This window comes from Paenibacillus wynnii (assembly GCF_030812855.1).
GTDB lineage: Bacteria > Bacillota > Bacilli > Paenibacillales > Paenibacillaceae > Paenibacillus_AQ > Paenibacillus_AQ wynnii_A.
Map to the genome: position 1 here is coordinate 1 of NZ_JAUSTK010000034.1, position 56,383 is coordinate 56,383.

Annotated in this window: 45 protein-coding genes, 1 tRNA gene and 1 other annotated feature; of the genes, 34 read left to right on the top strand and 12 right to left on the bottom strand. The window is 42.8% G+C overall.

What is annotated here, in order from left to right; all coding sequences use genetic code 11:
* Window positions 1–98: 98 nt before the first annotated feature.
* From J2T20_RS22410 to J2T20_RS22420, 3 genes are read right to left on the bottom strand one after another with little or no spacing between them, the layout of a single operon-like run.
* Window positions 99–866, bottom strand: coding sequence for a DALR anticodon-binding domain-containing protein (locus tag J2T20_RS22410; RefSeq protein WP_307591730.1), 768 nt, complete (start codon window positions 864–866; stop codon window positions 99–101).
* Window positions 856–1,680, bottom strand: a complete 825-nt coding sequence (argS, locus tag J2T20_RS22415; protein WP_307591796.1) for an arginine--tRNA ligase domain-containing protein — start codon at window positions 1,678–1,680, stop codon at window positions 856–858. The genes J2T20_RS22410 and argS overlap by 11 nt, the downstream gene beginning before the upstream one ends.
* Entirely contained in the window at window positions 1,592–1,957 is a 366-nt protein-coding gene (locus J2T20_RS22420) for a hypothetical protein (RefSeq protein ID WP_307591732.1), read from the bottom strand. The genes argS and J2T20_RS22420 overlap by 89 nt, the downstream gene beginning before the upstream one ends.
* Window positions 1,958–1,996: 39 nt before the next feature.
* Window positions 1,997–2,221: a binding site (T-box leader), on the bottom strand.
* Window positions 2,222–2,616: 395 nt separating this feature from the next.
* Here J2T20_RS22420 and J2T20_RS22425 point away from each other — a divergent pair.
* Window positions 2,617–3,009: an exosporium glycoprotein BclB-related protein gene (locus J2T20_RS22425; protein WP_307591734.1), complete on the top strand. Its 393-nt coding sequence runs from the start codon at window positions 2,617–2,619 to the stop codon at window positions 3,007–3,009.
* A gap of 506 nt (window positions 3,010–3,515) precedes the next feature.
* Here the strand turns inward: J2T20_RS22425 and J2T20_RS22430 are convergent.
* The 4 genes from J2T20_RS22430 to J2T20_RS22445 all read right to left on the bottom strand — a co-directional run bounded on the left by J2T20_RS22430 (window position 3,516) and on the right by J2T20_RS22445 (window position 9,894).
* On the bottom strand, window positions 3,516–6,887 hold the full coding sequence (locus tag J2T20_RS22430; protein ID WP_307591736.1) for a DEAD/DEAH box helicase: 3,372 nt from the start codon (window positions 6,885–6,887) through the stop codon (window positions 3,516–3,518).
* A gap of 482 nt (window positions 6,888–7,369) precedes the next feature.
* Window positions 7,370–8,077: a TetR/AcrR family transcriptional regulator gene (locus J2T20_RS22435; RefSeq protein ID WP_307591738.1), complete on the bottom strand. Its 708-nt coding sequence runs from the start codon at window positions 8,075–8,077 to the stop codon at window positions 7,370–7,372.
* Window positions 8,078–8,134: 57 nt separating this feature from the next.
* A complete protein-coding gene (locus tag J2T20_RS22440; protein WP_307591740.1) occupies window positions 8,135–9,166 on the bottom strand; it encodes an ABC transporter permease in 1,032 nt (343 codons plus the stop codon).
* A complete protein-coding gene (locus tag J2T20_RS22445; RefSeq protein ID WP_307591742.1) occupies window positions 9,163–9,894 on the bottom strand; it encodes an ABC transporter ATP-binding protein in 732 nt (243 codons plus the stop codon). The genes J2T20_RS22440 and J2T20_RS22445 overlap by 4 nt, the downstream gene beginning before the upstream one ends.
* Before the next feature lie 1,184 nt (window positions 9,895–11,078).
* On the opposite strand from J2T20_RS22445, the gene J2T20_RS22450 reads away from it, so the two are divergent.
* The 4 genes from J2T20_RS22450 to pstA all read left to right on the top strand — a co-directional run bounded on the left by J2T20_RS22450 (window position 11,079) and on the right by pstA (window position 15,384).
* On the top strand, window positions 11,079–12,524 hold the full coding sequence (locus J2T20_RS22450; protein WP_307591743.1) for a stalk domain-containing protein: 1,446 nt from the start codon (window positions 11,079–11,081) through the stop codon (window positions 12,522–12,524).
* A 69-nt stretch (window positions 12,525–12,593) separates the two neighbouring features.
* On the top strand, window positions 12,594–13,454 hold the full coding sequence (locus tag J2T20_RS22455) for a phosphate ABC transporter substrate-binding protein (RefSeq protein ID WP_307591745.1): 861 nt from the start codon (window positions 12,594–12,596) through the stop codon (window positions 13,452–13,454).
* 92 nt (window positions 13,455–13,546) lie between these two features.
* Entirely contained in the window at window positions 13,547–14,497 is a 951-nt protein-coding gene (gene pstC, locus J2T20_RS22460; protein WP_307591747.1) for a phosphate ABC transporter permease subunit PstC, read from the top strand.
* Window positions 14,494–15,384, top strand: a complete 891-nt coding sequence (gene pstA / locus J2T20_RS22465; RefSeq protein ID WP_307591748.1) for a phosphate ABC transporter permease PstA — start codon at window positions 14,494–14,496, stop codon at window positions 15,382–15,384. The genes pstC and pstA overlap by 4 nt, the downstream gene beginning before the upstream one ends.
* Window positions 15,385–16,062: 678 nt before the next feature.
* On the opposite strand, the gene hcp is transcribed toward pstA, so the two are convergent.
* On the bottom strand, window positions 16,063–17,718 hold the full coding sequence (gene hcp / locus J2T20_RS22470) for a hydroxylamine reductase (RefSeq protein WP_307591750.1): 1,656 nt from the start codon (window positions 17,716–17,718) through the stop codon (window positions 16,063–16,065).
* Window positions 17,719–17,843: 125 nt separating this feature from the next.
* Between hcp and J2T20_RS22475 the strand changes: the two genes are divergently transcribed.
* A complete protein-coding gene (locus J2T20_RS22475; RefSeq protein ID WP_307591751.1) occupies window positions 17,844–18,557 on the top strand; it encodes a Crp/Fnr family transcriptional regulator in 714 nt (237 codons plus the stop codon).
* Between the two features lie 47 nt (window positions 18,558–18,604).
* On the opposite strand, the gene J2T20_RS22480 is transcribed toward J2T20_RS22475, so the two are convergent.
* Genes J2T20_RS22480 through J2T20_RS22490 form a run of 3 tightly spaced genes read right to left on the bottom strand, consistent with a single transcriptional unit; the run spans window position 18,605 to window position 22,005 of the window.
* On the bottom strand, window positions 18,605–19,276 hold the full coding sequence (locus J2T20_RS22480) for an ABC transporter ATP-binding protein (protein WP_307591753.1): 672 nt from the start codon (window positions 19,274–19,276) through the stop codon (window positions 18,605–18,607).
* A complete protein-coding gene (locus J2T20_RS22485; protein ID WP_307591754.1) occupies window positions 19,273–20,922 on the bottom strand; it encodes an ABC transporter permease in 1,650 nt (549 codons plus the stop codon). The genes J2T20_RS22480 and J2T20_RS22485 overlap by 4 nt, the downstream gene beginning before the upstream one ends.
* Window positions 20,923–20,925: 3 nt before the next feature.
* Window positions 20,926–22,005 carry a Fe(3+) ABC transporter substrate-binding protein gene (locus J2T20_RS22490; protein ID WP_307591756.1) on the bottom strand — a complete coding sequence of 360 codons (1,080 nt, stop codon included), beginning with the start codon at window positions 22,003–22,005 and terminating at the stop codon, window positions 20,926–20,928.
* Between the two features lie 218 nt (window positions 22,006–22,223).
* On the opposite strand from J2T20_RS22490, the gene J2T20_RS22495 reads away from it, so the two are divergent.
* On the top strand, window positions 22,224–24,083 hold the full coding sequence (locus J2T20_RS22495) for a FapA family protein (RefSeq protein WP_307591758.1): 1,860 nt from the start codon (window positions 22,224–22,226) through the stop codon (window positions 24,081–24,083).
* A 602-nt stretch (window positions 24,084–24,685) separates the two neighbouring features.
* Here J2T20_RS22495 and J2T20_RS22500 read toward each other — a convergent pair.
* Window positions 24,686–24,759, bottom strand: a tRNA-Arg gene (locus J2T20_RS22500).
* 232 nt (window positions 24,760–24,991) lie between these two features.
* Here J2T20_RS22500 and J2T20_RS22505 point away from each other — a divergent pair.
* The 27 genes from J2T20_RS22505 (at window position 24,992) to J2T20_RS22635 (ending at window position 56,280) form a co-directional block, all read left to right on the top strand.
* Entirely contained in the window at window positions 24,992–25,828 is an 837-nt protein-coding gene (locus tag J2T20_RS22505) for a hypothetical protein (protein WP_307591798.1), read from the top strand.
* Between the two features lie 138 nt (window positions 25,829–25,966).
* Entirely contained in the window at window positions 25,967–27,307 is a 1,341-nt protein-coding gene (gene tig / locus J2T20_RS22510) for a trigger factor (protein WP_307591760.1), read from the top strand.
* A gap of 266 nt (window positions 27,308–27,573) precedes the next feature.
* On the top strand, window positions 27,574–28,164 hold the full coding sequence (clpP, locus tag J2T20_RS22515; RefSeq protein ID WP_307591762.1) for an ATP-dependent Clp endopeptidase proteolytic subunit ClpP: 591 nt from the start codon (window positions 27,574–27,576) through the stop codon (window positions 28,162–28,164).
* Between the two features lie 12 nt (window positions 28,165–28,176).
* A complete protein-coding gene (gene clpX / locus J2T20_RS22520) occupies window positions 28,177–29,433 on the top strand; it encodes an ATP-dependent Clp protease ATP-binding subunit ClpX (RefSeq protein ID WP_307591764.1) in 1,257 nt (418 codons plus the stop codon).
* A 110-nt stretch (window positions 29,434–29,543) separates the two neighbouring features.
* Window positions 29,544–30,689: a flavodoxin-dependent (E)-4-hydroxy-3-methylbut-2-enyl-diphosphate synthase gene (gene ispG / locus J2T20_RS22525; RefSeq protein WP_307591766.1), complete on the top strand. Its 1,146-nt coding sequence runs from the start codon at window positions 29,544–29,546 to the stop codon at window positions 30,687–30,689.
* A 1,002-nt stretch (window positions 30,690–31,691) separates the two neighbouring features.
* Window positions 31,692–33,401, top strand: coding sequence for an ATP-dependent protease LonB (gene lonB, locus J2T20_RS22530; protein WP_307591767.1), 1,710 nt, complete (start codon window positions 31,692–31,694; stop codon window positions 33,399–33,401).
* Window positions 33,402–33,551: 150 nt separating this feature from the next.
* Window positions 33,552–35,915 (top strand): endopeptidase La, encoded by a 2,364-nt coding sequence (gene lon / locus J2T20_RS22535; RefSeq protein ID WP_307591769.1) that lies wholly within the window; start codon window positions 33,552–33,554, stop codon window positions 35,913–35,915.
* A 12-nt stretch (window positions 35,916–35,927) separates the two neighbouring features.
* Entirely contained in the window at window positions 35,928–36,593 is a 666-nt protein-coding gene (yihA, locus tag J2T20_RS22540; protein WP_307591770.1) for a ribosome biogenesis GTP-binding protein YihA/YsxC, read from the top strand.
* Between the two features lie 82 nt (window positions 36,594–36,675).
* Entirely contained in the window at window positions 36,676–37,266 is a 591-nt protein-coding gene (locus J2T20_RS22545) for a non-ribosomal peptide synthetase module (RefSeq protein ID WP_307591771.1), read from the top strand.
* Window positions 37,267–37,406: 140 nt separating this feature from the next.
* Window positions 37,407–38,198 carry a tyrosine-protein phosphatase gene (locus J2T20_RS22550; protein ID WP_307591772.1) on the top strand — a complete coding sequence of 264 codons (792 nt, stop codon included), beginning with the start codon at window positions 37,407–37,409 and terminating at the stop codon, window positions 38,196–38,198.
* A gap of 113 nt (window positions 38,199–38,311) precedes the next feature.
* Window positions 38,312–40,321, top strand: coding sequence for an S-layer homology domain-containing protein (locus tag J2T20_RS22555; protein ID WP_307591773.1), 2,010 nt, complete (start codon window positions 38,312–38,314; stop codon window positions 40,319–40,321).
* A gap of 108 nt (window positions 40,322–40,429) precedes the next feature.
* Window positions 40,430–41,215: a YveK family protein gene (locus tag J2T20_RS22560; RefSeq protein ID WP_307591774.1), complete on the top strand. Its 786-nt coding sequence runs from the start codon at window positions 40,430–40,432 to the stop codon at window positions 41,213–41,215.
* Window positions 41,196–41,882 carry a CpsD/CapB family tyrosine-protein kinase gene (locus J2T20_RS22565; RefSeq protein WP_307591775.1) on the top strand — a complete coding sequence of 229 codons (687 nt, stop codon included), beginning with the start codon at window positions 41,196–41,198 and terminating at the stop codon, window positions 41,880–41,882. The genes J2T20_RS22560 and J2T20_RS22565 overlap by 20 nt, the downstream gene beginning before the upstream one ends.
* Window positions 41,883–41,926: 44 nt before the next feature.
* Entirely contained in the window at window positions 41,927–43,759 is a 1,833-nt protein-coding gene (locus J2T20_RS22570) for a polysaccharide biosynthesis protein (RefSeq protein ID WP_307591777.1), read from the top strand.
* A gap of 24 nt (window positions 43,760–43,783) precedes the next feature.
* On the top strand, window positions 43,784–44,407 hold the full coding sequence (locus tag J2T20_RS22575) for a hypothetical protein (protein ID WP_307591778.1): 624 nt from the start codon (window positions 43,784–43,786) through the stop codon (window positions 44,405–44,407).
* 2 nt (window positions 44,408–44,409) lie between these two features.
* Window positions 44,410–45,441 carry a copper amine oxidase N-terminal domain-containing protein gene (locus J2T20_RS22580; protein WP_307591779.1) on the top strand — a complete coding sequence of 344 codons (1,032 nt, stop codon included), beginning with the start codon at window positions 44,410–44,412 and terminating at the stop codon, window positions 45,439–45,441.
* 23 nt (window positions 45,442–45,464) lie between these two features.
* Window positions 45,465–45,689 carry a hypothetical protein gene (locus J2T20_RS22585; protein WP_307591781.1) on the top strand — a complete coding sequence of 75 codons (225 nt, stop codon included), beginning with the start codon at window positions 45,465–45,467 and terminating at the stop codon, window positions 45,687–45,689.
* Window positions 45,690–45,727: 38 nt separating this feature from the next.
* The gene (locus tag J2T20_RS22590) at window positions 45,728–46,366 is read left to right on the top strand and encodes a sugar transferase (protein ID WP_307591800.1); all 639 of its coding nucleotides are present in this window, start codon (window positions 45,728–45,730) and stop codon (window positions 46,364–46,366) included.
* Window positions 46,363–47,211: an NAD-dependent epimerase/dehydratase family protein gene (locus J2T20_RS22595; RefSeq protein WP_307591782.1), complete on the top strand. Its 849-nt coding sequence runs from the start codon at window positions 46,363–46,365 to the stop codon at window positions 47,209–47,211. The genes J2T20_RS22590 and J2T20_RS22595 overlap by 4 nt, the downstream gene beginning before the upstream one ends.
* A gap of 2 nt (window positions 47,212–47,213) precedes the next feature.
* Window positions 47,214–47,996 (top strand): glycosyltransferase family 2 protein, encoded by a 783-nt coding sequence (locus J2T20_RS22600; protein WP_307591784.1) that lies wholly within the window; start codon window positions 47,214–47,216, stop codon window positions 47,994–47,996.
* Between the two features lie 25 nt (window positions 47,997–48,021).
* On the top strand, window positions 48,022–49,176 hold the full coding sequence (locus tag J2T20_RS22605; RefSeq protein WP_307591786.1) for a glycosyltransferase family 4 protein: 1,155 nt from the start codon (window positions 48,022–48,024) through the stop codon (window positions 49,174–49,176).
* Window positions 49,177–49,178: 2 nt separating this feature from the next.
* Window positions 49,179–50,108, top strand: coding sequence for a glycosyltransferase (locus tag J2T20_RS22610; protein WP_307591788.1), 930 nt, complete (start codon window positions 49,179–49,181; stop codon window positions 50,106–50,108).
* A gap of 11 nt (window positions 50,109–50,119) precedes the next feature.
* The gene (locus J2T20_RS22615; RefSeq protein ID WP_307591789.1) at window positions 50,120–51,277 is read left to right on the top strand and encodes a glycosyltransferase; all 1,158 of its coding nucleotides are present in this window, start codon (window positions 50,120–50,122) and stop codon (window positions 51,275–51,277) included.
* A 9-nt stretch (window positions 51,278–51,286) separates the two neighbouring features.
* Entirely contained in the window at window positions 51,287–52,561 is a 1,275-nt protein-coding gene (locus J2T20_RS22620) for an O-antigen polymerase (RefSeq protein ID WP_307591790.1), read from the top strand.
* Between the two features lie 22 nt (window positions 52,562–52,583).
* A complete protein-coding gene (locus J2T20_RS22625; protein WP_307591791.1) occupies window positions 52,584–54,020 on the top strand; it encodes an oligosaccharide flippase family protein in 1,437 nt (478 codons plus the stop codon).
* Window positions 54,021–54,061: 41 nt separating this feature from the next.
* The gene (locus J2T20_RS22630; protein ID WP_307591792.1) at window positions 54,062–55,099 is read left to right on the top strand and encodes an acyltransferase family protein; all 1,038 of its coding nucleotides are present in this window, start codon (window positions 54,062–54,064) and stop codon (window positions 55,097–55,099) included.
* Window positions 55,100–55,209: 110 nt separating this feature from the next.
* Window positions 55,210–56,280: an acyltransferase gene (locus J2T20_RS22635; RefSeq protein WP_307591794.1), complete on the top strand. Its 1,071-nt coding sequence runs from the start codon at window positions 55,210–55,212 to the stop codon at window positions 56,278–56,280.
* Window positions 56,281–56,383: the final 103 nt, after the last annotated feature.

Consider the following 56,383-nt stretch of genomic DNA (forward strand, 5'->3'; position numbering starts at 1 on the left):
AGCATCGTTAGCCCAATCATCGCAATCCGCCCGAATGGGCGGTATCCCTTCCGGGACGTAAGTAACAGCCTTCCTTCGGGAAGGCTGTTTTACGTTAATTACATTCGGTTTGGTGTAGGCAGTCCCAGCACCCGAAGTACATCGCCTAAGGTATGGATGACTCTTGAGGTGAGCCAGAGACGGAACCGAATGGAGGACTCTGCCCCCTTTAGGATGGGGCACAGAGAATAAAAATTATTGAACAAAGTAGCCAAAGTATACGCGTAGTTACAAAGCGTACTCGGGGTCAGTTCCTTGCTGGCAAGGTATAATGTATCCTCCCATGTGCTGAGATGTCTCAGCAGTGCAGACTCCGCTTTTTCGAATTCGGCAGGGAATTGCGGCAATGGAGCATCATCCGTTAGATCGGTTGCTCCAGCCTTGTTCAATACACTGTTCGCACGGGCATAGGTATACATCAGATATACGCCCGTATTCCCGGATATTTCTGTAGCCTGCCGGAAATCAAAAATAATCTCGGTTCCCAAATTGAAACGGAGCAGATAATAGCGGATCGCTGCTGTAGCGATGTCTTTACTGGAAAGACCGCTTTTATCAGAACGTGATTGCTCAATAGCCTTCTCCATAAGCAGAACCAGATCGGTTACCTTCACACCGATACCCTGACGCCCGGACATGGCATAGGAGGTTTTGCCATCCGTAATATCAATTCCCAGCTCAGCAGCGGAAGCCGGACTCAGTGAAACCACGCCATAGCTTACATGATGAAGCTTCTCGGCCTGATCTGTATACCCCAGCGCTTGTAAGGCCTGCTTCACCATTTGCTGCGGATATTCCTGTCTGTAGTCGATGACGTTAATAACCATGTCCGCTTTTCCAAAAGGCCCGTCCGATTAAACCCGTAGTCCATAAGCCTGCCGTAAACTCATGGTACGAGAAGTCTTTTTCCAGCAATCCAAACTTCCACAGATGATAGGCGATGTCTTTGGCTGTATACGTTAAAATGCCATTAGAGCGCACAAGCACCTTATCGATATTATAATCTTCTAATTCTGCCTCACCGTCTGCCACCGAGGATTGCTTCAATACCCAGCAGCCTGCCAGTTTACCTTCTTTCTCTTGAACAAAAACCGCTGTTTGCGCAAGCCGCTGAAATGCAGATGCCCAAAAACCCGCTCTAACAATACTGCTCTCCCACACGAGTAGGTCATACTCAATGCCGAAGTTTTTCATCTCCTCCACATGTTCTCTGACAATACGTTCAGCTACAAGATTCCCCAGCCAGGCCTCATTTTCACCGCCTCTTTCTAGGGCATGCAGAATATCGGTACGCTTGTCCGTCATCTCCGGACTCTGTGCATACTCCTTGTTGACTCTTGAATAGATATCCCAGCAATAATCACCAAAACGAACATGCTCACCCTCATAAGGTACATTTAATAATCCAACTACTGTATCCGCCAGCTGATTCCCCAAATCGTCTATGTAATTATGAACCTCTACGTTATATCCTGTTCTTTTCAAAATCCGTACTAACGCATCCCCGATACAGGAGTTTCTTAGGTGTCCAATATGCGCTGATTTATTCGGATTAATAGAAGTATGTTCTATAACTGCTTTTTCCCCTTGGAGGGAGCTCGAAGGTGCGTCCGGCCCACACCTGCCAATTGACGTACAAATTGATGAACCCGGGAGCTACTACTTCGATTTTGTCCAAAAGCCCTTCCATATAACCTTGCTGTTGAAGCTCAGTCTTCACTAGTTCAGCTATCGCCATAGGAGCTTTCCGTACAATTTTTGCCAGCTGCATAGCAATACTGCTTGAATAGTCGCCATGCTCCAGATTGGCGGGCTGTTCAATGCGAACGTTAATTTCATCGGTATAAGTAATACTCAGACCATTTAATACGCCACTGACACTTTGTTCCAGGTTGGATTTGATAAGTTGGCTGAACATGTTTTGACCTCCTTTAAAATACAAAAAAGCCCTCGTCTCAAAAGAGACGAGGGCTTTAGCGCTCGCGGTACCACTCTCGTTGCTAAACCGGGCAAGGTTTAACCACTTTACAGAATAACGGCCTTCTGCCGGGACTTCCTACTAATCTGTTCAGAAGTCCATCTCCCGGGTGCGCTTCATTACTTTGATCTGTACCGGCTTTCACTCTTCCGGCTCGCTGAGGACTAGATCAAGGGTAACTACTCTCCCGCTCATCGATTGTATACATTTTTACCAGTATAACGAATTTCACAAAGAAATCAATAGCTCAACATATATACGATGCCAGCAGGCTTCCATAGGTATAACTCACAAGTAGAAGGGATGAGTTAGGTCGCATGGACATTTTGTAACCAGGCCCCATCGAAAATAGTCCTTTCTCAGGATCAGACCGACCCAACAGGTAACCGTTAAAATCCTAAACCGGAATGCTGTAAATGGTCCAGGTGTGGTTATTCAAGGTTTTGTACTCAGTACTACAAGAACTCTGTATGTAAGTGAAGAAATTGTTGTGGCATCAAATGCCGTAATAACTAAGAATTATTACAGGAGCTACAGGTGAAACCGGAGTTGCTGGGGAAGGTGCAATTATTCCTTATTCCTCTGGGCTTCCTGTGAGTATGACTACTGTTTTAGGGGGTCTTACGAATTCTTCCAGCTTGGTGGGTTTTGGGAATAGAACTACTGGAGTTACTGCTGCTGGCGGGACTATTGACCTTACTGGAGCGGTTGGATCTCCGTTGAACTTTGCTTTTTCGTCACCTCGTACCGGAACAATTACGTCTATGGCTGCCTATTTCAGCACAACTGCTTCATTGGCTTTAATAGGAACAACTATAACGGTTACAGCACAATTATATATTTCTACTACACCAGACAATATCTTCACTCCGGTGCCGGGAACCCTAGTAACCTTAAGTCCGGCGGTAACAGGAGTTGTATCTATTGGAACTATAAGCAATGGTTTGACTACGGGACTGAGTATTGCAGTAGCGCCTGAAGCCGTTTGTTAATGGTTTTCACCGCCACTGTAACAGCAGGACTTGATGTGGCATCAATCATTGATGGCTACGCTAGTGCAGGTATAACGATCAGTTAAGCTAAGTACCTAAAATCAAAACCAGGGAGTGCTGAGCCTTACGGCTGGCCTCCCTGGTTTTGTGTTATATCTGATTCCAGTCATATTGGAGATATTAGGCAACTCCGGTAGATAATAGTTGTATTTTATGCAGTTATTTCAGCTTAAAGCGGCCTTGTCTGAACTTTAATTGCACTTTATGCAGTTAAAATCAGGAAAAAAGGTTTTTTTGCTAGGAAATGATGAGAATAGTTGTATTAAATACAATTATTTACCTGAGAGGTGCAGGCTAGTGTGTTTTAAGTGTATTAAATACAACTAAATGGGTTGAACGGCTTAAGAATCGGACGTGAATCCATTAGATGAAGGAGGGAGGCATACGAAACCAGCCGAACCCGGCTGAAATCATCTGAAACCGGCTGGTTCCAGCCAATGCTCCCGCTAAATCATCAGAATCTCCCGAATATCCTGTTCTGTTAAGGTGGATAGAGCTTCTTGACCGGGTTGGATGACTTCATCGATCAGATTCTTTTTTTTCTGCTGAAGCTCGTACATCTTGTCCTCTACCGTTCCCTGGGTGACAAGCCGGATGACTTGGACTACCTTTTTCTGCCCGATTCGGTGTGCTCTGTCGGCAGCTTGCTGCTCGACAGCGGGGTTCCACCATAAATCGTACAGGATGACGGTATCTGCTCCGGTTAGGTTAAGTCCGGTGCCCCCGGCCTTTAAGGAGATGAGGAACAAGTCGCGTTCCCCGTTATTAAATTGATTACAGAGCTCGACACGCTGGGAGGTTGGGGTCTGTCCGTCCAGATAGAAATACGGGACGCCTTGAAGCCCCAGCTCCCGCCCGATTAACTTAAGCATCTCAGTAAATTGGGAGAAGACCAGCATTCGTTTACCGGAGCTGCGACACTCATCGATGATCTCGAGCAGCTGCTCGAATTTGGCTGAACTTCCTTGGTAGCCTTCGACGAATAGCGAAGGGTGGCAGCAGAGCTGTCTCAGACGAGTAAGTCCAGCCAGGATTTTGATTCGATTGCTGCGGAAATCCTCCCCGTTCAGATGCTTGAGGGCTTCCTTTTGCAGCCTCGCCAGATAAGCGACATACAGCTTCTTCTGTTCAGGCAGCAGCTCGGAAGCTTGCAAGGACTCGATCTTGTCCGGCAGTTCTTTCAGGACATCGGTCTTAAGACGACGAAGCAGAAAAGGACGTGCGCGCTTGGCTACCACTTCCCGGGGAAGGTCGTGAAAGGCCTTCTTGCCCGGGAACAGCTCTGGAAACACAGCGCCGAAGATCGACCATAAATCTTCCAGAGCATTTTCCACCGGAGTTCCTGTTAGCGCAAAACGATAGCGGGCTTGCAGAACCCTTACAGCTTGTGCCGTTTGGGTTACATGATTCTTAATGACTTGAGCTTCATCAAGAATGAGCGTATGAAAAGCTGATTTGGCATAGAGATGAACATCTCTGCGCAGCAGCGGATAAGAGGTAATAATTACATCCGCTTTCCCCGTATTCCGAAGAATTCGAGTCCGCTCCGTCAAGCTTCCATCGGCAATAACAGCCTTAATCTCCGGCGTGAATTTCTTAAGCTCGTTATGCCAGTTGTAGACGAGAGAGGCCGGTGCGACGATGAGCGCAGGTTTTCCGCCTTGACGGATATCCGGCAGCTCCGAGAGCAGGAAGGCTATGCTTTGCAGTGTCTTTCCAAGGCCCATGTCATCGGCCAATATCCCGCCAAAACGATAGTGTGCCAAGGTCTTCAACCATTGGAAGCCAAACACCTGATAATCCCGAAGCACAGGCACGAGTCGGTCTGGAACCGGGAAATCCAGATTCTCGGGATTCCGCATATTAGCCAGAAGCTTCCGTAACTCTTTGCCTAACTTAACCGCGTCCCCCTTCTCATCGGCAGCACTCAGATGTAACCCCCGAACAACGGGCAGAGTAAATTCTGTGCCTTTCAAATCATCCTGCCGGATACCCAATTCATTCATAAATGTAATGATTTCTTGGAATTCTTCACTTTCCAGAGGCAGCAGCGCACCATTCGGCAATCGATAGTATTTACGCTTGTCCTGAAGTGATCTAAGAACCAATACAATTTCCGACTCAGGGATACCTTGCATATCGAATTTGAAATCGAGCCAGTCGGTTTTCTCATTCCAAGAGAGAGATACTTTGGGCGGAACCGTACCCGTAAGTAATCTTTCCTTCACGGCGGTGGTAGCATAGACTTCGAGCAGCTGCTCTAGAAGAGGGATTTTATGATACAGGAAGTCGTATTCCGCATCCTCGTCGCTCATAATATATCCACTTTCTGTTTTCGCAAAATATTCATGTTCCATAAGCTCAAGAATCTTATGTTCGGCCTCGCTGTCCCGCATAAGAATAATATCCGTACCGCGAGCCTTATTATTGTCATCTATAGGATTAATGATGATGTCGCCATATTGGAACTCCAGCCCGGCGAGCAGCCGGTCTCTCACCCGATCCAGATAGAGCCGCGCCTTCAGCTTAGTTTGAACAACACGGTCCGCGATGGCGTCAGCGATATGGACACTGCCGAGCTTCATCAAGCCGGGGATCACTTTATCCATAAAAGGCTCCATTTGCTCAGGCGCAATGCGAACGCCTCTATCACGGGAGTCCTCCAGCATTTTTTTCATTTCTGCAAGACGCCTGCACTCTTGGGAGGGAAGCTTCAGCAGCTTTCCTTCCGTCAGAACGATTCCGTAGTCCTCCATGACCGTGATTTTATCTAACCCCAGAACCTCCAGACGATAGCCGTCTTCCTCGGCCTGATCGAATTCAAAGCTCAACGGGGGGGCTTCATTCGAGAAATGAATACCCTCAAATAGGTTATCTTCTTGTTGAAAATAGACCGTTTTAGCCCCTGAAAGGAAGGGCAGGAGCGAATCCCAGAAAAAAGGCGGGATCGGCAGCAAGCGGTCTCCGCCCATACTATTTCCATAAGGGGAGTAGGAGCTACTTCTATCACGGTACATTTTCTCATTTAACAAGATTTCGATAAGCTTCTGAATAACCGCATTGTCTTCCTTATGAAAACTGTGGAGGGAAGGGTCATATATAAAATGTTTTGAAAACTCATAGGCTTCTCCCCGGTGAACATGCTGCAAGAAATCCCTGATTTTTTGAACAATATATAGACGTTTTGGACCTACCTTCATTTCGATCCCCAGCATCATACTTCCATAATTATATGAAAATGGCTTACAAATCAGCTCTACATTCAGAGGCATGCGTATATCCATAAAAGTTCCTGTACCGCTTGGACGCTGCCTGCTGTTCCCGAACATTCCTAACATCGTATCGACCAACTGCTGATCCTTTGCAGAAGCTCCTGATTTGCGTGTTGCATCGGTAAAGGTACGCGGGGTAAGAACCCCGACTCCGGTAGTGAATACTCCCCCGTTATGGAGACTGGAAGCCACCGTCCGCCCCTGTGATGCCAGACCTTGATCCAGATCCAGAACATTAATCATTACAGCCGCAATATGCTTGCAGAACGGGCCACCGCGATAATACTCAGAACAAGTACAATCCGCACTTACATCTCCGTCCCTATCAATACTCACTGTTACATCCACATTTTTACCCTTACTATCTTGAACGATAGCTTCGTAATCAGAGAAATCATTGTCATTATTATTATCATTCACGGACTCGTGGTCTTCCCCATCATCAATTAGGTCAACCCTTCCGGAGAGGTAGTACTCTATCCCTTTGTCAAAAGCGGACTTCCCGCATAGCAGCTTGATTACCCGTTCGGACACACTAAAGCCCATCGTAGGATTCCTTTCTTTAACTGAATATTTAAATATCCCGAATTAATATAGTTCCTATAATAACAGAACGCGTGTACGCTTCAAAGGTTATCAAGATTTTTACATAGATAGGTCTGTATATGGATAGTATATCTGGAGCCATTGAGGGCCGCTTTAGAATGAAGTTTCTGGATAAGCTCACTCCGCTAGCCTCACCATTACGGGTATAATCAACGGGGCATCATTCAATAAATTGGTCAAAATATCGCCCGTATCCAGCATGGACAGCATTTGAGGCTCCAAGGTGAAGCTCATTACAAGGTTCTTCATATCTACTTTGGGACTTCGGATAAAGATTTCGTAGATTAAGCGCTCAGCGTCTGCTTCCGTTTTGTGCTCAACCGTAGATTAGGCAGTAATATTTTTGAACGGAAAAACAACGAAAAACACGACAGTTCTCAAGGAATATTCCTCTTAGACTGCCGTGTTTTTAATAATGTAAATTATTTGCTTCCTATTCCATCAGGACTTATACCATGCATTATAAATCTAATCGTCAGTTCGATCTCTTCCTCGTCATTCCAATCCTTATCAGGCATTAGCAGCAGGCGGGCCAGCAGAAAGCCGATAATAGACGAAATGGAGAATCGGATAATGGCAGGCGTCGGGATCTCGACAATCTCTCCCTTTTCCTTGAAATGCTCTACGATCTTTTCTACCCGTTCCACCACCTTGACGAGAATATTCTCTACGAATTGCTCTCGAAGTGCGGGTTGAAAGGGGATTTCCTGAATTAGTATTTTGATAATTCTGAAGTTCTTGCGAGCAAATTCCAAACGGTTCACAATAAATGCCCGCAGGAAATCTTCATAGCTGTCAAAAGGTAAATCGAGCACTCCATTAAAATTCCTAAGCACAAAGGGAGCAATCATCCGGCTCATCGTCGGTCCTACAATCGATAACAGCAGGTCTTTCTTGGTCTTGTAGTATCGAAAGATCGTACCTTCCGCCACGCCCGCCTTCTGAGCGATTTCGCTTGTTGCGGCAGCAGAATACCCCTTATCGGAAAAAACCTCAATCGCTGCCTGCAAAATGGCCAGCTGCTTCGGGGTCATTTTCTCATCCTCGCCAAGATTAAGAATCTCCTGAATCCATTGTTCCCCCATATTATCATCTGCGGACGGGTTCTCCGCAGCTTTATTATCAGTCATTCCATCAACCTCCAGACATCATCCTGTCTGTCCATCTTAGCATAATAACGATATTGTTTACATTTTGCGGTGTTTACGCAGAGCCAACACATTTAAGGTCATGAATAGCAAGGTGAAGCCAATCAGCACATAGACATCCAGAGCGATATCGCTCCAGCCCTTGCCGCGAATCATAATGTTCATCAACGCATCTGCACCATAGTAGAGAGGCGTTGCTAAGCCTACCCGCTGCAGCCATAATGGGAGAGTGTCCATCGGGAATAATCCGCTGAGGAAAATTTGCGGCACGATAATGAGCGGAATGAATTGAATCATCTGCAGCTCATTGGCTGCAAAAGCAGATAGCAATGTACCCAGTGTTAGAGCCGTCATGGACAGCAGCAGGGTCATCAACAAGACATAGCCGAAGCTTCCTGTCATCAGGATACCGAGCACCTGAATGGAGAACCAAGAGATGAGCAGGGCTTGAAATACAGTAAATATCCCAAATCCGCAGACATATCCGAGAACAATCTCCCAGCGTTTAAGCGGCGTGGAGAGGAGGCGCTCCAGCGTCCCCGTGGTCCGTTCCCGCAGGAAGGAGACACCCGCGATTAGGAAGACGAAGAAGAATACGAATACACCGATCATAATCGGACCAAAGCGGTCAATGGTTTTCATATCCGCTGATCCGTACAGATAACTGATCTCCGGCTGAATCTTAATTCCCGAGGAGGGCAGAAGTTCCTGTGAGGTCTTCTCAAGCACCATCATCACCGCCCGGTTAGCCGTGGGATTACTTCCTTCCAGAACCATCTGTGGTGTTGTGCCATTTAGCGTGAGCAATGCATCGATAGTTCCTTCGCTTACAGCATCTGTCCCAAGCTCTGCCGTTGCATATTCCTTCACTTTTGCGTCATGACTTTCAAGGGAAGCGGACAGCTTGACTGCCTGACCTGAAACACCGATAACCGGCTTATAATCATCACCGTTAAACACCAGACTCATTAAGCTTAGAACTAATAGAGGAGCAATAAACATAAGGGCCATCGTTCTTTTATCATGAATAAATTGCTGTAAAATACGTAGAGTTATCGCCCGGATTCTCATGAACGCACACCTCCATAATAGAGAAAGGCTTCTTCAATGGAAGCAGAACCTGTGGCTTGCAGCAGTCCGTCCGGCGTATCCACTGCCAGCAGCTTCCCGTCCCGAATCATCGCCAGCCGATCACATTTCTCCGCTTCATCCATTACATGCGTAGTCAGCACAATCGTAGTTCCCTTCTTATTCAGTGCTCTGAGTTCATTCCAGATAGAGAGACGCAGCACCGGATCGATCCCAACTGTAGGTTCATCCAGAATAAGTAGAGGAGGTTCGTGCAGCAAGGCGATGGCCAGCGACAATCGGCGCTTCATACCACCCGAGTATTGGGCCACACCTTTACGCAGATGTTCCTCCAAATTAACCAATTCCATAACCGCTTTAATACGGCGAGTGCGGTGTTCACCCTTCAGTCCATAAAGAGAAGCGAAGAACTCTAAGTTTTCTTTGGCGCTAAGCTCGGTGTACAGAGCATCAGACTGTGCCATATACCCGATCTGCTGCAGCATCGCCAGTTTTGGCATTTTGACGCCCAGCACGTGGATCTCACCGGAGCTGGTTTCATCGATACCAGTCAGCATCTTTACCAGCGTTGTTTTGCCGGATCCGGAAGGGCCCAGAATGCCGAAGGTTTCAGCTTTTTCCACTTGTAGAGAGATATCGTCAAGTACCAACTTGCTGCCAAATGCTCTACCGACATGACTTACTTTAATAACTGGAGCATCTTTATTCATTACTGATCTCCTCGATTCTTAAATAATGAGTGAGTACTCACTCATTACTATATAACAATCTCTATCCGTTGTAAATCATTTAAATAACGAAATTATTTTACATTAAAAGAGGACTCAATCTTTTAAAGCACGATTTCAACCTACAAATCAATTTTAAAATCCAGAAATCGAACTTTAATAGCGATCGAACTTATTTATATAGTTTGTACTAAAGACTTACTTTTTGGGAGAGTGGTCGTTACTACAGTGAATGTTTGGACTTCCAGCCGTTGTTCTCCCCAAATTCTTGATTAACTCACTGTTTGCAGTGGAAATTCGGATACAGCTTATGCTTTCGAAGCGAGCTTTCCTACGGAAAGCTTTCGGGCGGTTGCTATCGCTCCTACAGTTCCCAATTTCCCCTGTGTGCCTTCCGCTTTTTGTTATTTTCTTTTGTTAAGCTTATTTAAGGAAGGAATATTGGCTCAAAACCAAAACTAGTGCCTGTCCGAAAGGACAAAGTGTAAAGGGATCATGTGCGGAGTGGAAGGATAGGAGGAGGTACGGACACCAAAGACCTTATTTGCTTTAAAAAGGTTGAATTTGGAGAATAACGGACTCCAATGACACTATTGTCCACTTTCCGCCTAGTAAAAGGTGTTTTTGGAAGAAATAGAGGCTTCTGAGTCCGTACCGTACTTCAATTACGGATGAATACTCAAATAACGGCGATACGGTCCGTATGAGACTAGATCCAAGCTAGCTCATTTTTTCGGCTACATAGTCAAGCACTGATTTTACGGTTGATCCGGAATTTTTCCTAAGAATTCAAGGATTGAAGTACCTATCGAGTTATTTTGAAGGGAATATTTACCTCTAAATATTTATTGCAAGGTTTCATTTAGCAAGCTGGATCTAAAACAAACTTTAATTATCGGTTACTGGAGGACAATCAAATCTATGGAGTGGTTCTCCCCGAGAGTGGTCCTACATGAACGCATAATATTTTCGTATGGTTGCTCACGGTTGGAAACTCGAAGTCTAAACGTACTCCTTAGTTTCTACTACACTCCCAAGGAGTAAATCTTAAGAACAATCTATATTAAGTGATAAGTTAATATTTCCATAACATTCCTCTGCAACACAATTGACAATTGTAGACGAGAATTACATTAGCAGTTACCTACATGAAAAGGGTGAATAATTTGACAAACAGTAAATGGTTAAGCTCAGCTCTGGCATCGGCACTTCTTGTTACCGCAGCCTCCGGGAGTGTCTCTGCAGCAAGTGCAAGTAATAGCGGTAAAATTTCAGCTAACAACGTTAAACCAGCTGTTTCAGCCGTGAGTAAGGTTAAAGAAGGTACAACTGCATGGACTGTAAATGGAACCCAGGTTACTTTTAATACCATCGATAGCAGTGGTTATAAGCTGTATTCCCTGACTCAGGTGGCAGATGTCCTAGGAGCTTCATTTGTGCACGGGGCAGGCGGGATTGAACTGAATGACAGTAGGGGCCTACATACTATTCAATTAAAAACAGGATCAAAGAACTACCAACTGGATGGATCCCCATTCACTTTTACAGTAGCTCCTGTAGTTCATAAAGGAAAAACCTATGTGGAACTTACGAAGCTTGTGAACGGATTGGGCGGCGAGTTGCAGGTGAATCCCAACACCATTTTGGGCTCGGCACGACCAATCGGTGAATTTGATTCCCTGCATTGGAATTCGGATGGAAGCATTATTGCCAATAAAAGTGATGCTGAAGCTACTCAAATCTTCAAATTCAACACGGATCCAGGTAAATATGATCTCTTCACTTCTAATGCTGGTGCAACTGACTTTTCAGTATCCGCCGACCATCGCTGGGGCGCTTTTAATGATGAGACAGGTCAATTGAATTTGATAGATCTGACAAGCGGACTTATGAAGAAGCTCGGCACGGACACCACCGTAAAAACGGATCTGATCTGGTCTCTGGACGGCAAGAAGATTTACTTTATTCAAGGAGATAAGCAAGAGAAGATCTCCCAGATTTCGGTAGAGACCGGTGTGGTTACGGAAGTCTTGGCAGATAAAGTGGATAACAAATCGGAACTGCGCATTTCTGCAGACGAGAAGCAGGCCTTATATATCGTCAATGTGACGGGTGTTGCGAAGAATGATGCCGACAGTACGGAGGATTCCCTCACTGTTGACTACAGTAAAGCAGGCGAACAGCTGTTCAAGCTGGAGCTTGGCATCAAGGGTGCGAAGCCGGTTGCCTTGACTACTACCCCGGATAACAAACTTTATCCTGAAATTCTGGCTGATGGAAGCATCGTGTTCTTGAGTGCGGATCCGGATGGAACTGCACTCAATAAGCTTAAGTTGGTAAAAGCGGATGCTACGCTCTCCGATATCGCTCTTGATATCGAGGTCTACTGGTCAGCCAAAGTTGGCAGCGGCCTAGTGGTGTCGGGTGTAGCTTTGGATGGAAGTACACATATCTACTCTATAACTGCTGCAGGAGCGAAAACTGAACTCTACAGCACTACTAAGGATGTAACTGAAATCGCCGTATCAGCCGATGGCAGCAAGCTCGCAATCATTATTGAAGGCAAAATCCTAGTGATTCAAAATGCGAAAGCAGTGCAGCTTACAAAATAATCACAGGATTCATTGAATCATTATCCCAAATCTAATTTAACGGCGAAAGGCCGAGAGGAGAAACAACATATGAAGGTTTTCAAAAAGTTTACAGTCACAGCGCTAACAGCAGTAATTGCGGTAACCGCATCTTTTGCAGGAGTAGCAGCAGCGGCAGATTCATTAAAAGGTAAAATCACAGTGAACGGCTCCACGGCATTATTGCCGTTAACCCTTCAAGCCGCCAAGGAATTCCAAAAGCTTCATCCTAAAGTAAAAATAGCAGCTTCCGGTAAAGGTTCTGTAACAGGACCACAAGCTGTGAAAAAAGGGATTGCCGACATCGGAGCATGCGATTGGGACGCAAGTATGGATGTTCCGGGCTTCAAAGCCTTTGAAGGACAAGTGGCGAATAAAGTAGCGGTCATTCCTTTTGCTACAATCGTCAACAAGAATGTGGGTGTAGACAACCTCACAACAGAACAGCTTAAAGGAATTTACTCCGGTAAAATCACGAACTGGAAGGAAGTCGGCGGTTCGGATGCGGATATCGTAGTCATCACTCGCTCCTTTGGTTCAGGTACACGCGTTAACTATCAAGCGAAAGCTCTTGCCGGCGGTGACATTGTTAAGAAAGAGAAGAACTATAAAGAAACAGGTTCCAGCGGTGATATGAAAACGGCAGTAGGAACCACTCCGAACGCTATTGGATATATCGACCTTGTCTATGTTACCGGCGGGGATATCAAAGCGGTTAAGTATAACGGTGTCGCGGCTTCCACGGATAACGTAATCAATGGTTCTTACAAGATTTGGGCTTACGGTTACTACATGACTAAAGGTCAGCCTACAGGCGCTACCAAAGAATTCATCAATTATGTGCAAAGCAAGAAATTCCAACAGGGTTCCCTGAAAAAGCTGAAGTTCATTCCGATTTCCGCAATGCAATAAAATCAAGTTAGCTTCATTTGCAAACATAATGAACGGCAACAGCAGCCAGTCCCGAATTATCATGGGATTGGCTGCTTACGGGAGGGAAAGGTATGGGGGCACCAGTACACAACCTGGCTACCACAATAATGGACAGCACTAGTAAGAAAGAGATTTCAGCCCAAAGACGCCATAAAAGGCATAGAGTCAGCAATGTGTTTTTTAAGTATTATTTTTTATTCAGTATTTTAGCGCTTTGCTTTGTACTTGGTCTTGTATTTATTTTTATCGGCAAAACGGCGCTGCTTCTCTTCGGCCAAATCTCTCCGGCGGATTTTTTCCTTTCATTTAACTGGACACCGGAAGAAGACGCTTTTGGAGCCGCTGCCTTCATCGTAAATACATTGTCACTGACCGCGCTTACGCTGCTGATCGCAGTTCCTATCTCTGTGGGTATGGCCGTACTCAATGCGGAGATTGCTCCGAAGTGGATGACATCCTTTATCCGCCCGATTCTGGACCTGCTCGTAGGGATTCCTTCTATAGTATACGGATACCTGGGCTTGACTGTCCTTCTGCCCTTTCTGCGCAGAGTCAGTGGAGAAAGTCTGGGAGACGGTCTACTTGCGGCGGCGCTTGTGCTGGCATTAATGGTTCTTCCGACAATCACACGGATCAGCGATGATGCTATCGTTGCAGTACCGCGTAAATACAGGGATGCCGCTTATGCGCTTGGCTCTACCCGTCTACAGGTCATAACGCGCGTTGTCTTGCCTGCGGCAAGCCGAGGCGTGATATCGGCAGTTATTTTGGGTATGACTCGTGCCGTAGGGGAGACGATGGCTGTAGTGATGGTAATTGGAAATACGCCGCAGCTGGCGAAGAGCTTATTTACGCCTACGTCGGTATTAACCAGCAACATCGTAATGCAGATTTCCAACGTAGAATATGAATCCACATGGAACTATGCACTGCATATGATGGCTTTCCTTCTGCTGCTGATCTCCTTTGTACTTATACTCATCATTCGAATCCTGGGCAGAAAACGGAGGGATCAGGCATGAGCAATTTTACACGAACACGCCATACTGCACGTGCGCAAAGACGCGACAAGCTTGCAACCATCGCTTTATATGGTCTCGGCGCTTTGGTCATGCTGCTTATTTTCTGGCTGCTGTTCACCATCCTGGGCAAAGGGCTGCCCGGTCTAAGACCTGACTTTCTGTTCAAGCAGCCTGAAGAAATAGATGCTGGCGGAGGAATCGGACCTGTATTGTTCAACTCGTTCTATATCCTCTTTATTTCTTTAATTGTTTCCGTACCTCTAGGAATCGGAGCGGGTATATATATGGCTGAATATGCACCCGATAATGGATTCACCAGCGCACTTCGGATGGCTGTCGAAGCCTTGTCATCCGTTCCTTCTATTGTGTTTGGGATGCTGGGCTTAGCTATATTTGCTGAATACTTCGATATAGGTCTGACTATACTTGGCGGCGGTGTCAGTCTAGCACTGCTCAATCTGCCGATGCTGGCCCGTGTAACCGAGGAAGCGGTTCGTACCGTTCCGGGTGAGCTTCGGGAAGCGGGATACGCACTGGGTACAACCCAATTCCATGTCATTCGCAAAGTTGTGCTTCCTGTGGCGATCCCGGCTATTATTACAGGCGTATGTCTTGTGGCTGGCCGTGCGTTCGGGGAGTCTGCCGTCATTATTTTGACAGCCGGTCTAAGCACCTCTGGTGAGATGTGGGACTTTAGCTTGTTCTCACCGGGAGAGACACTGGCTGTACATCTATGGTATGTGCAATCCGAGGCCATCGTTGAAGACGCTCGGCAAATCGCCGATAAGTCTGCAGCAGTGCTCGTAATCGTTGTTCTATTGATCAATCTTGCTTTTCGTTTTCCCTTATGGTTTGGAAAACGCCGTCAAGGACTGTCCCGTAAGTAGGATTCTCAAGTGAATTCAAATCCGATCAATGACTTCCAACGGTTCGCATGGATGCGTCTCATAAACGTAGCAACGTTAATCCGAATGTGCTGAACATTTGTGTTGAATGCGTTATGAACAACATCGCTTTTTAGCCCGTTCTGGACTTCCAGCCGCTGTTGTCGTAAGACTTTTCTGATTTATACCGCTGTAAGCGGATGAAATACGGAGACAGCTTATGCTTTCTAACAAACTCCCGGGAAGCTACTTCCTACTCTCTTACACAAACTTCTTGACGCTACCGAAAACTCGGAGGTAGTCCGTGAAATAGATGTATTTTATACACTTATTTCTATCTTTTAGCGCTCGGATGTATGGATAGATGTACTTTGTGCAACTAAAGCATGAATATGCCGGTTAAACCCCGGAATACCCAAAAATAAGTGTATAAAGTGCAATTAAACACCCTAAAGTGTGCTAAGGGAGAAATATAAGTGTACCTTGTGCAACTATATATATTGAAACCCATGTAGGTAGACGATTTGCCGTAATTGTTGCGGATAACTGGGGAGATACTTCTACTCTCAAGCGTTGGAGCAAGGTTTTTTTCACGGAGCGCCCATAAGCAGAGGGGTGTCCCGACAGCCATTTCCATGACTGTTGGGACACCCCTAATTTGTAGTGCAAGTAAACTGATTATTAAACCACAGCCATGAATTTTTCCATATCTTCGTCTACGGTAGTAATGCCGCCAATCCCGAAATTCTCAATCAGCACGTTAGCTACGTTCGGAGATAAGAAGGCTGGAAGCGTCGGGCCTAGGTGAATGTTTTTCACGCCCAGATGTAGCAGTGCTAATAGAACAATGACTGCTTTTTGCTCGTACCAAGCTATATTGTACGAAATAGGGAGGTCGTTAATATCGTCAAGTCCGAAGACTTCCTTAAGTTTCAATGCAATTACAACTAAAGAATAAGAGTCGTTGCACTGACCGGCGTCCAGCACGCGTGGAATACCGCCGATAGCTCCCAGATTCAGCTTATTGTATTTGTATTTTGCACAGCCCGCAGTCAGGATAACGGTATCCTCAGGCAATGCAGCGGCGAAGTCGGTATAATAATCTCTACTCTTCATTCTTCCGTCACAGCCTGCCATCACAAAAAACCGCTTGATAGCACCCGTCTGGACGGCATCCACCACTTGATCCGCTACTCCCATAACGGCTGCATGTGCAAACCCGCCGATGATTTCACCGGTTTCAATTTCAGTAGGGGCAGGGCAGGTCTTTGCTTGTTCGATAATTGCCGAGAAATCCTTCGCTATATTGTCCACACCGGCCGGAATATGCTGCACTCCCGGATATCCTGTATTACCTGTGGTGTAAAGGCGGTCCTTATAGCTATCCTTAGGAGGAACAATACAATTCGTAGTCATCAGGATAGGCCCATTGAAGCTTGCAAATTCCTCAGGCTGTTTCCACCAGGCGTTGCCGTAGTTCCCTACAAAGTGGCTGTACTTCTTGAAGGCCGGATAGTAGTGTGCCGGCAGCATTTCGCTATGGGTATACACATCAACGCCCGTTCCTTCCGTCTGTCTAAGCAGCTCCTCCATATCCTTCAAGTCATGCCCGCTGATCAGAATACCCGGACGGGTACCTACGCCGATATTCACCTTTGTAATCTCTGGATTTCCGTAGGTTGAAGTATTTGCCCGGTCCAGCAGCGCCATAACATCGACTCCGAACTTGCCGCATTCCATAACAAGAGCTATCAGCTCCTCAGATGTCAGATCCTCATTCAAAGTGGCTGCAAGCCCTCTCTCCATAAAGGCCTGAACATTGTCCTCGCGGTAGCTGAGAACAGCGGCATGCTCCATATAAGCAGCCATCCCTTTCAGACCGTAAGTTAACAGCTCCCGAAGAGAGCGTATATCTTCATTGGCCGTGGATAGAACGCCAACGGTAGCCGCCTTTTCATCGACTTCTTCTTCGGTTCCAGGTACCCAAAGAGCGGCATCATGGTTAGAGAGGGGAATGGTGACTTCCATACCGCTCAGCTGGTTTTTCCACTGATCTCGCAGTGCAACCCCTTCTCTTACTCTGGCAATAAAACCATCACGGTCAAAGTTGGCGTTAGTTATTGTAGCGAACATACTCTCAATAATAAATTTCTCAGACGCTGCATTTCTTAGTCCCAGCTCTCTGCCTTTTACAGCAAAGACGGAGATGCCCTTCAGAGTGTACAGCAGAAGATCCTGCAGGTTAGCGACATCACTTGTTTTGCCGCAGACTCCTTGAATGGTACAGCCCGTTCCTTTGGCCGCTTCCTGACATTGATAACAAAACATGCTGCTCATATTGGGTTCGCTCCTTTAAAGTTAGGGAAGCGTCTGCTTCCTTTACAGTTTCTACTAATTGTAGTAGACTGTCGTCTAACAATCGGTAACAGATGTTACCGAATCGTATATTGTGGAGGGAAAATATGAAACCGGATCCAGCTGTTCTGCAGTCCTGTCTGCTATTTCGCGGCAAAAGTGTCGAAGATATATCGGCTATGCTTCAGACCATGATCTATACCGTTAAACCCCTCCGTAAAAAAGAACTTATCGTGAACGAAGGCGAAACGGCTGATCATATCGGGATCATTCTCTCTGGGCAAGTAGAAGTTCAGAAGAATCACTCTAACGGAAATAATGTAACCATTGCCCGGCTGGGAAGAGGCCAAACCTTCGGGGAAGCTGTTTTATTCCGCAAGGAAAATGTCTACCCGGCAACTATAATTGCTCCGGGTACCTGTAGCGTCATGTTTATCAGCAAGCAAGAGCTGCTGCGTCTGTTCGCTGCTGATACGGACATGTTGTCCTCTTATATGGAGAATCTGTCGGAGCGTCTGGTAATGGTCAATCAGAACATTGAAATCCTGTCAGTAGGAACACTACGCAAACGGATTGTGTTTTATTTACTCAAGCAAGCCGATCAGCAGAATTCAAATTCCAATACCCTCAAACTGCCTTTCAGTCGAAAAGTATGGGCTGAGCTGCTTAATACCGCCCGCCCCTCACTATCCCGGGAACTCGCCTTCCTCCGCGATAATGGCTGGATTGACTTCAAAGGCAGCGTGTTCACTCTTCTCAACCGGGAAGGTATGGAAGGATTGTTGGAGAGAAATTCAACCGCCAAAAAGGCCAACCAGTAAATTACCGGTTAGCCTGCTTAATCGTTCCATTATCCTATACGACCTTCTCAAGCCCTTGCCATCACCTTCAGCTTCTTCTCCGGCTCTAATCGAATGGAACGGTCACTGATGGCGTCGACATCCTGTTGATCATGGGTGACAAAGAGGCAGCTCATCTTTTCCTTACGCAGAATTCTGCTCAATTCGGTTCGGATGGACTCCCTGAGGTCTGTATCCAGATTGCTGAAGGGCTCATCCATTAAGAGAACAGCAGGCTTCGGCGCCAACGCCCGGGCAAGGGCTACCCGCTGCTGCTGCCCTCCGCTTAGCTCATGGGGATACCGTTCCTGGAATTCACTCAGCTGCACAAGCTCAAGCATCTCTTTTAGACGCTTACTTCGTTCTTCCCGGGGGGTGCGGTGCAGGCCGAATTCAATGTTTTTTCGGACATTCATATGGGGGAACAAGGCGTAATCCTGAAATACCATCCCCACCTCGCGGCGTTCAGGTTGAATGAATGTTCTATGATCAACCACGTTGTTTCCACTAATGAGTATCTCGCCCCCCGAAGGAACCTCCAGACCCGCAATCAAGCGCAGCAACGTGCTTTTTCCGTTTCCGCTTGCCCCAAGCACACCGATAATTTCACCCTTCTCCATTATAAAAGAAAACTGTTCGATTACCGGAGACTGACGCCGGCTATACGAGAATGAAAGATCTCGGATCTCTAGAATACTCATCTTTTTTCACTCCTGTCCAAATATTGAAGGATATAGACCGAGGTGAAGCTGATTCCGATAATTAATAGCGATGGAATCGAAGCCTCATATATTTGTTCATTGTTGGCATACTGATACGTTTTGGTAGCGAGTGTGTCGAAATTGAAGGGTCTGAGCAATAGAGCCAATGGAAGCTCCTTGCATATTTCCACAAAGGTCAGGATAAATCCGCTGATGACGGCACCCTTAATCAAAGGGAAATCGACCCTGAAAAAAGTTCTTGTCATGCCCATCCCCAAGATCCGCGAAGCCTCTGTATACTTCCGTCCAACTCTCTCAAAACCGGTATCAACCGCATTATACCCCGTAGCCATAAATCGGATCACATACCCCGATACGAGCATTACCGCAGTAAGACTCAGAACGACAGGCGTACCTCCGAACCCAAGCCCATGGTACACAGATGATAAGCCGCGATCCAATTGAAGGAACAAAGCCAATACACCGATGGCAATAATCGCACCAGGTACCGAATACCCGGCTGTAATCCCTTTGGACAACATATAGGAAAAGGTTGAACGCGACCGGTTAACAGCTCCGACAATAAGGGAGAAGACCATAATAATACATGTGGAAAGGGTGGCTACGTATAGGGTTCGAGTAAGATATGAGAAGAAATCGTCTTTCCAAACCGTTTCAAATGTCCATGAAGCCCAAACCATCAGTTGAACGAGCGGAATCAAAAAAGAAAAACACCAGATGCTGAAACAGACGATGTAGGCCGACCATTTAGGCAGTCCGGTAAGACGTCTCGGAGCAAGAAGTTTGGATTTACTGGTGGTGGAGCTGTAAGCCCTGTGACTGCGCAGAAATCTCTCTAAGATGAATAGACCTACAACGATCATCATCAGCCAAGCCGCCAGCCGCATAGCTGATTCGACATCGTACATTCCAAACCAAGTCTGGAAAATGGCGGTAGAGATGGTATGCAATCCGAAATAATTGGTCACACCGTAGTCGCTTAGCACTTCGAACACAACCAGACTCACACCCCCGGCGATAGCAGGACGGGATAAGGGCAGTGCGACCCGAAGAAAAATGGATAAGGGTCTCCTCCCGAGCAGACGAGCATTTTCAATGTAAGAAGCGCTTTGCTTTTCAAAATAGGCTCTTGTGATCAGGTATACATAAGGAAATAGGAAAAGGGTAAAGATGATCACTGCGCCGCGCATCGAAGAAAGAGTAATCCAATCTTGGTTCGGGAGGATTCCCCATTGATTACGGAGCGTCTTCTGAATGATACCTGTATAGCTGAACATCGTGCTGTATGTATAGGCGGCAATGTAAGGAGGTATAGCAAGCGGCAATACGAGAGCCCACCGGAAAAACCGCTTCCCCGGAAAATCGAACACGGCCACCAGCCAAGCCAGTGACACGCCTAGAAAGGTGGTTAATACACCGGTTAATAGAGTCAGCCATACCGTCTGAACCATATAATCTTTTATTAAATAGCGTTTGATTTGTAGCCAGTTGTCATTCGGTGCGTCGAAGATAGAGAGAAATACTAACAAAATAGGCAGCAAAATAGCTGCTGCCCCCATGAGGCTGACGATTCGCCAGCCGTTAAGTTTTCTCTTGATTTGAACCCTCACGTTTTTAAAAGGCATATATTATTTCCAACCCGTTTTGTTCATAATTTCCAGTGCTGCAGCATTGTGCTCGCCCAGTTTACCCAGATCGATTTGTTGGGTTTTGAAAGTGCCCCATGACTTCAGAAGCTCGGGAGTTTCGGCCTTAGCATTCACCGGGAATTCAAAGTTTTCTTTGGCAACCATGTTCTGAGCTTCGACACCTGTCAGGAATTCGATCAGCTTAACCGCATTATCCTTATTCTTGCTATGCTTTGTAACTCCGGCACCGCTAACGTTAATATGAGTGCCTGTAGTCTCCTGATTCGGGAAAAAGACACCGATACTTTCGCCAACTTTTACCTCTTCCGTGTCCTTGGAATTCATCAACAATCCCACATAGTAGGTATTCATTAAAGCTACATCCCCAACGCCGGCAACAATAGCTTTGGCTTGATCGCGGTCATTACCTTCCGGTGTGCGAGCCAGATTCGCTACAAACCCTTTTGACCATTCTTCGGCTTTTTCGGGGCCATTCAGTTCAATAAATGAAGAGAGAAGGGACTGATTATACAAACTGGAGGAAGGACGGACAAGTACTTTCCCTTTCCAGGCTGCACTGGTTAGATCCTCATAGGTAGACAGCTGTTCAGGTTTTACACGGTCTTTGGAGTATACGATAACACGGGCCCGGGTAGAGAGACCGATCCACTGGTTTTCCGAATCACGCAGCTGCTTGGGTACATTTTGATCTATGGTCTCGGAGGATACAGGCTGTAGTATCCCAGCTTCTTTGGCATTATTCAGCACACCGCCATCTACGGTCAAGAAAAGATCAGCTTCGGTGCTTTCCCCTTCACGTTTGAGGCGTTCGATTAATTCTTCAGCTTTGCCGTCTACGATGTTCACCTTGATTCCGGTCTCTTTAGTGAATTGTTCGTAGAGCAGCTTATCCACATCATAACTTCTAGCGGAATAAATATTTACAATCTGTTCTTTCGTTTCGACATTACCTGCATTCGTGTTGTTGGTCTCTTTTGCTTTGTCTGTTCCGCAACCGGCTAACAATCCGGCAGTCAATACGGTGGTTAGTAGCGGGGCAAATAATGTACGGTAGTTCACGTCAACACTCCTCATAGATAATGATTATTATTCTCAATTAAAGATTAATTAATTTGAATCATATAGGCTCCCTAAATCCTTGTCAACTATAAAAATATCCAAACCATCCAAGTAATTCCCGAATTAACTTACACTCTGAACGTTGATTTGGTATAGTGATTATAAATAACTTCCATATAACGTGGCTTAAAATATAAACAAAAATGGAGGGCGGACTAATGCCTGACCGGATGTCGGAAAAAGATTTAAATCAGCTTATTAATATGCTCGAATGGGAGTCAACAAGTAACGATAACCATCCAGATGTTTTTTTAAGTGAGACACAAATAGGGGATGATTCAGACGGACGTTTGCTCGTTCGCGCCGATAAAATATTCGTACAGGATCCTCTTCCAGGGGGCTGTCCTGCGGTCATTTCCGGGGTTCTTCCGGTGGTGATTCAGGTCAACGGAGTGAAAATATCAAGTCCAACCGAGGTTACATCTGAGGATACCATTGAATGGGAAATTTCTGAGCCGCCGCTGTATGGGATAACGATTTCGGAGGACAAGCTGTTAGCGTTTTTCACCTTGTATTCACCAAAGCGATATGCCTGGAACCTGAACGACCATAATGCGGTATCCTGGTTGGAAATTACAGCAACGATGAATACAGAAGTAGAGGTCGGACATCTCACCCTGAACAAGGTGATTTCGGATTTTGAGAAAAAATCAATCACCCAGAATCTCAACATCTCCGGAATTCATGCCGAACTGCAAAATCCGAGCTATCAGCCCATTCCCGTCGCCAACGGGAGAGCAGCTGTGCCGGGTGAGAACGCACGAATGGAATTGTTTTTTGCAGAGAATATAGTTGAAAGTGAATTCAATGAAATCGGGGGGCAGGTTGATTACCGCAGTCATCTTCGAATTCCTTCTGTTGTAAGAGGCGAAGTGATTGCACGTAAGATTCCTGTGGTTGAGGGCATTCCCGGATACGATGTTCATGGGGAGATCTTATATCCTCAGCACCCGACGGATATTATTGTAATCGCTAAGGATCATACGGTGCTCCTTGTTAACAACGAAATACGTGCACTCCGTGAGGGCAGACCGCGTATGACCGGTGATAAAATGAAGTATTTTGACATTTGTACCTCATACACTGTTCCAGGTAACGTTAGTATCAAAACGGGCAATATTCTCTTTTCGGGAGATGTTATTATCCGCGGTAACGTGGAAGATAATATGATTATAGAATCACTAGGTAATGTATATGTAGCTGGAAATGTTCATAACTCTACGATTACAGCAACCGGCAGTATTCTTATCAAAGGGAACGTGGCTAACAGCAAACTGTATTCCGGTTACTTCGGCGTGATGTACAACCGTATTTATATTACCTCCCAGTTCCTCATTGAAGAGGTGAAGGTTCTGCAAAAAGCCGCAGGCCTACTGACACAAGCTGTGGAGAATCGTAAGCAATCTGTAAAATATGGACAGGCTGTGCTGCTCCTGCTGGAGAGTAAGTTCAAAAAAATCCCGCAGGTGATTCGGGAACTGCTGGCAGTGCTCACTCATGTTCAGGCATCATTTCACCACGATCTTGATCAGATCACGCATTTTTTGAGTGTATTCTTGAATCCGATACAGCTTGTTGACTTCATGAATGAATCATCTCTCAGCGGATTTATTAATTCACTTGTACAGCTGCACTCAGGGGTGGCCCGGATGCAGGAAACCAAGGTTGAAGTTAATATGGGCAAATCCCAGAACACAACTATTAAATCAAACGGCGATATTATTATTCATAAAGACGGAATTGTGCAGTGTGATTTGTTTTCTTCGGGCAATATTACATTTCTGAGTCCTGCTTCTGTATGCCGGGGCTCCCGGTTAGAGGCAGGCGGTACGATTTCAGCCTATCTAGTAGGCGGAGAGAGCGGCGCTCAATCCTATCTCAAAGCGAAACGAAGCGTTACTATACGCAAAATGTATTTGGGCAAGATCACCATTGACCGCTATTCCGCAGATATTACAGAGCCGGTAGAGAATATGGTGTTTGACAGTGAAACCATACGGAAGATGGCGATGATCTAAGTGGAGTAGGAGTAAATTTTCTTAGATCAAAACCCCGATCACTTGCTGCAGCAAGTGACCGGGGGTTTTTTTTGACAAGTTGGATGCCTAATATTGACTAGGGTGCGACTATTCCGGCTCAGTTGGTTAAGTATATAGGGAGTAGTTAGGAGTAGTTAGGAGTAGTTAGGAGTAGTTAGGAGTAGATGGAATAGTAAATGGAGTGAGTAAGGGAGTAAATAAGGGATTAAAAGGAGATGGTTAGTAGATAAGTGTACTTTGTGCAATTATTTTAGGGGGATGGAGTCATTCTTTGAATTTAAGTGTACTTTATGCAACTAAAATGAGGATATTAAGCGTTTTTGGTGGAAATCAATGGATTTAGTTGTAGAAAATACATCTATTTGTCTAATTTGGTGAAAAGAGAGAAGTTTAGTTGCACAAAATACAGTTAACTCGATGGTCGAGTGGGTAAAGTGGGTAAGTGGGTAAAGTGGGTAAAGTGGGTAAAGTAGGTAAAGTAGGCTAAGCAGGTGATGAGATAGTGGTGTTTCAGGTGTTATAGGAGCCTCCCATCACCATAACGTAAAACAGCCTCCCCGAAGGAAGGCTGCTACAATTGACGTCCCGGAAGGGATTCGAACCCCCGACCGTGCGCTTAGAAGGCGCATGCTCTATCCGGCTGAGCTACCGGGACATGTAATGAACTCTGAAAAGCAAGCAAAATTTATTTTATCATACATAAAGATCTTTTACAACTTGTTTTTTAAAGAATCCGAAAAGGGTATGCTATACTCTACAATGGATATAAGAAAAGAACCGGATGATTTCAAGGAGGTGCCCTCATTAAGAATTCTAATTCCCCCGCCAAAGATAATATCGTGCTGTTTCCGAAAACGTTGGATTACTATCAGATCCAATTGACGGTGATGCTGGAGAGTGAACGCTACGGGGAAGCGATGGAGCTCCTGCGTTTTTTACTGCAATGCCAAGGACAGGAAGAACGTTATTATGAGGAATGGCAGTCGCTGCTCGAATGGTTGGAGACGGCCTTCCCTTATGCTGCACAGCATGGAGACTCAGATGGGTCCGCTTACGGACATGAGGAAGACCTCGGCGAAGAGGATATGGCCCGAATTTTGGCTCAGTCGAAGCAGGCGGAAGATCCAGACTATCCGAATAAACTATTGCTGAAGATTATGAACGAGCCTCTGGCGGAGAGTACTGTTTTGGCTCTGGAACAACTCTCTTATGTGAAGGGAGAAGGAGTGGATGAAGCGCTGATCTCTTGGCTGCAGACGGGCAAGGTACATCCATTACTGCAATTTCGAACGATGCAGACACTGCGCCGCCGTGGAGTAGAAGGTGCAGTTAAGCTGGTTCGTGGACTGGAAACATCCGTTATTGAGATAGATGATATCCCGCTGCAGAGTGACGATTTCCCGCCTCAGGTTGTTTTGGTGCTGGAAAGATTAGCCCAGCAAGCGGAAGTGCATGAGCCTACTCTATATTATTTTGCACAAGAGCTTTGGGGCCAGTTCATCATGTCGATTTATGGCACTGCCGATTATCGCTCTCTAATGTCAGATGAAGATGTTTTGCTGGATATATGGGCCGGAGCTTTGCACCAGATCATCTCTGAGAGTCTGAACGGTTCCCGGAATGAAGAAGAGACACGGAACATGTACGGGATTACGGATACTATGAGATTTCAATTTGAGCAAGCCTACCGCTCTCTTAAGGCCTTCGTGAAGATAGGAATATAGGATTTGTGGTACCGAGATTAACAGAAAGGCAACACTACTTGATAAAAAAAGTAATTTTGTATATAATATAATGGTTATTCTGTGCGTGGATTAATTTGATTGAAACATGTGAACCTATCTTGGAGGGGAAAGTATATTATGAAAGCAACTTGGGAGAAAATAGAGAAGAACCTTGGTGTTCTTGAAGTCGAAGTCGAAGTTGAACGTGTAACTGCAGCACTCGACAAAGCTTTTAATAAAGTAGTTAAGAAAGCAAACGTACCTGGATTCCGTAAAGGCAAAGTACCGCGGGCTATTTTTGAATCCCGTTTTGGTGTAGAAAGCTTGTATCAAGATGCAATTGACATCCTACTTCCTGAAGCATACGGTGAGGCTATCGATGAAACAGATATCTTCCCAGTAGACCGCCCTGAAGTTGATGTTGAGCAGTTTGCTAAAGGCCAACCGTTTATTTTTAAAGCTAAAGTAACTGTTAAGCCTGAAGTTAAATTAGGCGAGTACAAAGGACTTGAAGTTCCTGTACAGAAAGCTGAAGTAACTGAAGACGAATTGAATGCTGAGCTTACTCGTCTGCAAGAGCGTCACGCTGAGCTTGTTGTTATTGAAGACGAAGTAGCTGCAAACGGCGATATCACAGTTATTGATTTCGACGGATCCATTGACGGTGTACAGTTCGAAGGCGGACAAGCTGAGCGTCATTCCCTTGAACTGGGCAGCAACTCCTTCATTCCTGGCTTCGAAGAGCAGGTTGTAGGTATGGGTGTTGGCGATCTTAAGGACGTTGAAGTAACTTTTCCAGAAACTTACCACGCTGAGAATCTTGCAGGTAAAGTAGCTGTATTCAAAGTGAAACTGCATGAGATCAAACGCAAACAGCTTCCAGCTCTAGATGATGAATTCGCTAAAGACGTAAGTGAATTTGACACTTTGGAAGAATACAAAGCCGACCTTAAGCAACAGCTTGAATCCCGTAAACAGGATGAGCTGAAAGGCACTCGCGAGAATGCTGTAGTTGATAAAGCGGCTGCAAACGCAGAAATCGAAATTCCTGAAGCTATGATCGACAGCGAAGTACAAAACATGGTTCGCGATTTCGACAACCGTCTGCGTCAACAAGGCATGAACATGGATATGTTCCTTAGCTTCTCGGGTCAAACTCGTGAAGATTTGCAGAACCAAATGAAAGGCGATGCTGAGAAACGCGTTCGCAACAACTTGGTACTGGAAGTTATCGCTAAGACCGAGAACATCGAAGTTTCCGAAGAAGAAATCACTCAGGAATTGGCTACTATGGCTGAAGCTTACAAACGCACTCCTGAAGAAATCCGCAGCATTCTGACAGCTAACGGTTCCATTGGCAGCTTGAATGAGGATATTTCCCTTCGTAAGACAATCGAATTCCTTGTAGCAAACAGTGTTGAAGTTGAAGCGGTTGAAGAAGCTGCAGCTGAAAGTACTGAAGAAGTTAGTGCTGAGTAAGATTTTTCTTAGCAGCAATATTTAACTAGAGTGGCCTTTATAGGTCTCCATATACAGTCGATAAGGCACGTATATTGTTACGTGCCTTATTTTTTTATAATCTCAAGGGAAAGTAATTCAAGGAAATACATAGCGTAGAGTTATGAATGGCTGACTTTCGGGATATAATTACGCTGTAAAGTGAAAAAATGACATAGGGCTTTGAACGTGTTAAAATATTTCTGAAAAGGAAAGACTATCTTCTGTAGAGAAAAGAGGTTGGTGGCATGAGTCTGGTACCAATGGTTGTGGAATCCACAAGTCGGGGAGAACGCTCATACGATATCTATTCCAGATTGCTGAAGGATCGCATCATTTTCCTGAGTAGTGCGATTGACGATGATGTCGCCAATCTGGTCATAGCTCAATTGTTGTTTTTGGCAGCAGACGACCCCGAAAAGGACATTCACTTGTACCTCAACTCACCCGGTGGTTCTGTAACAGCCGGTATGGGTATATATGATACGATGCAATACATTAAACCGGATGTTTCCACGATTTGTGTGGGGATGGCAGCAAGTATGGGATCGCTGCTTTTGACTGCCGGAGCGCCGGGTAAACGGTTTGCTCTTACGAACAGCGAAGTAATGATTCACCAGCCGCTAGGTGGCGTTCAGGGTCAAGCGTCAGATATTTTGATTCATACCGACTGGATCATCAAGACTAAACAAAAGTTGAATCAGATTTATGTAGAACGCACAGGTCAGCCCCTTGACAAAATCGAACGGGATACAGACCGCGATAATTTCATGAGCGCGGAAGAAGCGAAGGCTTACGGCCTTATTGACCAGGTTCTCACTTCACCGATCAAATCTTAAAGGGGTGGTTAGATGTTTAAATTTAATGATGAAAAAGGGCAGCTTAAATGCTCCTTCTGCGGTAAATCACAAGAACAGGTTCGCAAGCTTGTAGCGGGACCAGGCGTTTATATATGCGATGAATGTATAGAACTGTGTACAGAAATCGTTGAAGAAGAGCTCGGTCATGAAGAAGAGCTGGACATGAAGGATATTCCGAAACCGAAGGAAATCCGTGATATTTTGGACCAATACGTTATTGGACAAGAACAAGCAAAGAAGTCACTCTCTGTAGCGGTATATAACCACTACAAACGGGTGAACAGCCAGAGCAAAATCGAAGATGTTGAACTGACGAAGAGCAACATCCTTCTACTTGGTCCAACAGGTTCCGGTAAAACTCTCTTGGCACAGACCATGGCTAAGATTATTAACGTTCCTTTTGCCATAGCAGATGCTACGTCCCTGACGGAAGCTGGTTATGTCGGTGAGGATGTTGAGAATATTCTGCTGAAGCTGATCCAGGCGGCCGATTACGATGTAGAGAAAGCTGAACGCGGTATTATCTATATTGATGAGATCGATAAAGTAGCACGTAAATCGGAGAATCCGTCCATTACTCGGGATGTATCGGGTGAAGGCGTACAGCAAGCATTGCTGAAGATTCTGGAAGGAACTGTTGCTTCCGTTCCTCCGCAAGGTGGACGTAAGCATCCTCATCAGGAATTTATTCAGATCGATACGACGAACATTTTGTTCATCGTAGGTGGAGCGTTTGACGGACTGGAGCAAATGATTAAGCGCCGTATTGGTAAAAAGGTGATTGGTTTTAACTCTGCTGTTGAAGGTCAAAAAGATCTGAAAACCGGCGAATACCTGTCTATGGTATTACCGGAGGATCTGCTCAAATTTGGACTTATCCCTGAATTTGTAGGCCGTCTGCCGATCATCTCCACGCTGGAGCCACTGGATGAGAAGACACTGGTACGTATTCTCTCCGAGCCGAAGAACGCGCTTGTGAAGCAGTATATCAAGCTGCTGGAGATGGATAATGTAACGTTGAAATTCGAGCCGCTGGCACTTGAAGCGATTGCGAAGGAAGCGATCAAACGCAATACAGGAGCTCGCGGATTGCGCGCGATTATCGAGAGCATTATGCTTGATGTTATGTATGAGGTTCCCTCACGCGATGATATCAAGGATTGTGTGATCACCGAAAAAGTTGTTCAGGAGAAGGCATTGCCTGAGCTGAACATGAAGAAAGACAAGAAACAAGAGGAAAGCGCGTAAGCTGGCGTTCCTTAACAATACATGTCATAGTCTCCACCTTTCTTCCGCATATCCCGTTCTTAACAGCGGGAGCGAAGGGGTGGAGCTTTGGCGTTATGGGGGAGAAAACCATGTTCTTGAGACACCAGACACGTCCCGTCAATGTTGGCGGGCTCATTATTGGGGGAAACAACGAGGTTGCCATTCAAAGCATGTGTACGACCAAAACAGCGGATGTCGAGGCGACTGTAGCCGAGATACTACGGCTGGAAGAAGCGGGCTGTCAGTTAGTACGTGTGACCGTGAACAATGAAGAGGCGGCGGCTGCGATTAAGGAAATTAAGCAGCGGATACATATTCCTCTTGTAGCGGATATCCACTTTAACTATAAATTGGCCCTGCTTGCTATTGAGAATGGGATTGATAAGGTTCGTATTAATCCCGGGAATATTGGTCGTCGTGAGAAGGTTGAAGCCGTAGTAAATGCTTGTAAGGCTAAGGGTATTCCGATCCGGATCGGCGTAAATGCCGGATCATTGGAGAACCATTTGCTGGAGAAGTACGGTTACCCTACGCCGGAGGCTATGGTCGAAAGCGCACTGTATCATATTGGCATCCTGGAAGAATTGGATTTCCATGATATCATCGTTTCTTTGAAGGCATCTGACGTTCCAATGGCTATAGAAGCCTACCGTCAAGCTGCTGAGGTTATTCCTTACCCGCTTCATCTTGGAATTACTGAATCCGGTACTCTCTTTGCAGGTACGGTTAAGAGTTCTGCCGGTATTGGAGCTCTTCTGTCCATGGGCATCGGCAGCACTGTACGTATTTCACTGAGTGCCGATCCTGTAGAGGAAGTTAAGGTGGCACGGGAACTTTTAAAGACATTTGGGCTTATCTCCAATGCGGCAACGCTCATATCCTGCCCAACCTGTGGACGTCTGGATATCGATCTGTTCTCCATTGCTAATGAAGTTGAAGAGTACATTTCCAAGCTCAAGGTGCCGATCAAGGTATCCGTATTAGGCTGTGCGGTTAACGGACCCGGTGAAGCTCGTGAGGCCGATATCGGCATTGCAGGGGCGCGTGGAGAAGGAATGCTGTTCCGCTACGGAGAAATGATTCGAAAAGTACCGGAAGCAGAACTTGTGAGTGAGTTGAAGAAGGAAATTGACGCTATTGTCGTAGCATACGAAGCTACTGGCGAGATTCCCGGCCGCAGTCATGCTAATTTGGCACCTCCAGTTCAAGCTAGAATTTCAGGTAATGGTATTTAAATGCAATTAATGCAATTATAAATAGGTTCAAGTGACGAAGAACGTCCCAAGACACCCCGGTTTATCCGGTGGTATGCTGGGGCGTTTTTTATTTGAATAGGGGCTAAGATATGAAAGATGCGGTATGAGCTGGCGCGGAATGTACTAGACTATTGGGGATGAATGGGATGATCGGCTTGATCAGGTATGATGAGCATGATGGGCTTGATGAGTATGATGAGCATGATCGGGTGGGAACATTGGTTGAGCGCATCGGTTGAGCTGACAGCAATAGAGGGGATTTGTCCTCTATATTGGCCGATACCGGCTTATTATCCGGATACATCAGTAAAATAGATGTATCTTATACACTTATTTCTAGACTTTAGCGTTGTGATGTATGAATAGATGTACTTTGTGCAACTAAAAACATGAATATGCCGGGTAAAGCCCGGAATATCCAAAAATAAGTGTATAAAGTGCAATTAAACACCTTAAAGTGTGCTAAGGGAGAAAAATAAGTGTAGATTGTGCAACTATATAAATTGACACCCATGTAGGTAGACGATTTGTCTTGTTTGTCGCGGATACCCCGAGGAGATCCTTCTACTCTTATTCACAAACTTCTTGACGCTACTCTTATTTGGGCAACTAGAGGGAAAAGCACCCGCTAATCTCCTTGGTAACCGTGTAATCAAGCGAATACTAGGATTTCACAGGGAGTAATTCCCTTTAATCACGAAGGATTGAATGAATCCTTAGATTTATAGGGAGAAAACCCCTCTAGTCACGAAGGATTAGGTGAATCCTTAGATTTATAGATAGGAATTCCCTCTAAATTTATTGCATTTAGCATGGGGTGTGTGTATGATTGTTTTTCTCGTTGTGTAAACGGAAGTTTGCATAATCTCTCATAAATCCTTTCTGGTGCGTTTATTGATGACTGAAAAGGCTATACTACCTAGTAGCAGTTAGTTGCCTTGGTGCAAGGTCAATAGAAACAACGAATTAGGAGGGTGACCTATGGAATTAAGCATAATGCTGATGATCGTGCAGCTCTTTTTTGCGCTGGTTATCGGCGTTTATTTTTGGAATTTGCTGCGCGGTCAGAAGAGCAATAAATCGGCGGTCGAGCGCGAGTCTCGGAAAGAGCTGGATAAGCTTCGGAAAATGAGGATGATCTCGCTAACCAAACCACTGTCGGAAAAGACGCGTCCGGCCTCCATTGGTGACATTGTAGGGCAGAAGGACGGACTTCGTGCTTTAAAGGCTGCGCTTTGCAGTGCAAATCCGCAGCATGTCATTATATATGGCCCGCCTGGAGTCGGTAAGACTGCTGCCGCACGCGTTGTGATGGAAGAAGCGAAGAAAAACCCGCTCTCTCCCTTCAAAAGCGATGCCAAATTTACTGAGATTGATGCAACAACTGCCCGTTTCGATGAACGGGGGATTGCCGATCCGTTAATTGGATCTGTACATGATCCGATCTATCAGGGTGCGGGGGCGATGGGTGTAGCTGGTGTTCCGCAGCCGAAGCCGGGGGCCGTGACGAAAGCTCACGGAGGTATCTTGTTTCTCGATGAGATTGGTGAGCTGCATCCAATCCAGATGAATAAGCTGCTGAAGGTACTGGAAGACCGCAAGGTACTGCTGGAAAGTGCCTACTATAGTTCAGAGGACAGCAATACGCCTGCTTATATTCATGATATTTTTCAGAATGGACTGCCGGCAGACTTTCGGCTTGTGGGTGCGACTACTCGGTCACCGGATGAGATCTCGCCTGCTCTGCGTTCTCGCTGCATGGAAATTTATTTCCGTCCCTTATTGCCGGATGAGATTGAAGTTATCGGCCGTGATGCGATACAGAAGATTGGCCTCAAACCCAGTCCCGAAGCCGTCAGTGTGGTTAAGCAATATGCAACCAACGGCCGCGAAGCAGTTAATATGATTCAGCTGGCGGCCGGTCTGGCCCTAACAGAGCAGAGGGACACGTTGAACGCAGCGGATGTGGAGTGGGTAGCAGGCAGCAGCCAACTTCCACTCCGTACAGAGCGGAAGATTCCATCTTCGCCACAGATTGGACTGGTTAACGGTCTTGCTGTATACGGGCCGGGTATGGGCACACTGTTGGAGATTGAAGTATCGGCAGCGCCTGCCGTGAACGGCCAAGGAAGGCTGACGGTCACGGGGGTTGTTGACGAAGAAGAAATCGGCGGGGGCTCGCGTACGATTCGGCGCAAAAGTATGGCAAAGGGCTCTGTTGAGAATGTACTCACAGTACTGCGTACAATGAATCTGGCGCCGGATGGTTATGATCTGCACGTCAATTTTCCAGGGGGGACCCCAATTGACGGGCCGTCCGCAGGGGTGGCAATGGCTGTAGCTATTGTCTCTGCCATCCGGGGTCTGCCGGTGGATAATACAGTCGCGATTACCGGGGAGATAGGCATCCATGGTCGTGTAAAACCGGTAGGCGGTGTTATCGCTAAGGTAGAGGCAGCTTTTCAGGCCGGGGCGACTACAGTGCTGATTCCAAAAGAAAATTGGCAAACTCTGTTCGCCGATCTTGCGCCGCTGCGTGTACTTCCAATGGATACGATTGAAGAAGTATTCCGCCATCTCTTTGGGGCTCAGACTGCTGATGTAAGACTTCCTGCAGTGATCGGAGAGACCTTCACATCAGCGCCTTCACTCCTTAAGGCGGATGCCTCGGGAGAGATTACTAATCTTTAAGCAAGCCCTGCTGGATGTTCGAGCGGTCTGGCGAAAATAACGAGCTTAAACGACAGGCTGCGATTAGGCAGCCCGTTGGTGTTTTTATCCTGCATTTGTTAGAATGAGAACATATGACACTACTTGAGAACCATTGGAGGTGCGAAAGCGATGATACCCAACAAATCTAAAGGTCGTCGTTTTCCTTTATTACCGCTTAGAGGCCTTCTTGTGTACCCTAGCATGGTTCTTCACCTGGATGTGGGACGCGAGAAGTCAGTTAGAGCGTTAGAGAAGGCTATGGTGGAAGACAATTTAATCCTCCTCTGTTCTCAGTCTGAAGTAAATATTGAGGAACCGGGACAAGATGATATATTTCGGGTAGGCACTGTCGCAAATGTGAGGCAAATGCTGAAGCTGCCGAACGGCACGATTCGGGTGCTGGTAGAAGGCGTGGAGCGAGCCGAAATCATTCAATATACCGATAATGAGGAGTACTATGAGGTTATAGCTCGTGAGTTGCCGGAGCAAGAGGATGGTGATCAGGAGAGCGATGCGCTGATGCGGACCGTTCTGACCCAGTTCGAGCACTATATTACCTTATCTAAGAAGGTTACACCTGAGACACTTGCTGCAGTATCCGACATCGAAGAGCCGGGAAGACTTGCCGATGTTATTACTAGTCATTTGTCGCTGAAGATCAAGGATAAGCAGGAGATTCTGGAGACCATTGATGTTCACAAGCGTCTGGAGAAGCTGCTAGACATTCTTAACAACGAGCGCGAGGTTCTGGAGCTGGAGCGTAAGATCGGGCTGCGTGTGAAGAAACAGATGGAGAAGACGCAGAAGGAATATTATTTGCGCGAGCAAATGAAAGCGATCCAGAAGGAGCTTGGCGAGAAAGAAGGCCGGGTTGGGGAAGCCGAAGAGCTTCGTTCCCTGATGGAAGACAAGAATTTACCCGAACGCGTCAAAGAGAAGGTTGAGAAGGAGATAGACCGCCTTGAGAAAATGCCGGCAAGCTCGGCTGAAGGCGGTGTTATCCGCAACTATGTAGATTGGCTGCTTGCTCTTCCTTGGAATGATTCTACAGAGGATGATCTTGATATCCAGAAGGCGGAGCAAGTGCTTGATGAGGATCATTACGGTCTAGAGAAGCCCAAAGAGCGGGTTCTGGAATATCTCGCTGTGCAGAAGCTTGTCAAGAAGCTGAAGGGTCCGATTCTATGTCTGGTAGGGCCTCCGGGTGTCGGCAAAACATCGCTCGCCCGTTCCATTGCCCGTTCACTGAATCGCAAATTTGTCCGTATCTCACTCGGCGGCGTACGTGATGAAGCGGAAATCCGCGGTCACCGCCGTACCTATGTCGGTGCGATGCCGGGGCGGATTATCCAAGGCATGAAGACCGCCGGAACGATTAATCCCGTCTTTTTATTGGATGAGATCGACAAGATGGCTGCAGATTTCCGCGGAGATCCATCGGCTGCTTTGCTGGAGGTGCTGGATCCGGAGCAAAACAATACGTTCAGTGATCACTTTGTTGAGCTTCCGTTCGATCTCTCGAATGTGATGTTCGTGACTACGGCTAATGCAGTGCATAATATTCCGCGTCCTTTGCTGGACCGGATGGAAATGCTGTATATTCCGGGGTACACAGAGCTTGAGAAAATGCAGATCGCCAGCCGTTATCTTTTGCCTAAGCAGAAGAAGAATCATGGACTCGCGGATGAACAGTTAAGTATAGGAGATGAGGTTCTATTGCTCATTATCCGTGAATATACACGCGAATCCGGTGTTCGGAATCTGGAACAGCAAATAGCGGCGTTGTGCCGTAAGGCTGCGAAGCAAATCGTATCGGAAGAGAAGGAGAATGTGATCCTTCAGCCTGAAGATATTAAGGATTATCTGGGAGTCTCGAAGTACCGTTACGGTATGGCGGAGCTCGAAGATCAGATTGGAACCGTGACCGGCTTAGCCTGGACCGAGGTTGGAGGCGATACGCTGCTGATCGAGGTTACTGTAGTACCGGGAACCGGAAAGCTGACACTTACCGGGCAGCTCGGTGATGTTATGAAGGAGTCCGCGCAGGCAGCCTTCAGTTATACCCGTTCGAAGGCGGAGGAGCTGGGACTACAGCCCGATTTTTATGAGAAAATTGATATTCACATTCATATTCCCGAAGGTGCCATTCCGAAGGATGGGCCGTCTGCAGGTATCACTATCGCTACAGCCCTAATCTCTGCTCTCACTAAACGTTATGTCTCGAAGGATGTTGCGATGACGGGTGAGATCACGCTGCGCGGTCGTGTGCTTCCTATCGGGGGCTTGAAGGAGAAATCACTTGCCGCTCATCGGGCGGGTTACAAGAAAATTCTGCTCCCCAAAGATAATGAGCGGGATCTGAAAGATATACCGGAGAGCGTGAGGAATGATGTTGAATTTGTACCGGTATCGCATATGGATCAGGTGCTGCTGCACGCCCTTGTGAACGCAAATGTAGAAATTAGTAATGAGCCACCTAGTAGTGTGCATTAGAAAGGAAGTCCTATGAAAGTAACTAGTTCCGATTTTATTATCAGCGCCGTTGGCCCTGATCAGTATCCTGATGATGCCTTGCCAGAGGTTGCTCTGGCAGGGAGATCCAATGTGGGGAAGTCTTCCCTCATTAATCGTATGATTGACCGCAAGAACCTGGCCCGGACGAGCTCGACCCCGGGTAAGACGCAGCATATGAACTATTACCTTATCAATGAAATGATGTATTTCGTCGACTTTCCGGGATATGGATATGCCAAAGTGTCCAAATCTCAGCGGGCAGTATGGGGCAAGATGGTCGAGAAATACCTAGCCGAGAGAGATACGCTGAAGCTGGTTCTGCTGATCGTAGATTTACGCCATCCTCCTACAAGTAATGATAAGATGATGTTCGATTGGCTTAAGCATTATGATTTGCCGCTCTGTGTAGTAGCTACCAAAGCAGACAAAATCCCTAAAACCCGTTGGCCGAAGCACATCAAGATTATGAAGCAGGAGTTAGGGGTTCTTCCGGGAGATAACTTCATTCCATTTTCATCCGAAATCGGTCTGGGTAAAGAGGAGTTATGGTCATTAGTAGAGGGCTTTATCTCTACATCAGGAGCAGAAGAAGAGGATTTGCCTGAAGTGGCAGCTGAGGATGCTATATCTGATTCTGAGGAGTCCTCGGAGTCATAAATTTGCCATTATTCACGTAATATGACAGGACCCTTTATTGTATAATCATGCTAAAGGTTTTTGAAGAATCGAGGCGATTCCTATGGCCCAGCGACGATTAGCTACAGAATATGTGAATGCTACTTTGCAAATGACAGAATTTCAGATGAACCAGTTCCTGCGCTCAGCCGATACCAGCTTCATCAGTCACCGTGTGAAAGTACTCGGGGCCGGTGAACAAGAAATTGTGCTTGGAGCAGCCGGAGGAGAGGAAGTTCACTTATCTTTTGCTCGAAATGGTGGTCTTTATGTTTGCGTGCTGTCTTGCCGGGTGGTCAACCCTCATCTCAACAATATCATCCGGAAGCTATTCATCACCTATAAGGGCACGGGAACAGTGAACCGTATCTACAAGGGACTCATAATGATGTATTATTATGAACAAGGTTCCGTCCGCCAGATCTCTGAGGTGACAGCAGACGGTAACAAGCTGGTGTATCAATATAAGTATTCTGTAGCAGAAATGCTGCGCCTGTATCAATCTGACTTCATAGAACGGGAGATTGAAGGCTTGCGCAGGGAAGTTAATGTTCTGCTTGATGTACGCAATATGACCCATCGTGAGAGTGAACTAAGAGAGATAGATTCTACTCTTGAAGCTTTAGCAGTACGCTTATTTCAATTGGAAGTCTGATGTATGAACTCATTTTATATCGAATACAATCTTCTCAATTAGAGAGGGTTGTATTTTTTTTTTTTTTTTTTTTTTTTTTTTTTTTTTTTTTTTTTTTGAAAAAACCTAAAAATTTAACAGAAAGGAACCGATATAAAAGTATGATAGATATTCATTGTCACATATTACCTTTTATGGATGACGGGGCTTCCGACTGGGAAGCTGCTCTCGTTATGGCCCGGGAAGCCGAACGAGACGGGATTACCACGATTATTGCTACACCACATCATGCCAATGGACAGTATATGAATCCGGCCCCTAATATAGGGCAGGCGGTCAAACTGTTCAATGAAAAACTTCGCCAGAGTGATAGCTCACTGCTTGTTCTTCCCGGTCAGGAGATCCGTATCTACGGAGATCTTCTGAATGATTTGGAGAAGGGGACATTGCTGAGCCTTGCAGATTCGCGTTATATTCTGCTGGAAATGCCTTCTTCACGTGTGCCTCGTAACATGGAAGAAGTCTGTCACGAATTGATCATTCAGGGTTTCGTACCGGTTATTGCCCACCCGGAGCGTAATGCTGAGATTGCTTCTGATCCTTCCAGATTGGAAAGGTTAATAGAGCAGGGATCAATAGGACAAGTAACCGCTCAGAGCGTTGCCGGGGTCTTCGGCAGCAAGCTGCAGAAGCTATCCCTGGAGCTTTGCCGCAGAAAACTTATCCATGTGGTAGCATCAGATGCCCACGACAGTGTTCATCGGCCCTTTGGACTATCCGAGGCGTATCGGACTCTGGAAAAAATGATGGGTAAAGAAACTTGTGATTATTTCCGCGAGAATGCCGCGAAGATTGTCGGAAATAAAGAAATAGGCAGAGGAGGGCCTGATTTAGGAAGAAGGAAGCGTCACAAATTGTTTGTATTTGTAAAAAGACTGCTAGATAAAGAATGATATAATGGGTTTTATTGGATTAGAATTGCATATTTCCCTGTAATAGATGATAGGTTTGCAGAACTAGTAAATTGGGTTTATCAATAATAATACATATAAAGAGGTGCTTAAATTTGAGTATTAAGAAGAAGCTAGTAGTATCAACAATGGCAGTAAGTATGGCGGCTGCATCCGTGGCTGGACTTCCACTAGGTATCAATGGATTCGCAAAGCAAGTTGGAATCGTAGGAACAGCTTCCGCAGCGACTAGCGGGAATTTTGCTGATCTGAAGGCTCGTGCAACAACTCTTTATGGAAGTCTGAGTGAAACAGATAGACAAATCCTTCGTGATTTCCGCGCTGAGCTTCAAGGGCTTGACAAAACTGAGCTGGAAGCTATTTTTGCACCTGTTCTAGCACAACTTAGTTTTTTGGATGATAACGATAAAACTGCATTGTTCAACTTATACATAGAGGTAGTTACTTCGGTATATACCCCTGATTATTCCGCAGTAACTGACATTTTAGACTCTCCTAACTATCAATCTTATGAAGATGTCCTTAAGAAAATCGGTGCAGAAGCTGGTATTACAGGTCTTTCAGTGAATGAAGTTTATAACTTTGTGTTCGGTGCTTCCGGAGTGGAGCAACAGTTGATTACCCTATTCAAAGGTAAAAAAGAAGCAGATTTGCTGGCGATTGCCCTTGATTCGAATAGCACGCAGGCTCTAGAAGCTAAAGCAATTGTTCTTGACAGCCAAATTGGTACTGCTAACTATACGTTGAGAGCGGCTCTGAACAAACTCGGCATCACCTCAGAAATGCTGTCAGCTACCAAGGCAAATCTTGAAGCTGAAGCATCCGTAACTCAAGAAAAACTTGCAACCCTGGTGTTGGCGCAGGCTTATTATAATGCTTATATTAAGACTACTATTGTTAATCCTCCAACCGGTGGCATTGTGACTCCTCCAACTACGACTCTAGAGCAACAATATACTGCTGCTTCAAATCTTGATGTTTCTAGTCTTGTACAAGTCACAGATGGCAAAGCAACGGTGAAACTGACAGATAGCGACACCATTACAGCAATGACCAAGCTAACTGCCGCGGCTAAGGCGGCCGGTAAAACAGGTGAACTCACGCTAACTCTGAACGTAGGAACAGTAACTGCTGCAACAGTAGAGGTTCCTCTTTCCAAAGCTATCATTGATGCTGCTAAGGCCAATGGAATTACCAATGTTGCTGTTACCTTCAACGGCTTGACTGTAACGATTCCGGTATCTCAATTCAGCGCAGCACTTGCATTGACTGTATCCACAGTAAATGACAATGCGGCTACATCTGTTACCAAGATGAAACTGGCTTCAAATGTCTATGAATTCAAATTAACTGTTGATGGTGTGGTTACTACATCCTTCAAACGGCCGATTCAATTCAAACTTCCGCTGAAGAATGTTCCAGGCTTGGATAAAGAACTCCTGTCCGTTGCTAAGATTGTATACGGAGACCTTCAATACCAAGGCGGAGTAGTTGAGGGTGATTTCATCGTTGAACCCCGCGATACATTCTCTTCCTACGTTGTAGTAGAGAACAAAGTCACTTTCAATGATATCGCCAGTGTACAAGCATGGGCAGGTAAACAAATTCAAGTAGTAGCCGCTAAAGGTGCCATTGAAGGTGTTGGACAAGACAAATTCGCTCCGAAGAGCAATGTTACCCGCGCGGAATTCGCAAAAATGTTGATCCGTGCTCTGAACTTGGAGAACAACTCGGCAACACAAAGCTTCACGGATGTGAGTTCTTCCGCTTGGTACGCTCCATATGTAGCTGTTGCTGCTGAGAAGGGAATCATTACTGGACGTAGCGCTTCCCAGTTTGATCCGAATGCAACGATCACTCGTGCTGAAATGGCGACAATGATCTCACGCGCTTTGAAATCCATTAATCCTTCCCTTACATCGGATGCAACAGCAATCAGCAAATTCTCGGACGCTGCTAAGATCAGTGCTTCCCTGAAGGGCGGAGTGGCATTCGCAGCTAGTAATAACCTGGTAATCGGCAACGGTGGTAAGTTTGAGCCTAACAAAACAGCTACTCGTGCTGAAGCCGCAGTAATCATCTATCGTACTATGAACTTCAAGTAGAATAGTATTCTCAAAGTACAAAGTGAGCCTCCTCTCATGAAGGTGAGAGGGGGCGCTTTTTTAGGATTAGTATTATATATTACAGAAACCGCTTGGAGGTAATTTTACTTGTCATCACAAGAATTGGATCTTCGCGACTATTTCCGGATCATTCAAAAGAGGCTCTGGCTTATTGTCAGCATTGTTGTTGTAGTGTGCGCATTTGCCGGGGTGTACAGCCTGTATATCAAAAAACCGGTGTACGAAGCTTCCACAAAAATTATCGTTAACCAGACTCCGACACAGTCAACGGTGGCGCAGCTCGATTTGAATCAAATCAATACCAATATCCAACTCATTAATACCTATAAGGAAATTATTAAGACTCCTGCCATACTAGATGTCGTTACGAAGGATTATCCGCAATTCAATGTTACTACTGAAGAACTTATGAAGAAGGTCAATGTCAGCTCTGTAAATAATACGCAGGTGATGACACTTGTCGTTAGAGATAATTCCTATTCACGGGCTGCTGAGATTGTGAACGCCATATCTTTGGTGTTCAAGCAGGAGATTCCATCCCTGTTCAATGTGCAGAACGTATCGATACTGAATGAAGCGAAGGTTAATCCTCCAATCGCTCCAGGCCCGGTGGAACCCAATGTAGTTCTTAACCTGGCTATCGCTTTCATAGTATCCGTGATGATTGGTTTGGGGATCTCCTTCCTGCTGGAATATTTGGATGATACCTTGAAGACAGAAGCGGATATTGAGCAATATCTCGGTCTGCCAACATTAGCAATGATTACGAGAGTTGGGCAAGATGAATTCAATAAGGGAGCAGGGGTAGAGACTCAGGCTCTGCAATCCACCAGAAGAGCGGGGGAACTAGAGAATGTCACAGCAACTAAGTAAACAACGCCAACTGATTACACTGACAAACCCGCGTTCTCCGGTATCAGAAGCCTTTCGCGCACTGCGTACCAACATTGATTTCTCATCTGTAGATGAGAGAATTCAAGTGATCATGGTGACTTCGTCCGGACCTGAGGAAGGGAAATCGACGATTTCAGGGAATTTGGCCGCCTCTTATGCACTGAGTGATAAGAAAGTCTTATTGATAGATGCCGACTTGCGTAAACCAACAGCACATAAGACATTCACGCTCAGCAACCGTTATGGATTATCTTCTTTACTGTCTCAGCAAATTGGCATTGAAGATGCAGTTCAGGTTACTACTATACCGAATCTTTCCATAATGACATCAGGCCCTATACCTCCTAATCCGGCTGAAATGATGGCTTCGAATCGAATGACCTCCGTAATTCAGGAGCTCCGCCAAAGGTATGATGTGATTATTATCGATACCCCACCGCTATTGGCGGTTACAGATGCTCAGATTGTGGCTTCCAAGAGTGACGGTGTCATTATGGTAGTCAGCTACGGCAAGGTTAAGCGGGATATCGCTGTTAAGGCTAAAGCCAACCTGGATCGTGTGGGTGCAAGAATGCTTGGTGTGGTTATGAATAACGTTAAGCGAAAAGCCAGTGAAGGGTACTACTATTATTATTATGGCAATTGAGTTGAATGTTTTTACGGAAAATTGTTATTTTTGGAGGCACCAAAATGACAGCGAAATCTAGAGTGATCTTTTTATTCATCGTTGATCTTTTGATCATATGGTTTAGTTTTGTTAGCTCCTATCTGTTCCGATTCATAAATCATATACCTCCAGATTATTTCACTCAAATGATTCAGATGGGTGTCATTTCAACCCTAACCTTCGGGGGAAGTCTTATTTATTTTGGACTTTATCGGCGGGTGTGGCAGTATGCGAGTATTGGGGAAATAATATCAGTAGTTAAGGCTATTGCGGTGGGAGCAGTCCTCTCTTACAGCATAGCCTACCTTTGTCTTCCGGAACGTGTGCCCTTTGGCGTAGAAGTGCGGGCGATGGAGACCATCCTGCTGTTGGTGGGGGGTGTTCGTTTCTTGTGGAGAGTATTCCGCACTGAGCGTATCAATTATGAGGACACCAGAACGCACACGCTTATTGTAGGAGCAGGGGATTGCGGAACGCTTATTGCCAAGGAAATGATGGGGCCTTCTTTTGCACACACGAGGCTGATTGGATTTATTGACGACAGCCCTAACAAGTACCACATGTCAATTCTAGGGATTCCCGTCCTGGGAAACCGTTATGCGATCCCGAGTGTGGTTAAGGATAGAGATATTCATGAGATCATTATTGCGATACCTTCCGTCTCCAGAACTGAAATATCCGAAATCATTAAGCTCTCCAAGACGACAGGGGCCAAGCTTAAGATTATCCCGGCACTGAACGATCTTATAGCAGGCAAAATATCCGTCAAGAAGCTGAGAGATGTAAGTGTAGAGGATTTACTGGGACGTGAGCCTGTTGTAGCGGACCTCAACAGTATTCTTGATTATGTCCATCATAAGACAGTACTGGTTACAGGGGCAGGTGGATCTATAGGCTCAGAGCTGTGTCGCCAGATTGCCCCCTTCATGCCGGACAAGCTGCTGCTGTTAGGGCATGGTGAGAATAGTATTTACACGATTGAAATGGAGTTGCGTAAGAGCTGCCCGGATATAAATATAGTTACAGTTATAGCGGATGTACAAGATCGTACACGTATGATGGACGTATTCCGCAGCTACAAGCCGAATGTGGTCTTTCATGCGGCAGCACACAAACACGTTCCCTTGATGGAGCGAAATCCTGCTGAAGCTATCAAAAATAATGTATTCGGTACTCGCAATGTGGCCGACTGTGCGGATAAATTCGGGTCAGAAAGATTTGTAATGATCTCTTCAGATAAGGCGGTTAACCCAACCAGTGTGATGGGGGCAACCAAGCGGATTGCGGAGATGTATGTACAATCTCTCAACGATTTAAGTCAAACCAAGTTCTCAGCAGTTCGCTTCGGCAACGTACTTGGTAGTCGAGGCAGTGTAATCCCGGCGTTCAAGCAACAGATTGCTGCCGGTGGTCCTGTTACCGTTACCCATCCAGAGATGATCCGGTATTTCATGACTATACCTGAGGCGGTACAGCTTGTTATTCAGTCCGGTTCATTCGCGAAAGGCGGCGAAGTCTTCGTGCTGGATATGGGTGAACCGGTAAAGATTCTAACTTTGGCTGAGGATTTAATTACTTTATCCGGCTATGAGCCTTATAAGGACATTGATATTAAGTTCTCCGGCATTCGCGAGGGCGAGAAGCTGTACGAAGAGCTGCTGACCGATGAGGAAAACTTAGGCTCTACACATCATGGCAGGATTTTTATCGGAAGACCGAATGTGATCAGCCAGAACCAACTGGAGCTTGAATTCAAACGTTTGGAACGTGTGCTTACCGAGGATGGGGAAGCGATACGCGAAGTCATTAATCAGATTGTCCCCATGCAGCCCGTCGCTCAAGCAGCAAGTAGCTAACTAATTTATAACGGGGGATACATTATGTTCAATAAAAGATGGAAAAGGGTATTGCTGTGGGTTCTATCAGTTATTGTTGTGTTAGGAGTTGGAGGCTTATTCGCCGCTAACTATGCTGTAGATAAATTGATGAATTCCATGGTTGGAGGCTTCGATGTAGAGTCAGAGAATATTGTGGATAGCCAAGTAGAAGGAACGACACCTGTGGTTACTAATACAACTACTGCTCCAACCGCTTCTATAGAAGACGGAAACAATGTTCAAGCTGAAGCTGGTCAGGACAAGCCGGAAACTACCGCGACCGTAACCCCAGCACCTTCAGTAACTGGTGAATCCTCCAATAGCGGATATACCGCACAGATCTCAACAGATAAAGCTAAGAAGATTCAAGAAAATGTAACTGTAAAAGAGAAGGCAGATGTGGTCTCTATCGTGTTAGGCCAGTTAAGCGTCTCAGATATCAATTACCTCAAAGAACTAGCCAGTGGAGGTTTATCCATAGACGAGAAGCGCGAAGCACGCTCTATTATTCTCAGTAAAGTATCAGAGCAGCAGTATAACGAGCTAGCACAAATTGCTAAGAAGTACGGAGTTAGCCAAGGGAAAACACGCGATCAGGTATTAGGAGAAGAAAGCGGGAGTGAATAATTGTGAGAAAAGTGAGATATCCAGCAGCGCTATTAAGTCTATTCTTGTTGATCAGTATGGCACCATTAACAGTATCGGCTCCGGCCAATGTGTCAGCAGCTACTATAAATAAGAGCACCAATACAATCAAAGTTCAAAATATGAATGTGAAGCTGACGTTTGACGGAGTAGTTATGCAGCCGCCTGCGGGGCAGTATGTGTTCATTTACAACAATACAACCTACGTTCCATTGCGCTTCGTTTCCTATGCCTTGCAGAAAAGTGTTAGCTGGGATGCCAAGAACGTAAAGGTTACCGTAGCTGAGCCAAGCAGTGCAGAGCTTGTCGTTATTAAGGAATATTTAATGAATGCAACGAACGATAATAGCGCTTCTACGACTTCGAAGAACATTATCCTAAATCGTGTTAAAGCAAGTTATGGATTTAATGGTACGTCCAAGAGTGTACCCACGGGTCAATCCAGTTATCTCTTGAACGGTTCGTTATACGTACCTCTTCGCTTCCTATCGGAGTCCGTGGGAAATGAAATCATGTGGGATCAGAAATCGATGACGATTACCGCAGCTTCAGCTTCTTATAAAGCGCAGACTGCTGCCGGCGGCAAAGATACCACCACAAACAACAGCGGTAAGGACACTAATGGAGCAGCGGCAACACCTGCCCCGACCACTGGAGCAACTGGTGGAGGTTCTGCAGGAGCGGGTGGAGGAACAGCAAAAGCTTCATATGAATCCATTACCAGTGACACTGAAGCCAAGCTGAACGCACTTCAATCAGAGAGCCGATCCACCTTGATAGCTATTGCGATTGAGTATGTGTCTGCTAAAGATGCTGCTAGCAAAGCAAGTATCAAAGCCAGAGGCGTGCAGCAGTTGTCCTCATTTACTTCCAGCTTCAACAGCATATTGTCCGACGCCGAATCTAAACTCCAAGCGGGTGGATACGACACGGGAATTATTAGCCAATATAGAGCCGAGTTCGAAGCTCAGCTTCAAGAAGGTCAGACCATAGCAGATAAAATGGCGGATAGATAACAATCTAAAGTGAGGTTATCCTAATGAGATTAAGAGAATTATTAACTGTGGTAGAAGCTAACATTACGCTTGAAATATCAGGATTAAATGAAGAGTACGTTACGAAAAAGGACATTCCTGAATTTCGTATGAACTCGGAAGTCAACGGACTTAATGCCATTGAGAATGGATTGATGATCAAGCTGGCTGAGCCCAAGAAAGTACCAACCTTAGAGGAATTAGGGTATTCCTTTGAGGTTGGGGTTTAAAGAATCTAGTGGCCTTTTCAGATCGGGGGATAATTATGATTTACCTTAAAGTAAAGAGAATATTAAGTTTATTGTTATCGTTAACCGGTCTGATTATAGTCTCACCGGTATTATGTATTCTGATTATTGCTATAAAAATTGATTCGAGAGGTCCAGTATTCTTTAAGCAAAAACGTGTCGGTATTCATAAAACGCATTTCAATATTCTGAAATTTCGAACAATGCGAATAGATACACCCAAAGATACCCCAACACATCTTCTAAACAACCCGGAACAATATATAACTAGAATGGGGAAGTTTTTAAGAAAAACAAGTCTGGACGAGCTTCCACAAATATTCAATATCATAGGTGGTTCTATGGCTGTTGTAGGTCCACGTCCAGCTCTCTGGAATCAATACGATTTGATTGAAGAGAGAGACAAGTATGGGGCGAATGATGTATTGCCAGGATTGACAGGTTGGGCTCAGATTAATGGCAGAGATGAGCTGTCCATAGGAGTTAAGGCGAAATTGGATGGGGAGTATGTCCAGCAAATGGGCTTAACCATGGATTTAAAGTGCTTCTTCGGAACGATTTCCAGTGTGTTGAAAAGTGAGGGAATCGTTGAAGGCGGAGCCGGGAATATAAATACTAAGGATGAGATGGCAAGTAATAAGGGGACAATGTCAGCATGAAAAAAATACTTATTACAGGATCTAAGAGTTATATAGGTACAAGTCTAGAGAAATGGCTGGAGAAGTATCCTGATAAATATTCTGTAGACACCGTTAACATGAGAGGTAATTTGTGGAAAGAGTATGATTTCTCGAAGTATGATGTTGTTTTTCATGTAGCAGGGATTGCTCATATAAAGGAAACTAAAGAAAATGCAGAAATTTATTATATGGTTAACCGTGACTTAGCATATGAATCTGCTCAAAAGGCTAAGGATAGTGGTGTTAAACAATTTATTTTTTTAAGCTCCATGAGTGTTTATGGAATTGAAAATGGTATTATTGACAAAAATACTTCTACCATTCCTAAAAGTAATTATGGGAAGGCGAAGCTTCAAGCGGAAGAACTAATAGTCCCCTTGAAAACGACTAGCTTTAATATAGCAATCATCCGTCCACCTATGATATATGGCAAAGGGTGCAGGGGCAATTACCCAAAACTGGCTAAGCTAGTATTAAAATCACCTATCTTCCCTGATATAGATAATAAACGCAGTGTAATTCATATAGATAATTTTTGTGAATTTGTAAGACTGTTGATAGATGATTGTAGTAGTGGATTGTTTTTTCCTCAGAATAAAGAGTATATGTGTACTTCAGAAATGGTTAGACAAATAGCTGATATTCACCGGAAGAAGATATGGGTGACAAAATTATTCAATCCATTATTAAAATTATTGAAGACGAGTTCAGTGAATAAGGTATGTGGTGACTTAGTATATGAAAAAAAAATGTCGTTATTAAAAGAAAGTTATTGTCTCAATGATTTTAATACTTCTATTTCCTTGACTGAAATGAGGCACTGACCATGAGTGGTGTAATTGAAAAAAATTCTTTAATCAGTATTATAATGCCAGCTTATAATTCTGGGAAATACATAGAAGAAGCAATAATTTCAGTTATCTCTCAGTCTTATCAATGTTGGGAACTTATAGTAATAGACGATTCCTCAATGGACAATACAGTTAAAATAGTTGAAGATTTGGCTAGTAAAGATAGCCGTATTCATTTACATGAAAATAAAAGTAATCAAGGGGTATCAGCTTCTAGAAATAGAGGGATTTCACTTGCCAGTAGTGAATGGATCGCCTTTTTAGATAGTGATGATATGTGGGATAGATTCAAATTAGAGAAACAAATAGGTTTAGTTGAAGAATCAAATGCTGAATTTGTGTTTACTGGATCCTCGTTTATAAATGAAAAGGGTGACAACTATCTAGGAATATTTGAAGTTCCAAAAAAGGTAAGTTATAAGGAGTTAAGAACACATAATGTAATATCCTGTTCATCAGTTCTTATAAAGAAAAGGTTTTTCAATGAAATTAAAATGGAGAAAGATGATATGCATGAAGACTACGCCGTTTGGTTAAGAGTGTTAAAAACAGGTGTATGTGCTTTCGGTATCAATGAATCTCTTCTTGTTTATAGAATATCTCGTAATTCTAAATCAGGTAACAAGATTAAAACTATAAAAATGACCTATATGGTATTTCGATTTATTGGCATTAATCCTATTGGTTCTGCTTATTTTATGATGAGACATATATTTGGATCAATTAAAAAATACAGGAACATTAAATTAAATGTGTAACAAATATAGTTAAGCGAGGTTTATTATGTATAACATTAAAGTGATAACGAAAACTCGAGGATTTTGGATTAATTTATTTGAGTATAAGTTCGAAACTATCAAGTTTCATTATAAATCTAGTGGACTATTTGAAGTACCAAGTAAAACAAGGTTCTTATTGCACAAAATTATAAATTTTAAAGTGTTTGACACTTTAGGTCTATTTTTTAGAAGTAATGCTCTTGAGAGTGATGAGGATGCTAATTTTAGTTACAATAGATTTTTAAAGTCCGATAAACCTTACTTTATTGGGTTAGAAAATCCAACTGCATTGGTTCACTATAGTGATACAAGAATGAGAACTTACATTAGTAAAATTCGATTAAGTAGATACTTTAACGATTCAAATTTGAAGGGGATTGTTTGTTTATCAATAGCTTGTTATTCAACGATGAAGAATTATTATGATCTTCCAACTAGCCTTAACTTGTATCAGGTATATCCGTTGGTCGAAGAAAATATTAATGTTAATAAAGAATATATTTCGAGAAAAAGCAATGAGTGTATTCTGGAGTGTTTATACATTTCTTCAAATTTCGAACTTAAAGGTGGAGATGATATTCTCGAAGCCTTTAACAAACTTAAAAAAAATGGATATAATAAAATTCATTTAAATATAATAACGAAAATAGATAGTTTAACACTTGAACAAAGAGCTATTATTAATAATAACAGTAGCATTGATATTTATGATTTTAAATTCTCAAAAAAAGAGTTATATGAATTTTATCAAAAGGCAAATATACTATTAAACCCTACTAGAATGGATAGTTTTTCGCTTGTTACTCTAGAAGCGATGAAGAATGGATGTACCATTGTTGGTACTGATATATACGCAATTAAAGAAATGGTCACTGATGGTTCAAATGGTTTCTTAACACAACCAAAATATAAATATTGGAATAATGAAAATATGATAGATCATTACATTAAAACTCACCCTAACAAAACGTTTAACTCAAAATATATAGATATGAATATTATTGATTTTTTATATGAGAAAATCACCTATTTATATAGCAGCAGAAAAACTCTTGAAGTGATGTCAATGAACTCATTTGAAAGATCAACAACAGGTGAATTTTCAAATCAAAGTATTGCTGATAAATGGAAACATATAATTGAAGATGTAGGAGTTTAGATATGATAGGTATAGTTATTTTGAATTTTAATAGCTGGGACGAAACTCATAAGTGTTTATTAAGTATTTTTAATAGTCAATCTGAATTAAAGTGGCATATATATTTGGTTGACAATGCCTCGAATATCCCAATGCCAGATAAAATAAGCAAAATGTTAAACCCTATTCAAATTACATATTTGCCCTCTCCAATCAATAAGGGATATTCTGGGGGGAATAATATTGGCGTTACCAACGCTTTGAATGACCAATGCGAGGAAATACTAATTGTGAATAATGATGTGGTATTTATGAAAGATAGTATCTCAAACCTAAAACAATATCTGAACCAGAATATAAATGTAGGTATTGTTGGTCCCAAAGTTTATTTACCTAATGGGTCAATTCAATTAATCAATTGTGGAATAAAGATGGGTATGAACGAAAAATATATGTACTTATTAAATAAAACACCACTTAGATTTTTAGTCAGTAATTTTATTAGAGATTTTAACGCCTTAGATAAAGATTTATCAAAACCTTTTAAGGTTTATGCTGTGTCTGGTTGCTGTTTTATGATGAGTAAAGAATGTGCGACAGAAATAACACCATTTGATGATAGTACATTTTTATATGAAGAAGAGAATATCATTGGATATAATATGGAGATGGCAGGTTATGAAACCGTCTACTGTACTAACAGTGAGGTTATTCATGCACATGGTCAAAGTACTAAGAACATGAAGGCATTTTCGTATTCCTGTTTTGTAGAGAGTGAATTATACTATTCGAAAAAATATCTAAAAAGCACTACAGTGAAAGTTCTTCCTTTATATGCAATTAGAACTTTTAAATATCTATTCTTTTGTTTTACTGAAAAAGATTACCGAAGAAATATTTCGCTGTATTTTTCGAAAACTCTAAGAATGCTAAAGAAAAAGCATATAAATTAAGGAGCAATTATATGGATGTTAAAAGTAAGAGTGTTAAGGGTTTGTATATTGCATTTGAATTTGAACCAAATAATACTATACCTATCAGTGAAGAGACTAATGGAATCGTGAAAAAGATTAGAAAGCAAATAGAATCCTTCGAAAATAAGAAGTTTAGTATAGATTTTTGGAATCCATATAGTGGAAGGAAACATTCCCTGAGAAGAATAATGAGAAGACTTCCATTTTACTTTTTGAATTCATGGAAATTTGATTATTCTAAAGCCTCTGAGTATAGCTTTATTTATATTAGGAAGGCTTGGTTTATGGATGGGGATTTAATCAGGTTCTTAAAGAAGTTTAAGAACTACTCAAGTCACACAAAAATCCTATTAGAAATACCTACATATCCATATGATAATGAAGGAAAACATTTAAATATATTGCCACTTATTATTAAGGATAAAATTTGGCGTAGAAAATTGCATCACTATGTTGATCGAATAATAACATATTCGAATGATGAGGTAATTTTTGATGTTGAAACTATTCAAGCTTCGAACGCAATAGACTTAAGTGAAATAAGCCCTAGAAACTTCACTGAAATTAAAAATAAAAATGTAATTAATTTAATAGCTTGTTCAAGTTTATACTATTGGCATGGATATGATAGAGTTATAAAAGGATTAAATACATATTATACAAACAAAAAAAACCATGACCCTATTGTTCGATTTCATATTGTAGGTGAAGGTGAAGAAGCAGAAAAATATAGAGAGATGATTAGCACTTTTAATCTTTCAGACTATGTGTATATGTATGGAAAGTTGTCGGGACGAGCTTTAGATGAAGTGTATGACATAAGCGATATTGGACTTGATAGTATGGGACGCCATAGATCAGGAGTTTATTATAACAGTTCATTAAAGGGGAAAGAATATTGTGCAAAAGGTCTTCCTATAGTATCGGGCGTAAGCACGGATTTGGATGGAGATACTGAATATTCATATTATTTACGTGTTCCAGCAGAGGATAAGGAAGTAGATATTTATGATATAATAAATTTTTACAATGCTATTTACAAAGAAAAAGACCCGAAAGTTATAAGTGTTAATATTAGAGATTATGCAAAACAGCGCTTTGATTTTCCAGTAGCCATGCGAGAAATAATAGAATTCATTACTACTTGAGGAGTTTATATGATATTAATTATTTTTGCATTAGTATTATGTGCAATGTTATATGGCTATTTTAAGGAACATAATATATATAATCCATTATTTTTATTCTGTGGTTTTATTGGGTTTATTTCATTATTGGCTTCCTTTCAGTTTTATGGAATGAATAAAACAAGTGATAAAGCATATTTTGTTATTATTCTTGGAATTTTGGGATACATTTGTGGCATTGGCTTCTACAAGATAGTATTTGGTAGATTGAAAACATCTATAAGCGATGTTGTAATAGAGCACAATAGAATAAATACAAAATTATTGTTTGTAGCAGTTCTTAGTATGACAATATTTAGTGCTTACCGGTTTGCCAACATATTACCATTATTACTCCAAGGTTATGCACTTGATTATATAAGATTAGTTTACTTTGGAGTTGAATTCGATGGAATAGGTATTAGTCATATAACAGCTGTCATTGAAATGTTTTTGAATTTGCCACTACTTTATGCAATTATTGCTATAATCGTTATTGATTTGATTTCTGGGAAGGAAAGGGAAATAGGTAATTTCACTTTAACTTTAGTGATTATTTGGATTTCTCTTGCGACAATTGTTAGTGGGGGACGTGCCACCATTTATATAGTGGCAGTTGAATTATTTTTTGCTGCTTTAATTCTAAAGCGGAACCTTAAACTCAGTAAAGGGACGAAAACTAGTATTATTCTCATCATAATATGTGCGATAGTATTTATGTTTTTAATGACAAGCAATAGGGCTACTAATGGAGAATATGATATTTTATATTCGTTATACACTTATTTTAGTGGAAGTATGCCACACATGAGCTATCGATTAGATACCATTGATTTTTCAAACCAGTATACATATGGTATGACCTTTTTTTCTGGACTTCTTCGCCCGTTAATGCTTATTTATAAGTGGATTTCTGGTAGTTTTCCAGATGTATATCAGATGACCCTTGACATAGGTGTTCAGCTGCAGACTGCTGTTGACATTGGAACTGGGAAGTCTTTTAATGCCTTTGTACCTTCATTTTTTTATTTCTATTTTGAATATGGATATATTGGAGTTGTTTTTGATTCAATTATTTATGGAGTTGTTTGTCAGTACTTTTATATAAAAATGAAGTTGAAAATGTCCAAAAGGAATATTGCACTTTATCTTTTGATTATTCAAGGTATGTTAACATCTATGATTAGGTACCCATTTATATTGGTTTATTATACTTTTGCATTTTTTATAATAATAATGTTTTATAAAAAACAAGATAAAATTTAAGACTAAGAAGGATTAACAAAAAATGAGTAATGTTAAGAAAAATTATTTATATAGTGTATGTTATCAAATGTTAAATATTATTTTACCAATAATTACTGCACCTTACTTATCAAGAATAATTGGTGTTGAAAATTTAGGGATATATTCATATACTCAATCAATTGCAAATTATTTTGTTTTGCTAGCTATGCTTGGTTTAAATAATTATGGTAATAGATCTATTGCAGCTATACGTGAGGATAGAGACAAAACCAGCAAGACCTTTTGGAGCATATATTGTATTCAGTTTACGAGCTCAATAATAATAATAATTGTTTATATGGTATATCTAGGATTTTTTGCAGCTAATGTTACATTAGCTTTAATATGGTCTCTATTTATTCTGGCAGCATTATTTGATATTAACTGGTTATATTTTGGCCTAGAACAATTTAAACTAACAGTTACCAGGAATATTGTTATTAAGTTAATATCAGTTGTTCTGATATTCGTTATGATTAAAACAAAAGAGGACCTTTGGATTTATACACTTATAATTTCATTGAGTATGTTAGTAAATCAATTAGTATTATGGCTCTTTATAAAAAAGTATATTGATATTTCAAAAGTTACCTTTCATGATATAAAAAAGCATATTAAGCCTTTACTAGTGCTATTTATACCAGTTATTGCTGTAAGTATATATACAATTTTAGATAAAATCATGATTGGTGCGTTAAGTACAATGGAAGAGAATGGATTCTTTGAAAACGCACAGAAAATAATGATTGTCCCAACAGGCTTGATAACAGCACTTGGTGTAGTTATGTTACCGAAAATCTCAAATTTGGTTACGAAGGGAGATTTCACTAAAATCAAAGGCTACATTTCTATGTCTATGCTATTTACTAGTATGTCATCATTACCAATAGCCTTTGGTATTGCTGGGATTGCCCCGATTTTTGCTCCAGTATTTTTTGGTACTGATTTTATCCCCTCTGGTGTATTAATGACACTTTTATCTATTACCGTTGTTTTCATAGCATGGGCAAATGTAATAAGGACACAATACTTAATACCAAATTATAAAGATAAAGTTTATGTAGTTTCAGTTATTATAGGTGCAATAATTAATATAATTATTAATGCATTGTTGATTCCTGATTACGGGGCTAGAGGTGCTGCAATAGGTACGGTTATTGCTGAATTTTCGGTAGCCTTATATCAAACTTGGGCTGTACGCAATCAATTAGATATTGCCGATTATATCAAGAATAGCGTACCGTATTTAATAATTAGTGTATTTATGTTTATTACAGTTAGATTTATCGGGAAGTTAATGGAACCAACCATATATACATTAATACTACAATTACTCATTGGAATTGCTATATATCTATTACTAAGCTTCCTCTACATTAAGAAATCAAAGAATCCTTCAGCGAAACTGATCCTAAACAGAGTATTAAAATTAAATTAACATCTTTTTGGTTTTTATTTCGGAAGTGAGGTTTCAATTACATGGAAGAAAGCACCTTGATTAACAAACCGAGGCTAGACCATATTGATATATTTCGTGGTATAGGAATTATATATATGATAATAGGTCATGTGCGATTTGGTTGGACTGTAGATAAGTATATTCATGGTTTCCACATGCCAATGTTCCTTTTTATATCAGGATACTTCTTCAACATAAAAAGGTATAACTCTATTAAGCAATTAATACGAAGAAAAGCAAAAAACCTCTTGGTACCCTATTTATATTTTGGATTAATTCACTATCTAATATGGCTATTTTATATAGGAATAAATGAGAAGCTTGATTTACTAAAATATTTATCGAACCTATTTTGGATAAATACGTCTGGAGAAATGCCTATTGCAGGTGCTCTTTGGTTTTTAACATGTTTGTTTTTGGTTGAGATTTTATTCTTCTTTCTGACTAAGGTGTTAGTTAAAAGAGCATGGATCGCTATTGGTATTTCTATAGTTTCTTTAGCAGGCAGCTTAATTCCCAGATATTTAGATATACGGTTTCCTTTTGCTGGGGATGTTGCAATGGCAGGTATTGGTATTTTTTATGTGGGTAATTTAGTTAGAAAATATTCAGAAGATCATATGTATATAAAAAAATTGAATATAACAATTTTCAAAACTTTAGTTTTATTTTTAATAAGTGGGCTTTTAATTTTTGTTAATGGATATGTGAATATGCGAACAGCTGAATATTCGATTATTCCTCTTTTTTATATTAATGCAATAATAAGTATCCTTGCTTACTGGAACATCAGTAAGCTATCTACAATAACTAATTTTATATTAGTGAAAATTAGTGTAAATATATTGAAATACATTGGTAAAAATTCAATTATCTATTTGTGTTTAAACCAACTTGTAATTCTTTTACTTCAGCAATTTTCTAGTTTCGTTTTAATTGATTCAGTTTTAATACTCTTGTTCATTAGAACTCTAATATTTATATCATCTATTTTGCTACTTTATATGTTAACTGAGTTTATAACTAAAACTAAAATTAAATTCCTAATTGGAAAGTAATTGATTCTGATATTGTGATCATTTAACCTAATAAAATAGAAAATAAAACAAGATACATTCATAACATTTATGCATCACATTTAGTCATAAATATATTAAGGAGAAAGAATATGAAAAAAGATTTGAATATTGAATTATTAAGGATTATTCTAATGCTCTTTATTATTATGCATCATTTGCTGTTAAATGGTTTTGGTTTAAGGGGTATAACTATGAATAATTATGACCAACTAAATATTTTATGGGGGGGGATTAATGCTTTCCTAGTTGTGGCAGTCAATATATTTTTTATTATATCAGGTTATTATTCAATTAGAATTAGTATGAAGAAAATTGTCAATATCGCACTAATGGTCTATTTCTACTTTATACTTATTAGTTTATGTTTTGTTTTATTAGGTAAAGAACAAATAAATATAGACTTAATAAAAAGCGTGATTTTCCCTATAAGTTCATATTGGTTTATTTTAGTCTATATTATTTTAAGTGTTTTCTCACCCCTGATCAATAAAATGCTCGAGAATTGCAATAAAGTTATGCTCACACATTTTTTGATAAGTGCGGGATTAATTTTTTGTGTTTATGGTTTTATAATTGAGAACCCGACGATTGGGGTGAATAATGGATACTCTTTAATATTTGCTTTTTTCCTTTATATCATTGGTTACTATTTGAGGCATCATTTTAACAGGAATAAAAATAAGTATGTATTTTTACTAGTATATTTCGTTATAAGTGGATTTAATGGCTTGTTGGCAATGCTTTTTATATTTTTAGATAAAGGGACAGTTGCATGGACCCTATATAATTATAACAATCCCTTAGTTGTAATAGGTTCAGTCTCATTATTTTTATATTTTAAAGATTTGAATATTGAAAATAATAAATTAAGTAGAACTATATATTATGCTAGTAATAGCGTTTTGGCGGTATATATAATCCATTCATCATCAAGCGTTGCGACATATTTCAATCAATTTCTAAGGAATTACTCAATTAAATTAAATTTCTTATTAAATACTGTGTTTTTACTATTATATTCTATAGCAATTTTTTGTGTATGCGCCTTTATTGAAGAAATGGTAAGGAAAAAGTTGTTTTTAAATATATTTAACAAGTTTTCAAATAATATATCAAATAAACTAACTAAATTGATAAATAACTTAATTCAAGATATCTAAATAAATAAGCTTCCTCGCTGTAGTGAATGCCCGATGTCTGTTTACTAGAGGAGTTGTCGATACTGCCTAGTAAATAACTTTAATAGGTGGTAATGACGATGTG

Coding starts and splice junctions, on each gene's coding strand:
- J2T20_RS22620 (WP_307591790.1), top strand. CDS start 51,287: ATGATATTAATTATTTTTGCATTAGTATTATGTGCAATGTTATATGGC.
- J2T20_RS22550 (WP_307591772.1), top strand. CDS start 37,407: ATGATAGATATTCATTGTCACATATTACCTTTTATGGATGACGGGGCT.
- J2T20_RS22485 (WP_307591754.1), bottom strand. CDS start 20,922: ATGCCTTTTAAAAACGTGAGGGTTCAAATCAAGAGAAAACTTAACGGC.
- J2T20_RS22435 (WP_307591738.1), bottom strand. CDS start 8,077: ATGACTGATAATAAAGCTGCGGAGAACCCGTCCGCAGATGATAATATG.
- J2T20_RS22505 (WP_307591798.1), top strand. CDS start 24,992: ATGCTGGAGAGTGAACGCTACGGGGAAGCGATGGAGCTCCTGCGTTTT.
- tig (WP_307591760.1), top strand. CDS start 25,967: ATGAAAGCAACTTGGGAGAAAATAGAGAAGAACCTTGGTGTTCTTGAA.
- pstA (WP_307591748.1), top strand. CDS start 14,494: ATGAGCAATTTTACACGAACACGCCATACTGCACGTGCGCAAAGACGC.
- J2T20_RS22495 (WP_307591758.1), top strand. CDS start 22,224: ATGCCTGACCGGATGTCGGAAAAAGATTTAAATCAGCTTATTAATATG.
- J2T20_RS22625 (WP_307591791.1), top strand. CDS start 52,584: ATGAGTAATGTTAAGAAAAATTATTTATATAGTGTATGTTATCAAATG.
- J2T20_RS22455 (WP_307591745.1), top strand. CDS start 12,594: ATGAAGGTTTTCAAAAAGTTTACAGTCACAGCGCTAACAGCAGTAATT.
- J2T20_RS22600 (WP_307591784.1), top strand. CDS start 47,214: ATGAGTGGTGTAATTGAAAAAAATTCTTTAATCAGTATTATAATGCCA.
- J2T20_RS22445 (WP_307591742.1), bottom strand. CDS start 9,894: ATGAATAAAGATGCTCCAGTTATTAAAGTAAGTCATGTCGGTAGAGCA.
- hcp (WP_307591750.1), bottom strand. CDS start 17,718: ATGAGCAGCATGTTTTGTTATCAATGTCAGGAAGCGGCCAAAGGAACG.
- J2T20_RS22565 (WP_307591775.1), top strand. CDS start 41,196: ATGTCACAGCAACTAAGTAAACAACGCCAACTGATTACACTGACAAAC.
- J2T20_RS22575 (WP_307591778.1), top strand. CDS start 43,784: ATGTTCAATAAAAGATGGAAAAGGGTATTGCTGTGGGTTCTATCAGTT.
- J2T20_RS22630 (WP_307591792.1), top strand. CDS start 54,062: ATGGAAGAAAGCACCTTGATTAACAAACCGAGGCTAGACCATATTGAT.
- lonB (WP_307591767.1), top strand. CDS start 31,692: ATGGAATTAAGCATAATGCTGATGATCGTGCAGCTCTTTTTTGCGCTG.
- J2T20_RS22635 (WP_307591794.1), top strand. CDS start 55,210: ATGAAAAAAGATTTGAATATTGAATTATTAAGGATTATTCTAATGCTC.
- J2T20_RS22615 (WP_307591789.1), top strand. CDS start 50,120: ATGGATGTTAAAAGTAAGAGTGTTAAGGGTTTGTATATTGCATTTGAA.
- pstC (WP_307591747.1), top strand. CDS start 13,547: ATGGGGGCACCAGTACACAACCTGGCTACCACAATAATGGACAGCACT.
- J2T20_RS22610 (WP_307591788.1), top strand. CDS start 49,179: ATGATAGGTATAGTTATTTTGAATTTTAATAGCTGGGACGAAACTCAT.
- J2T20_RS22570 (WP_307591777.1), top strand. CDS start 41,927: ATGACAGCGAAATCTAGAGTGATCTTTTTATTCATCGTTGATCTTTTG.
- J2T20_RS22425 (WP_307591734.1), top strand. CDS start 2,617: ATGACTACTGTTTTAGGGGGTCTTACGAATTCTTCCAGCTTGGTGGGT.
- clpX (WP_307591764.1), top strand. CDS start 28,177: ATGTTTAAATTTAATGATGAAAAAGGGCAGCTTAAATGCTCCTTCTGC.
- ispG (WP_307591766.1), top strand. CDS start 29,544: ATGTTCTTGAGACACCAGACACGTCCCGTCAATGTTGGCGGGCTCATT.
- J2T20_RS22545 (WP_307591771.1), top strand. CDS start 36,676: ATGGCCCAGCGACGATTAGCTACAGAATATGTGAATGCTACTTTGCAA.
- J2T20_RS22480 (WP_307591753.1), bottom strand. CDS start 19,276: ATGAGTATTCTAGAGATCCGAGATCTTTCATTCTCGTATAGCCGGCGT.
- J2T20_RS22475 (WP_307591751.1), top strand. CDS start 17,844: ATGAAACCGGATCCAGCTGTTCTGCAGTCCTGTCTGCTATTTCGCGGC.
- J2T20_RS22440 (WP_307591740.1), bottom strand. CDS start 9,166: ATGAGAATCCGGGCGATAACTCTACGTATTTTACAGCAATTTATTCAT.
- yihA (WP_307591770.1), top strand. CDS start 35,928: ATGAAAGTAACTAGTTCCGATTTTATTATCAGCGCCGTTGGCCCTGAT.
- J2T20_RS22585 (WP_307591781.1), top strand. CDS start 45,465: ATGAGATTAAGAGAATTATTAACTGTGGTAGAAGCTAACATTACGCTT.
- J2T20_RS22410 (WP_307591730.1), bottom strand. CDS start 866: ATGGTTATTAACGTCATCGACTACAGACAGGAATATCCGCAGCAAATG.
- J2T20_RS22605 (WP_307591786.1), top strand. CDS start 48,022: ATGTATAACATTAAAGTGATAACGAAAACTCGAGGATTTTGGATTAAT.
- J2T20_RS22430 (WP_307591736.1), bottom strand. CDS start 6,887: ATGGGCTTTAGTGTGTCCGAACGGGTAATCAAGCTGCTATGCGGGAAG.
- J2T20_RS22420 (WP_307591732.1), bottom strand. CDS start 1,957: ATGTTCAGCCAACTTATCAAATCCAACCTGGAACAAAGTGTCAGTGGC.
- J2T20_RS22595 (WP_307591782.1), top strand. CDS start 46,363: ATGAAAAAAATACTTATTACAGGATCTAAGAGTTATATAGGTACAAGT.
- lon (WP_307591769.1), top strand. CDS start 33,552: ATGATACCCAACAAATCTAAAGGTCGTCGTTTTCCTTTATTACCGCTT.
- clpP (WP_307591762.1), top strand. CDS start 27,574: ATGAGTCTGGTACCAATGGTTGTGGAATCCACAAGTCGGGGAGAACGC.